This is a genomic window from Meiothermus sp. QL-1 (genome assembly GCF_003351145.1).
Taxonomy (GTDB): domain Bacteria; phylum Deinococcota; class Deinococci; order Deinococcales; family Thermaceae; genus Meiothermus.
In genome coordinates this window covers 1-55,469 of the sequence record NZ_QQSV01000001.1, presented here as the reverse complement: position 1 = coordinate 55,469, position 55,469 = coordinate 1, and the positions used below count along the sequence as shown (strand labels likewise).

The following is a 55,469-nucleotide window of genomic DNA, read 5'->3' as shown; positions in this document are numbered from 1 at the left end:
GGCCAGCCCGGTGAGGTGGGACTCGTGGGCGCGGAACTCGAGCCGCCGCTCCCCCCTCCTCCAGTCCCAAAGGCCCACCAGCCGGTCGCGCCCGCCGGTGGCCAGACTCCGCCCGTCGGGGGTGAAGGCCAGCGCCCCTACCCCCTCCCCGTGCGCCGCCAGGGCCTGCACCAGCCGTCCGCTTTCCACCTGGTAGAGGCGCACCCACCCATCGCGGCTGCCCGCGGCCAGGTACTGCCCGTCTGGGCTGAAGGCAAGGGCTGTGATCTCCAGCCCGGCCCCCTCGAGCCTGCGCACCGGCCGGCCCCGAGGGTCCCAAAGCCAGACCTCCCCTTCCCAGCCCCCGCTGGCCAGCAGAGCCCCACCGGGTTGGTAGGCCAGCGCCGACACCGAGGCCGCGGGGGGCTCGAGGGTCGCCAGCAACTCCCCTCCCCAGCGCCAAAGCCGGGCCCGCCCATCGTCGTGACCGCTCAAAAAGCCCTCCCCTCCCGCTGCCAGACTCAACACCGGACTTCCACGAAGGACCCAACGGGCCCTCTCCCCCGCCCAGAGGACGATCCGTCCATCCTGCCCCCCGCTCAGCAGCCCCCCAGGTCCCCAGGCCAGCGCGCTCACCGCCAGCCGATGGCCGAGGAACTGCCCTGCAAAGCGGCCCGTCGGCTCCCAAAACCGAACGAACCCCTCACGGTCGCCGCTGGCCAGGTACTGGGGTCCCCAGGCCAGGGCCCGCACCGAGGCCGGGGTCAGAAGGGGGAGGTGGCGGCCCTCGGCTGGGCTCCACAGCACCAGACCATCCTGCCCACCCCCGGCCAGCAGGCGCCCCCCTGGGGCAAAGGCCACCCCGTAGACGAAGCCGCGTCCTAGCTCGAGGGCCTGGCTTTGGCCCTCGGGCTGCCAAAGCCGCAGCGCCCCGTCGGCCCCACCGCTGGCAAATTGCCGCCCATCGGGGCTGAAGCGGGCCGCCCAGACCTGGTCGCGGTGCCCCCGAAACACCCGCGGAGGTCCTTTGCCATCCGGGCGCCAGAGCCGAAGAGCAGCGTCAGCCGAGGCGCTCAGAAGGGTGCCGTCGGGGGCAAAGTCCAGCGCACGAACAGTATCGGGGTGAACCAAAGTGCGCTGGAAGCGCCCAGAGGGGTGGTAAAGCTGCACGTAGGCGTCGGCCCCCAGGGCCAGCCGCCCATCCGGGCCCACCGCCACGGCCCCCACCGGGGCCCGATGGCCGGAAAGGAGCTGCGCGGGCGGGGCGGCCAGCGCCAGCGAAAGCCCCAGAATCAAGGCAAGCCCTGTGCGCACCCTACATAGCCTAGTAGACCAGGAAACCGCCGTCCACCGTCGCCGCCTGTCTGGCCTCTCACCGCACAGAAAAACCCCCACCCGGGCAACCTCCTTCGTGGAAGCCGCCCACCGTACCAGCCTCGAGCTGGGGGCTGCGCCCCCTTTAGAATGGGCAGCATGAGACGTTACCTTCTTCTGGCCGGGGTGGTTTTGGCCCTTGGGGCAGGGGCCTACTTTCTCCTGGGCCAGCGCCAGGCAGCGGGCGGCCTCTGTGCCCGGCCCCCGGCAGCGGCCGCGGGCCTGACCAACGAGGGCATAACCACCCTCCGGCTGGAAGACCTCAAGGAGGGCCAGGGTCCCCAGGCCATCACCTCCAACACCGTGCGGGTCCACTACATCGGGCGGCTGGTCGACGGCACGGAGTTCGACTCCTCCTGCCGCCCCGGGCGCACCCCCTTCGAGTTCACCCTGGGGGCGGGCCAGGTAATCCCAGGCTGGGACTCGGGCCTGGTAGGGATGCGGGCGGGAGGGCAGCGCCGTCTTTTCATCCCGGCCCACCTGGCCTACGGCGAGCGCAGCCCGAGCCCCAACATACCCCCCAACTCGGCCCTCATCTTCGATGTGGAGCTTTTGGAAATCCGCTAGACTGGGAACAGTGCGCCGTGGGGGGCACGGGGATGCGGTTCGTGGTGCTTAGCGGGCAAAGCGGAGCAGGGCTTACCTCAGCCCGGATGGCGATGGAAGACCTGGGGTATTTCTCGGTGGACAACCTGCCCCCTCAGCTTTGGAGGGCCCTCCTCGAGACCGTGCAGCCCCAGGGCATCGAGAAGGTAGCGGTGGTGCTGGATATTCGGGCTCGAGCCCTGCTCTTTGGGGTAGAGGACGCCCTGGCTGCGCTCAAGCCCTTCATAATCTACCTCGAGGCCCGCCCGGATGTCCTTTTGAAGCGCTACAACCTCTCGCGCCGGCTGCACCCTCTGGGCATGGGCAACCTGCTGCGGGAGGTCGAGCAGGAGCGGCAGGCCCTGGCCCCCCTGCGGGACCGGGCCGATTTGGTGATTGACACCTCCGAGCGCACCCCCCGCCAGCTCAAGGAGGCCCTCGAGGCCGCCTTGGGGGAGGAAGAGAGCTTCCTGCTCAGGCTGCTATCCTTCGGCTTCAAGTGGGGCCCCCCCCAGGACGCCGACCTGGTGCTGGATGTGCGTTCCCTCCCCAACCCCCACTACGTCCCTAACCTCAAGGCCCGGCCCGGCACCGACCCCGAAGTGGCGACCTATGTTTTTTCCAACAAGGAAAACGAGGCCTTCTACCGCACCTTGCTTGCCACCATCGGCCTTTCCGCCGAGGGAGCCCGCAAGGGCGGACGTGCGGCTTATACTGTGGCCATCGGGTGCACCGGGGGGCAACACCGCAGCGTTGCAGTGGTGGAGCGGCTTGGCCAGGAACTCTCAGGGCGCTTTCGCGTGGAATCGGAACACCGCGACCTGGAAAAGGCCCTGATAGGCGAGAGGGCATGACCGAGAAGAGCAAGCCAAACGGCCTACGCACACTGGCCCAGGGCCTCTGGGCACACCCAGCCGACGACCGGTTTCTGAGCGCGCTGCGCTGGCTTCTTCCGGGCATGCGGGTCAAGCGCTACGCCCTGGTGGCTCTTCTGGGTCTGCTTGGGATGTTCGTGGGGGTGGTGCATCTTTCCTGGCACACCACGCTCATCCCCTGGTTCTTGCAGCTCGTGCGCTGGACAGGCTACCTCAACCTGCCCTTGTGGCTTTCGGGGGGGGCGTGGCTTCTTGCGGGGTTGGTGCTTTTTCTGCTGGGGCTGCGCTGGATGAACCGCAGCATGCTCTCGGCCATCACCGACCCGGGTTCGGTCTCCAAGCAGGTCTACATAAGGCGACGGCTCGAGGCGGGCCCCCGCATCGTGGCCCTGGGGGGTGGCACCGGGCTTTCCCGGGTGCTGCTGGGCCTCAAGCAGGAGACCGCCAACCTCACCGCCATCGTGGCCGTCACCGACGATGGGGGTTCCACCGGGCGGCTCAGGGTCTCCTTTGGCATACCTGCGGTGGGCGACCTGGTGGACTGCCTGGCCGCGCTTTCCGACGCCGAAGGCCTGCCCAAACTCATGCAGTACCGCTTTCAGCGAGGAGAAGAGCTCAAGGGCCATACCTTCGGCAACCTGATGCTGGTCTCGCTTTCGGAGCTCAACCAGGACTTCGCCCAGGCCATGCGCCAGGCCAACCAGGTGCTGCGCCTGCGAGGGGCGGTCTGGCCCGCTACCCACGAGGCCGCGCGGCTTTGGGCCGAGCGGGACGACGGCAGCCGGGTGCAGGGCGAGACCGCGCTGCGGGAAAAGCCGGGCCGCATCCGCCGGGTGGGGCTGGCCCCCGCGGGGGTAGAGGCCATGCCAGAGGCAGTGCAGGCCATTCAGAAAGCCGAGATGATCGTGCTGGGCCCCGGCAGCCTTTACTCCAGCGTGATTCCCAGTTTTCTACCCAAGGGGATTCAGGCAGCCATTCGGCAGTCCACCGCCAAACTGGTCTACATCGCCAACATCATGAGCGAACGGGGCGAAACCGATGGAATGGACGTCTTTGACCACTTCCAGGCAATAGAAAAACACCTGGGTCGCAAGCCCAACGTGGTCCTGGTCAACAATGCCCGCATCCCTGAGGAGCTTCTCCGGCGCTACCGGGCCGAAGGGCAGCAGCCGGTGCGCTTCAACCCCCAGCCCTTTGAAGGGCTGGGGGTGCGGATCATAGCCGAGGACTTCCTGGAGCCCGGCTTCGCCCAGCACGACCCTGCCCAGCTGGTCAGGGTACTGATGGGTCTGCTCCGGTGAAGGGCATTCGCCCCCTTGATGGGCCGAAACGGGGCCGGGTAGGGTATGGCCTGGTGATTCCGCTCTTTTTCTCCGACCCCGTGGGCGACGACCACGGCCTGGGTTATGCCTATCCCACCGTTCCCCTCTTCGCCGAAAGCGGCTTCGCCGACCTCACCGGGTTCGAAGCGGTGGCGCGGGAGGGCCGCTTGGTGTTGCGGGTGCGCCTTCAGCGCTATCCCAACCCCCTTGGGGCCCCCCACGGCTTCTCGCTGGCGGTTGTGGCCATCTACATCCACACCGGGCCCGGAGGCTCAGAGGAGCTACCAGGGGCAGGCTTCAAGACCCCTCCGGGGGAGGGCTGGAACCAGGCCTACCTCATCACCGGTTGGAAAGCCCAAGAAAGAAGGCCAGACGGCAGCAGCACAGAAATTCCTCTGAAGAAGGTGGGGGAGTGGCTCGAGCTCACCTCCGCCCTACCCCTAGGCGACTATGGCTACTACGTGGCAGCCGGCCTCTACGACCCCTTCACCCCATGGCACTTCCGCCCAGTACGCCCAGGCGGCGGCCCCTGGGTGCTGGGAGGACCGGCCGAGGCACCAGCAGCGGTAGACGTTTTGGCTCTCGACCAAGCCCGGGCCTACAAGACCGGTGTGCTGCCTCCGATTCGGGCCACAGCAAACCGTGCCCCCTGGGCTCTACTAAGCGCCGCTCTGGGGATACTTTTCGTCCTCCTCGCCTTTCGCTTTCCTCGCCGCTAGCTTTTTGCCTCGTATTCCAGCAAAACCCAGACGCCTGTTACAAACAGTGTTACAAGGTCCTCGGTCGCCAAAAGTGCGATCGCAAAGGCACAGTTCTTCTCAAGCTTCGCGCTAAGAAAGCTCTCTAGAACGCATTGGAAGCGCTTTTCTTGGGTTACCAATTCTGTTTTGCGCAAAATGCTATGATAGGGTTGCTAGAAGTTTCTAGCGAGCTTCTTGAAAACGAGTTTTTGCAATAAAAATCGAAAAACCAGGGTACAAAAAATCTAAAAGTACGGCTTTGTAAGCCCTCACCGCAAAAAACCGCGCTTCTCGCGGAGTTATCCACAGGTTGCCTGTGGATAACTGGCAGCTCTCATAAAACCCCCCTTTGGCAGTGCTGTACAGGACAGCACTTAACGGGGTTTGCTGTTGTAAACGAATAGCCCCGCAAGGGGATTGCAACCACCTCTCCTACCCAACGCTGTCAGCTCTTACAAACCCAGGGCACCTCCCCGTCCAGGTGTCTCTGGGTGCAGGCGGTCGGGGACCGGGAGGCTTGAAAGGTGAGCCCTTGGGCTCTTGACAGCGCTTTCAAAATCTGCTTTACTCAGGGAAGTCCAAACCACTCGGAGGGCGCTTTGCGCGAGAACGTTACCCTTAGCGATGTAGCTCGAGAAGCGGGTGTTTCCCCCAGCACGGTCTCCCGCGTTATCAACGGCACTGCCCGCGTGGACGCGCGCAAGCGTGAAGCAGTTTTGCAGGCCATTAAGCGGCTGGGCTACCGCCCCAACCTCATGGCCAAAGGGCTGGCGCAGGGGTGCTCTCTTACCGTCGGGGTGGTTACACAGGAGATCAGCAGCCCCTACTATGGCGAGATGCTCAAGGGGGTGGAGCAGGCCCTGGAGGGCACGCCCTACCACCCCATCTTTGCCAGTGGGCACTGGCGGGCCGACCAGGAGGAGGCTGCTCTGAGGGTGCTGGTAAGCCGGCAGGTGGACGCCCTCATTGTGATGGATGGCAGCGTTCCGGAAGAGCGGCTTTTGGAGCTGGTCAAGCGCATGCCGGTGGTGGTGGTGGGGCGCAGCATTCCAGGCCTTCCCTGCTTGGGAATCGACAACGCCCAGGGGGCCTACGAGGGCACCCGGCATCTCATCGAGCTGGGTCATCGACGGATTGCCCATATCGCTGGCCCCAAGTCCCATCCCGATGCCATCGAGCGCCTACGGGGCTACCAGAGAGCACTGGAGGATGCAGGCATTCCCTTTGATTCGGCGCTGGTGGTGGAGGGAGACTACCTCGAGCCCTCTGGTCTGCTGGCGGTGGAGGCTTTGCTGGCCCGGGGGGCGCTTTTTACCGCCATCTTCGCGGCCAACGACCAGATGGCCTACGGGGCCAGCGTGGCGCTCTATCGCCGGGGTATCCGGGTACCGCACGACATCTCCTTGGTGGGCTTCGACGACCTTCCCAGCTCGCGCTTTTTTACCCCTCCCCTTACCACAGTGCGCCAACCGGGAGCGGAGATGGGCTGGGAGGCGGCCCGGCTGGTGCTGGCTTTGCTCGAGGGGCACAGTTACACGCCAAAGCCCCTTGCGGCCCGCCTGGTGGTGCGGGAATCTACAGCTTTGCTGCATTCACCGGGGGCCCGCGCGCGGTTTTAGCGAAAGGAGGTGGCACGGAGGCCTGACCATTTTTGAAAGCGGTTTCAAAAGCCTGGGCCAAGATGGCAAGCATATCGTGAAGCAAGGAGGAGGCATCCATGAAGCAAGCCCTGTTTTTAGCCTTTTTGATGCTCTTTAGTCTAGGTTTGACTCAGAGGACCACCCTTACAGTAGCGGTTTTCCCCAATCTGGACGATGCGCTCAAGGCTCAGCTCGCTCTTTTCAACAAGAAGTACCCCAACGTTGAGGTCAAACTGGTCATTCAGCAGTACGCCGACCACCACAATGCCCTGACCACTGCCTTAGCTACTGGCCAGGGCCTGCCCGATGTAGCAGCCATTGAGATTGGCTTTGTGGGTCGCTTTGCTGAGGGGCAGGGTTTTGAGGACCTGAACAAGCCCCCTTACAATGCGGGCCAGTACAAGCGGCTCTTCACCCCCTACACTATTGCTCAAGCAACCTCTTTCGACGGGCGTTTTATCGCCATGCCGGTGGATATTGGGCCCGGCACCTTCTTCTACCGGGTGGACATACTGCAAAAAGCAGGGGTGGACCCGAGAAACATGCTCACCTGGCCGGGCTACATCGCGGCGGGGCGCAGGATCAAGGCCACCACCGGTGCTTTCCTGATAGCTGATGCTGCTGATGTGGCCTGGATCAATATTTTTGCCACCACGCCGGCCAATACCAGCCCTTACTTCGATGAAAAGGGGAATGTGATAGTGGATACCCCTCGCTTCGTGCGGGCCTTTGAACTGGCCAAAAACATCCGTGCGGCCGGCCTGGATGCTCGTATTGGGGCTTGGACCAACGAGTGGTACGATGCCTTCAAGAAGGGCACTGTGGCCACCCAGTTCTCCGGGGCCTGGTTGCAGGGCCACCTGCAAAACTGGATGGCGCCCGAAACCAAGGGTCTGTGGCGGGTGCAGCACCTTCCCGAAGGGATGTACGCTTCCTGGGGGGGCAGCTTCTACGGTATCCCTACCGCTTCCAGGAACAAGGCCCTGGCCTGGGAGTTAATCAAGTACATCACCACCACCAATGAGGCCCAGATTGCGGCCTTTAGAGCTATTGGGGCTTTCCCTGCCCTGCTTTCAGCCCAGAACGATCCCGCCTTTAGCGAGCCGGTGGAGTTTTTGGGTGGGCAGCAGGCCCGGCTGCTCTGGCGCGATGCAGCCCGTCGGGTCAGGCCCCTCAAGGCCAACAAGTACGACCGGGTGGCCTACGAGATTGTTGGTACAGCGCTTTCACAGGTGCTCGATGAAGGCAAGGACATTCCGGCAGCCCTAGCCGAGGCCAAGCGGCTCATTGAGCGCCGCATGCGCTAGGGGTGAGGGGGAGGACCTCCTCCCCCTAGCTGAAAGGAGCATTCGGTGCGGAAGACCCTGGACAATCTTCCCTCGAGGTCCAGTCCCCTGAGCCTCTCTATGCGCTGGAGCAACTTCCAGCGGCGTTACGCGCCCTATATCTTTGTAAGCCCCTTTTTTATTCTCTTCCTGGTATTTGGCTTGTATCCCAGTCTTTTCTCCTTGTACATGTCCTTTCAGTCCTGGACGCCCAGCGATGGCTGGGGGCGTTGGAAGTACGTGGGGCTCGATAACTACACCTTTACCCTCACTGACCCCATGTTCTGGCGCAGCATGTGGAACACGATCTGGCTGGGGGTGGTCTCAGGAGTTCCCCAGCATCTCATTGCCATTCCACTGGCTTTTGTGATTCACATGATGTTGGGTCGTTTCAAGACCTTCGTTACCGCGGTCTACTTCCTGCCCTACATCACCTCTTCGGTGGCGATTGCCCTTATCTTCAATACCCTCTTCGCCACCCACAACGGGGTCATTAACCTGGTCATCGCCCACCTTAACACCTGGCCCCTGTTGGGGGCCCTTCTGCCCGATCAGAACATCAACTGGTTCACCAGTGCCAACGTAAAATATGCGATTGCCCTGGTGGTGATCTGGCAGTTTACCGGTTGGAATGTCCTGCTCTACCTCTCGGCCCTCCAGGCCATCCCCAAAGACCTCTACGAGGCCGCCGCGGTGGACGGAGCCAGCCGGGTGCAGCAGTTTCGCTACATCACCCTGCCCCTTCTGCGCCCCATGATGTTCTTCGCTGTGAGCCTTACCATCATTGGCAACATGCAGCTTTTTGAGCAGCCCTTCGTGCTGCTGAACGGGGGGGCCAGCACCGCCACGCCCGGCGGCCAGACCGTCACCATGTACATGTACCGCACTGCCTTCGAGTGGCTCGAAATGGGCACGGCTGCTTCCATTGCTTGGATTCTGTTCATCTTTATCGGCATCCTGACCTACCTCAACAACCTGATCTTTGGCCGCGCGGCCCGGGGGGTGGACTAGAAGATGGCGCGCAAGAGGGTTTCTTTTGGGGGCCTTCTCCTGCGTCTGGGGGGGTATGGGCTTTTGGGGCTGGGCGGGCTGTTGACGATAGCGCCCTTCTACTTCATGTTCGTCTTCGCCACCCACCAGCGCTCGGAGATTTTTGGCTTTCCCCCGCCCCTGTGGTTTGGCGAGCACTTCTGGAGCAACTACCAGATTTTGCTGGAGAAGATTCCTTTTTGGCGGGCCTACTGGAACAATCTGTACCTGGCTCTTATGGTCACTGTGACCGGGTTGTTTTTTAGCAGCCTGGCCGGTTTTGGCTTTGCCATGTACGAGTTCCGCTGGCGTGAGCAGCTTTTTGCCGTGGTACTGGCCACTCTTCTGGTGCCGGCAATTCTGAACCTAATTCCCTTTTACTTGCTCATCTATCAGATTGGCTGGATCAACACCCCCAAGGCGCTTTGGGTTCCGGCCATGGCCAGTGCGGTGGGGATTTTCATGATGCGTCAGTACATTCTCTCAGCAGTGCCCAAGGAGCTGGTGGACGCTGCACGAATAGATGGGTGCAGTGAGTTTCAGGTCTACTGGCGCATTGTGCTGCCGCTCATTCGGCCGGCTTTGGGTACGTTGGGCTTAATCACCTTTATCGGCTCGTGGAACCGCTTTGCTGATGTGAACGTGATTATGCGCACCCAGGAGACCAAGACCCTGCCGGTGGTGCTGCGCACCCTGCAAGGGGCTACCGATGTGGAATGGGGAGCCATCATGGCCGGTACTGCGCTCTTGGTGGCTCCGTTGCTGATTGTTTTTGCCTTGGCGGCAAGGCAACTCATGGAAGGGCTGACCTCGGGCGCGCTCAAGAACTGAGCGTCGGGGCGCTGGCGCTGCGCAAAGCGGCGTATGGGGGTCCCGGTTCTGCTGTGCTGAATGGAGCGCTGTTGTGCGGTTGTCTTGTTTTTCACCCTTGTCCAAGGAGGGGGTATGGTTGCCCTTAGATGGGGTCTAGCGCTGGTGTTGTTGGGGTTCTTGGCTCAGGCCCAGCCCACTCCGCCTCTTCGCGCCCTGGCCGAAAAGCGCGGCTTGCAGATTGGGGCAGCGGTAGAGCCCAGCTTGCTATTGCAAGAGCCCGAATATGGGACGGTGCTGGCCCGCGAGTTCAACTTGGTGGTGGCCGAAAACGTCATGAAATGGGGGGCCTTGCAGACCTCGAGGGGCCAGTTCAACTTTGCCGCCGCCGACCTGCTTTTGGATTTTGCCCAGAAAAACCGCATGGCCGTGCGGGGGCATACCCTGGTCTGGCATCAGCAGCTCCCCCGCTGGATGTATGGCAGTTTTGGCCCCGCCGAGATGGAGGCCATCCTGCGCGAGCACATCCAGGCCGTGGTGGGGCGCTATAGGGGCAGGATTGCCTACTGGGACGTGGTCAACGAGGCCATCGGCGACGATGCTCGGCCCCGCCTTACCCCCTTTGCCGTGCTTCCCGACTACATCGAGCGGGCCTTCCGCCTGGCCCGGGCCGCCGACCCCCAGGCCAAGCTCTTTTACAACGACTACGGGGCCGAGGGGCTGGGGCCCAAGTCGGACGCCATCTATGCCCTGCTCAAGGGGCTCAAAGAAAAAGGGGTGCCCATAGACGGGGTGGGCTTCCAGGCCCACCTGGACTTGAGCTTCTCGCCCACAAAGGCGCGGATGGCGGAGAACCTCGAGCGCTTCGCCAGGCTTGGCCTGGAGATCCACATCACCGAGATGGATGTGCGGCTGAGCGGCCCCGGCTCCAGAGCCGAGCGCCTGGAGAAGCAAGCCCAAATCTACCAAGAGGTGTTGCAAATCTGTCTGCGCCAGCCGCGCTGCAAGGCCTTCACCCTGTGGGGGGTGACGGATGGCCATTCCTGGCGGGCGGCCAGCGAGCCCCTCATCTTCGATACCGACTACCGGCCCAAGCCCGCCTACTTTGCCCTGCAACGCGCTTTGCAACCGTGAGGAGACCTGCATGAGACGAAGCGACTTTCCCCCCGACTTCACCTGGGGCACCGCCACCTCGGCCTACCAGATCGAAGGTGCTGTGGCCGAGGATGGCCGCGGCGTGAGCATCTGGGATACCTTCAGCCACACCCCCGGCAAGACCCATGGGGGCGAGACCGGCGATGTGGCCTGCGACCACTACCACCGCTACTTGGAGGACATCGCCCTGATGCGGGCGCTGGGGGTGAACGCCTACCGCTTCTCGCTGGCCTGGCCGCGCGTCTTCCCCGAAGGCCAGGGAGTCCCTAACCCCAAGGGCCTGGCCTTTTACGACCGGCTGGTGGATGCGCTGCTGACCGCGGGGATTACCCCCTGGGTTACCCTTTACCACTGGGACCTGCCCCAGGCCCTGGAGGATCGGGGCGGCTGGCCTGCGCGCGAGACCGCCTACGCCTTCGCCGCCTACGCTGATGGGGTTTCACGCCACCTGGGCGACCGGGTCAAGCACTGGATTACCCTGAACGAGCCATGGTGCTCGGCTTATCTGGGCTATGGCGCGGGGGTACATGCACCCGGCAAGCAGGATTTGGGCCTGTTCTTGGCCGCGGCCCACCACCTGCTGCTGGGCCATGGGCTGGCGGTGAATGTCCTGCGGCAGAACGTTCCCGACGCCCGGGTGGGCATTACCCTGAACCTTTCCCCCGGCCACCCGGCCTCCCCCCACCCTGACGATGTGGCCGCGGCCCGCCGCTACGACGGCTTTCAGAACCGTTGGTACCTGGATCCGCTCTACGGCTACGGCTATCCCCCCGATATGCTGGCCCTCTACAAGGAAGCAGCCCCCCCGGTACAGCCGGGCGACCTCGAGCTCATCGCCACCCCCACCGACTTTTTGGGCCTAAACTACTATTCCCGCGCAGTGGTGCAGCATAGCCCCCAGCCCCCCCACCGCTTCGCCTACGTGCGGGTAGGGGAGGAGCGCACCGCGATGGACTGGGAGGTCTACCCCGAGGGCCTTCTGGAACTCCTGCGCCGCCTGAGCCGGGAGTACCGCCCGAAGGCCATCTACATCACCGAAAACGGCGCGGCCTATCCAGACGTGGTGGAGGATGGCGACATTCAGGACACCGAGCGCGTGCGCTACCTCGAGCGCCACCTGGCCCAGTGCCTTTTAGCCCTGCGGGAGGGGGTTCCCCTGAAGGGCTACTTTGTCTGGAGCCTGCTGGACAACTTTGAGTGGGCCGAAGGCTACAGCAAGCGCTTTGGCCTGGTATACGTGGACTTTGCCACCCAGGCGCGCCGCCTCAAGGCCAGCGGGCGCTGGTTGCAGGCCTTCTTGCGGGAGGCGGTGGTAAACCCATGAAAATCGTCAACCCGGTGCTGCGGGGCTTCCACCCCGACCCCTCGATTCTGCGGGTGGGGGAGGACTACTACATCGCCACCTCTACCTTTGAGTGGTGGCCGGGGGTGCGAATCTCTCACTCGCGCGACCTGGTGCACTGGCGGCCCATCGGCTATGCCCTCACCCGCACCTCCCAGCTAGACATGCTGGGCAACCCCGACTCGGGCGGCATCTGGGCCCCCTGCCTGAGCCACGACGGGGAGCAGTTTTACCTGGTCTACACCGACGTGAAAACCTGGGGCAACGGCGAGACCTTCAAGGATGCGCACAACTACCTGGTGACCGCCCCCCGCATCGAGGGGCCCTGGTCGGAGCCGGTCTACCTCAACTCCTCGGGCTTCGACCCCTCGCTTTTCCACGACGAGGACGGGCGCAAGTGGCTCCTCAACATGCAGTGGGACCACCGCAAGGGCAGAAACGCCTTTGCCGGGATTCTTCTGCAGGAGTATGACCCGGTGCAAAAGAAGCTGGTGGGGCCGGTGCGGAACATCTTCCGGGGCAGCCCCCTGGGGGTCACCGAGGGGCCCCACCTCTACAAGAAGGACGGCTGGTACTACCTGGTGGTGGCCGAGGGGGGCACGGTCTACGAGCACGCGGTGACGGTGGCCCGCGCCCGCCGTATCGAGGGGCCCTACGAGCTGGACCCCTGCTACCCTACCCTCACCGCCAAAGGCCGCCCCGAGCTGCCTTTGCAGAAGGCCGGCCATGCCTCGCTGGTCGAGACCCCAGGGGGGGAGTGGTACATGGCCCACCTGGTGGGTCGCCCCCTCGAGCCCCCCCAGGCCCCCCGGCGGCACTGCCCGCTGGGGCGCGAGACCGCGCTGCAAAAAATCGTCTGGACGCCGGACGGCTGGCCCCGGCTGGCCCACGGGGGCAACGCCCCGGCCCAAGAGGTGGAAGCCCCATCCCTGCCCCCCCACCCCTGGCCGGCGGAGCCCTTCCGCGACGACTTCGACGCCCCTACCCTGAGCCTGCACTTCCAGACCCTGCGCCAGCCCCCCGACCCCTCCTGGCTTTCCCTTACCGAGCGGCCGGGCTACCTGCGGCTTTATGGACGGGAGTCGCTCAGCTCGCGCCACCGCCAAAGCCTGGTGGCCCGCCGCCTGCAGCACTTCTATGCCGAGGCCGAGACCGCTTTGGAGTTCGAGCCCCAGCACTTCCAGCAGATGGCCGGCCTGGTCTGCTACTACGACACCGGTAACTGGGTCTACCTGCGCGTAAGCCGCGACGAGCGCCTGGGCAAAACCCTGAACATCCTCACCTGCGAGAACGGCTGCTACGACGAGCCGCTGGGCCAGGAGATTTCCCTCGAGGGCTGGGGTAGGGTCTACCTAAAGGTGCGCTATGCCCGCGAGACCTTCAGCTTTGCCTACTCGGCCAACGGCCAGGACTGGCAGCCCATCCCGCTGGACTTTCCCGCCTACAAGCTCTCCGACGAGCACTGCCGGGGGCTGGGCTTTACCGGTACTTTCATCGGGCTTTGCGCGCAGGACCTGAGCGGGACCCGCCTGCCTGCCGACTTCGACTACTTTAGCTACCGGGGCTGGGACTGAGGCTTGCGGGGCTGGGGCGGCTGGCCCATGATGGGGCCATGGATTTGCTGGTGGTGGTGCCCCATCCCGACGACGAGGTTTTTGGCGCTGGCGGCACGCTCATCCAGTACGCCGAATGGGGCCTCGAGACTGGCCTCATCACCCTGACCCGGGGTGAGGCCGGGCGTACCCTGGGGCTTTGCGCCCCTGAGGAGCTGGGCTGGGTGAGAACCCAGGAGCTAAGGCGGGCAGCAGAGGTGTTGAGGCTGGGCCACCTCGAGGTCTACGATTTTCCGAATGGTCGACCCAACGGGGCCCTGGCGGAAGAGGCTCGAGGGGCGGGCTTTTCCAGCCCTGAGGGGGTGGCCGACCACCCGGAGATTGTGGACCTGCTGCTTTGGCGCTTTGAGGTGCTGCGCCCAAGGGCGGTGATTACCTTTGCCCCTAACGGCTCCAACCGCCACCCGGACCACGTAGCCACCCACCGATTCGTGAAGGCAGCAGTGCGGCGGTTGGGCCGGCGGATTCGACTTTTCTACTATGCCCCGTTGAACCCGCCCCTGGAGTACCGCGAGGGCTGGCTTCCCCCCACCCATGTGCGCCACCTGCCCTTGGAGGTGCTCTTGCGCAAGCTCAGGGCCATGGCCCAACACCGCACCCAGGCCCTCTCGGTGCTCAACTTCATCGACCGCTTCCCCCACCGACTGGCAGTGGAGAGTTTTCATCTTGAAGGCCACGAAGGCCCTGTGGAGCGCGAGCTTTTGTGGTATGCCGGGCCCTGGCCCGTGCAAAAATAAGCCAAAGCGAGTAAAATATTAACGAAGCTTATAGACGAGCCCGCGGGCCGAGGAACCCATTCTGGGGGCCCTGCGCTGTCTATAGGGGAGGTGGATATGGCCAGTACAGTGCGCCAGCTACTCCAGACCAAAGGGCACGCAGTCTATACAGTTCCAGCCGAGGCCACGGTTTTCGAAGCGCTAGAGCGCATGGCTGTTCACGATGTGGGCGCCCTGATGGTGCTGCGAGAGGGCCGGCTGGCAGGGGTTTTCTCTGAGCGGGACTACGCCCGCAAGATTATCCTGATGGGCCGCTTCTCCAAGGATACCCGGGTGGAGGAGGTCATGAGCACCGAGCTGGTGACGGTATGCCCAGAAGACACAGTTGCGCACTGCATGAACCTGATGACCTGCCACCGGGTGCGCCACCTGCCGGTTTTGGAAAACGGAGAGCTGGTAGGGGTTGTTTCCATTGGCGATGTGGTGAAGGCCATCATGAACCAGCAGGCCTTCCTCATTGCCGAGCTGGAGAGTTACATCATCGGCGCGCGCTAGAATAGCGCCGGTTCGTCTGCTCCGCAGTGGGTTTCAATCCCCTTGCGGGGCTATTCGTTTGCAAGTGGCAGGAGGGGATAGTGTTTGGGGCCTGCTCGCCGCAGGGTTGCAATCCCCTTGCGGGGCTATTCGTTTGCAAGCTGCCTGCAAAAAGGCCACCCGGTCGGCCCAGCAGGCCAGGTTGCAATCCCCTTGCGGGGCTATTCGTTTGCAAGATTGAGATTTGGCGCTGGTGGTATCCGACCAATCGCCCCCCATGGTTGCAATCCCCTTGCGGGGCTATTCGTTTGCAAGACCTCCTAGATAGGAGGTAACCTTAAAATGATCGGAGTTGCAATCCCCTTGCGGGGCTATTCGTTTGCAAGGTTGCGTCTGCGCCGCGCGGCCCAGTCCCAGGCTGCCAGTTGCAATCCCCTTGCGGGGCTATTCGTTTGCAAGTCATCGCCCGCTTCTTGGAAAGCTGTGGGCCCGTCTGGAGTTGCAATCCCCTTGCGGGGCTATTCGTTTGCAAGACGCGACATTGAATGGCCCAATGTATCTTTACCGGAAGTGTTGCAATCCCCTTGCGGGGCTATTCGTTTGCAAGCTGGCACAAGGATACTCTGAGGATATGGCCCAAGAAGAGTTGCAATCCCCTTGCGGGGCTATTCGTTTGCAAGCTGGAAACGACCCCGGCAAGCCCCTAAACCCCCAGTTGCAATCCCCTTGCGGGGCTATTCGTTTGCAAGCTGGAAACGACCCCGGCAAGCCCCTAAACCCCCAGTTGCAATCCCCTTGCGGGGCTATTCGTTTGCAAGAGCATACCCCGTTATGTGCCGTCCTGTACAGCACTGCCAGAGAGGGGTTTTATGAGAACTGCCAGTTATCCACAGGTGGCCTGTGGATAACTCCCCCAAAAGTGCGATTTTTTGCGATGGATGCTTACAAAGTCGCACCTTTGGATTTTTCGTATTCGCATGTTGCGATGAGAATCGGAAAAACTTGTTTTCAAGGAGCCCGCCGGGAACCCCCGGCAACTACAGTATAGCACTTTGCGCAAAACATAATGGGCTGTTTTGAAAAAGCGCTTCCATAGGCTTCTGAAGGGCATCTTCAGGGCAGTTCTCAGAAAAGCACGTGCCTTTGCGATCGCATTTTTGGCGCCTGAAAGTGGGGTAACGCCAGCCGTAACGGCCGCCTCCCAGGGCCATGGGGGGTGGGAGCCTCCTCCCAGTCCCCGGTTCCCTCTGGGGCTATTGCGCAGGCATGGAAGCCCGCAGCGTCCATGGGCAGGCCTGGTACGGAGCTCATCGCTTGCATCCTGTGCCTGCTTCCCCTTCTGGAGAGGTACAGGGCGATTTACGGCGCCCAGTACCCCGAAATGCGGTTAAGATGTTCGGGTGCGCGTCGGCGTTGTGCAAAGCTGGCTCGGTTCCCGCTACCTGTCCTTCTGGAAGGCCTACCTGCAAGCCCTGGGCGTGGAGGTTGTTTACCCGAAGACAGGCCCCAAACTCCCCTTACCCCCACCCATCCAGCAGGTGGTGAGCGAGGTTCTGAGCCTGAAGAACGAGCCGGTGGACTACCTGCTGCTGCCCGATGTGCAGCTTGGAGTGGAGGCGCAAAGGGGAACCCCTCCCCTTTGGCTGGTTGACCTGGCCGCCAGCCTGGACCAGCTCATCTCCGGCCTGCCCCCTGCGCTGGTGGTGCCTGCCGAGCTTTCTCCTGAAGTGGTTGGCCTTGCCGCTCAGATAGGCCAGAGCCTGGTCAAAAACCCCATGCTGGTCCGGCGAGCGCTGGAGCGCACGAAGGGCTACCTGGCCCCTTCCTACAAAGCACCCCTTCAGGCCGGAACGCACCTGGTGGGGCTCATCGCCCAGCCCATGCTTACCCAGGAAGGCGAGTGGCTACAAACCCTGCGGACAGGGCTGGAGGCCCAGGGTCTCAGCCTGTTCCTGGCCGACCGGCCGCCCGCAGAGCTCCGGCAGGAAGGGGCCCATTTGGGGCTGGGGCTGGAGCTGCCCACCGACCTCGAGGCCGCCGGAATGCACCGCTATCTGTTGCGGCTGGGCAAGGTGCAGGCCCTTTTGTACGTCCACGACCCCGAGTACCTTCCCCTGCCTGCTCCTCTGCGCCGGGCGCTCAGAAAAACGCCTCCCTCCAAGCCCTGGCGGATGGTGGGGCTGGAGGCCGACTGGTCCCGGGTGGGGCTCGAGCTGAGCCGGGGCCGGGCCGGTTAATGCAGGGGATTACCCTCTGCTCCGGCAAAAAAGGGGTAAAGTAAAGGCCATGCAGTCCCTGGGTGGACCCTTTATTTCTACAAACCGCAGAACTGACTGGTCAGTTTTAGGTCCTCTCCAAGCCCTACAACCCTACCTTCGCCGCTACGGCCCCCAGTACCTCTGGGGCATGCTGGCCGGCATTGCCGCAGTGGGGCTGAGCGCGCTGTCCCCCTACTTCCTGCGCCATGCCATCGACGCCATCCGGGCCGGGGAGGCCTATTTGGTCTGGGTCTGGGCCATCCTGGCTGCTGCTTTGGCCTCGGCCTTTTTCGGCTGGGCCAACCGGCAGCTACTGGTGGTGGCCAGCCGCTACATAGAACACGACCTCCGCATGGACCTCTTCCGCAAAGCCCTCACCCTGGACCATTACTTCTACGGCCAGAACCGCATCGGCGACCTGATGAACAAATTCACCACCGACCTGGGCGCGGTGCGGGAGATGCTGGGGGCAGGCATCAACATGGGCAGCCGGCTGCTGATGTTCGTTGTTTTCGCCATTGCATCCATGTACCTGGTCAACGTCCCCCTGGCCCTGGCGCTGTCCTTGGTTTTTCCCCTAATCTTCGGGGTCATGTACCACATCCTGCGGCTCATCGACGAGCGCTACCGCGAAAGCCAGGAGTCCTTCGACCGCATCTCCACCAAAGCCCAGGAGAACTTCTCCGGCATCCGGGTGGTCAAGGGCTTCGCCCTGGAGGAGCGGGAGCTGGCAGATTTTCAGGCCCTAAACCGGGACTACATCGCCAAAAGCCTGGCCCTTACCCGCCTAGAGGGTTCCGTACGGGCCCTAATGGGCCTCTTGATGGGGCTGGCCGCCCTTCTGGTTCTCTGGATCGGGGGAGGTATGGTCATCCGGGGGGAGCTGACCCCAGGCCAGTTTGTCCAGTTCAACGCCTATCTGATGATGCTGGGCTGGCCCATCATCGGCCTGGGGTACACCCTTACCATCTTCCAGCGCGGCTCCACCAGCTACCGGCGGCTGGAAGAGTTCTGGCGCCAACCCGCTCAAATCAGCGACCCCCTAACCCCCACACCAACCGGGGCTTTATCCGGGGAGGTCAAGTTTGAAAACGTCAGCCTGGAGCTCGGGGGGCGCCGGGTGCTGGACAAAATCACCCTCACCATCCCCGAAGGCACCACCCTGGGCATCACCGGCCGCACCGGTAGCGGTAAAACCCTCCTGGTAAGCTTGATTCCCCGCATCCTGGACCCCACGGAGGGCCGGGTGCTGGTAGGGGGTCAAGACGTGCGAGCGCTCCCCCTCGCCACCCTACGGGCGCACATCGGTATGGTCACCCAAGAACCTTTTCTGTTCTCCGATACCCTGGCCGAGAACATCTGCTTCGGCCTACCCCAGGTCGACCTGGCCCAGGCCGAGTGGGCCGCGCGGCTGGCCGGCGTGCATGAGGACATCCTGGGCTTCCCCCAGGGCTACCAGACCCTCCTGGGCGAGCGGGGCGTAACCCTCTCCGGGGGCCAGCGCCAGCGGGTGGCTCTGGCTCGAGCCCTGGCCCGTCGGCCCAAAATCTTGATTCTGGACGACGCCATGAGCGCGGTGGACACCGAGACCGAGGCTCGCATCCTCTCGGGCCTCCGTAGCGTGCTGGGCCAGCAGACCACTCTTCTCATCAGCCATCGCACCTCGACCCTCCAGCACGCCGACTGGATTGTGGTGCTGGAGCATGGGCGAATCGTGGAGGAGGGCACCCACGAGATGCTGCTGGCCCAGGGCGGGGTTTACGCAGAACTCGACCGCATCCAGCGTCTTCAGGCCGAGGTGGACTAGATGCACGAGGAGGAAGCTTTTAAGAAGAGTTTCGACGCCCGGCTGGCCCGGCGCATTCTCCGGTATGTGCGCCCCTACTGGAAGCAGGTAGGGCTGGCCCTTGTGGCCCTGGTGGTGAGCACCCTCACGGCGGCTTCCACCCCCCTGTTCCTCAAGTACGCCATCGACCACGCCATCGTGCCGCGCGAGGTGCTGCCGCTGGCCGAGCGCTACGAGACCCTGCTGCTCATCTCGGCTCTTTTCCTGGCGGTGCGGCTGGTGGACTTCATCGCCAACTACGCCCAGACCTACCTGATAGGCTGGGTAGGGCAGCACATCCTCTACGACCTGCGCTCGGAAATCTTCGCCAAATTGCAGCGCCTGCACCTGGGCTACTTCGACCGCAACCCCGTAGGCCGGCTCATGACCCGCGTCACCTCGGACGTAGACGCCATCAACCAGTTCATTACCGGCGGCCTCGTGGGGCTGATCGCCGACTTCGCCCTCGTATTGGGGTTGATGGGCTTTATGCTGGCGCTGGACTGGCGGCTGGCTTTGGTGGTCTTCGCCATCATGCCCATCTTCATAGGGGTCACAAGCTGGATCCGCGGCGGCATGCGCGAGGCCTACCGCACCATGCGCCTGCGCCTTTCCCGGCTCAACGCCTCGCTGCAGGAAAACCTGTCCGGCGTCCAGACCACCCAGCTATTTGGCCGCGAAAGCAAAAACGAGGCCCAGTTCGACCGGCTCTCTACCGAGCTTCGTAGGGCCTGGGTGGACATCATCAAGTGGTTCGCCCTCTTCTTCCCCCTAGTAGGCCTCATGGGCGAAGGCGCGGTGGCCCTGGTGGTCGGGTACGGGGGCAACCAGGTGATCCAGCAGACCATAACCCTGGGCCTTCTGGTGGCCTTCACCGACTATGTGCGCCAGCTTTTCCAGCCTTTGCAGGACCTGTCCGACAAGTTCAACATCTTCCAGGCCGCCATGGCCTCGGCCGAGCGCATCTTCAGCCTGCTGGACACCGAGGAGGAGGTCCAGGACAAACCCAACGCCAAGCGGGTGGAACGCTTTAGGGGAAGGGTGGAGTTCGAGGAGGTGTGGTTTGCCTACAACAAGCGGCAGGAAGGCGGGGAGGCTTGGGACTGGGTGCTGCGGGGGGTAAGCTTCCGGGTAGAACCGGGGGAAAAGATTGCCCTGGTGGGCGCCACCGGAGCAGGCAAGACCAGCGTGATCAGCCTGATCGCCCGCTTCTACGACGTGCAAAAAGGGGCGGTGAAGATAGACGGCGTCGATGTGCGGGACTACGCCCAACGGGACCTGCGCCGGGCCATTGGGATGGTGCAGCAAGACCCCTTTTTGTTCAGCGGTAGCATCGAGTCGAACCTTCGCCTGGGAGATGCGAGCATTCCCTTCGCGCGCATCCAGGAGGTGTGCGCCTTCGTGGGGGCGGATGAGTTCATCCAGAAGCTGCCCCAGGGGTACCAGACCGTGCTGCACGAGCGCGGCGGAGGGCTTTCCACCGGGCAGAAGCAGCTTCTAGCGCTAGCTCGAGCCCTGCTGCACAACCCCGACATCCTCCTCATCCTCGACGAGGCCACGGCCAATGTAGACGCCGAGACCGAGCAGAAGATCCAGGCCGCCCTGGAGCGGGTGATGGAGGGGCGGACCTCAATTGTGATTGCCCACCGGCTTTCCACCATCCGCCATGCCGACCGGATTCTAGTCTTCCGCAAAGGTCGGCTGGTGGAGGAGGGCCGCCACGAGGAGCTGCTGCGTAAAAACGGCTACTACGCCAAGCTCTATGAGCTGCAGTACGTGCACGGCAGCGGGGACTAGTAGACTGTAGGGCATGCAGCGCGACGCCCTGGTTCGCTGGCTGAACGAGTACCTACAGATTGGCGCCTTCAAAGACCCCTCCCTCAACGGGCTGCAGGTGGAGGGGAAGGCCGAGGTAAGGCGGCTGGGGGTGGCGGTGGACGCGGCCTTGGCCGTCTTTGAAAAGGCCAGGGCCGCCCAGGTGGACTTCCTCATCACCCACCACGGCCTGTTCTGGGGCCAGCCCCTGGCCGTGGTGGGCCCGCACAAAAAGCGCTTGGAAGCCCTTCTCAAAAGCGGCATCAACCTGTACACCGCGCATCTGCCGCTGGACGCCCACCCCGAGGTGGGCAACAACGCGGTGATTGCCCAAAAGCTGGGTCTCACCGCGCTAGCCCCCCTGCCCCACCCCCGCTACGGGAACATCGGCTGGGTGGGCCGCCTGCCGGCGGCCAGGAGCCTGGGCGAGCTGGAGCGCCTCCTGGAGGCCCTCACTGGAACGCCGCCCCTGGTGCACGCTGGGGGGCCCGAGCGGGTGGAGTGGGTGGGCATCGTCTCGGGCGGTGGAGCAGGGGAGATGGCCCAGGCCAGGGCCCTGGGCTGCGAGCTCTACATCACCGGCGAAGCGTCCCACGCCCACTACCACGACCCTTTTGAGCTGGGGCTCAACGTCTTTTACCTGGGCCACTACCAGAGCGAAACCTTCGGGGTAAAAGCCCTGGCGGAGCGGCTTTCGGCCGAGTTCGGCCTGCCCTGGGTCTTCCTAGAGCACCCCACGGGGCTATGAAAGGCCTTTTCATCACCCTCGAGGGGCCCGAGGGGGCCGGCAAGTCGACCCAGGCCCGCATGCTGGCCGAGTGGCTGCAGAAGCAAGGGCGCGAGGTGGTGCTGACCCGCGAGCCGGGGGGCACCGAGCTGGGCCAGGCGCTGCGCCGGCTCATCCTGACCCACCCCATGAGGCCCGAGACCGAGTTTTTGCTCTACAGCGCCGACCGGGCCGAGCACGCCGCGACCGTTATCCGGCCTGCGCTGAAGCGGGGGGCGGTGGTGGTCTCGGACCGCTGGCTGGACTCCAGCCTGGCCTACCAGGGGTATGGCCGGGGGCTGCCCATTGCGTGGCTTAGGGCAGTCTCGCAGGGCTTTCTGGGCGACCTCTGGCCCGACCTCACCTTTCTCCTCTACCTACCCCCCCGGCTGGGGCTGTGGCGGGCCCGGCACCGCCGGGGCACCCTCGAGCCCGACCGCTTCGAGGAGGAGGAGCTGGCCTTTCACGAGCGGGTGCTGGAGGGATTTTTTGAGCTGGCTCGAGGCGAGCCGGAAAGGTTTGTAAAGGTAAGCGTGGAGAAACCCCGCGCCGAGGAAGTGCACCGCCGGCTGGTGGAGGAGCTACGGGCCCGGGGATTGGTCTAGCGCACAATCCATGGCTCATCCTTTCGCGGTAAGGTGAAAAGGTGGCGCGGTACTCCTTTTTTTTCGTTTTTTTGGGCCTCTGTATGGCTCAGTCAGTGCCGGTATGGGGCTTTCGGGTGGTCCACACCTTTCCCCACGACCCCGCAGCTTTCACCCAGGGCCTTGTCTACCACCAGGGCTTCCTCTACGAGGGCACCGGGCTATACGGCCAGTCCAGCCTGCGCAAGGTGGAGCTCGAGACAGGAAGGGTGCTGAAAAGCCGCGCCCTGCAACCCGAGTACTTCGGCGAGGGCATCACCCTCTTCCAAAACCGGATTTACCAGCTCACCTGGCGCAACCGGGTGGGCTTCATCTACGACCTCGACTTCAACCTCCAGGGCCGATTCAGCTACGCCACCGAGGGCTGGGGCCTGACCCACAACGGCAGGCAGCTCATCATGTCCGATGGCTCGAGCCAGCTCTACTTCCTGAACCCGCGCACCCTGCGCCCCGAGCGCACCCTAAGCGTGCGGGCTGGGGGAATGCCGGTGGAGCGCCTCAACGAGCTGGAGTACATTGAGGGGCGTATCTGGGCCAATGTGTGGCTCACCACCCGCATCGCCATCATCAACCCCGAGAACGGCCAGGTGGAGGCCTGGCTCGAGCTCGCCCCTCTGGCCCTGCTGGCCCAGGCCCGGAACCCCAACCCCGACGCCGTTCTGAATGGCATCGCCTACGACGCCCAGAGGAGGCGCATCTTTGTGACCGGCAAGCTCTGGCCCCATCTATTCGAGATTGAAGTGCGCCGATGAACGCCAAAGGGCCCCTCTACGGATACAGCGCCTTGCTGGTGGGTCTGGCCGTGGCCCTGGCAACCGCCGGGTATTTCCTGGCCGGGCGAATCGCCGCACCCCCACGGCCCACCAGCCCCCTGCTCCAGCGCGTGGCCCTGATTGAGGCCCCCAGGGGCACGCTCGAGCTGCCGGTCTACACCCCCCTCAACACCGCCCAGGGCCTTCTGGCCCGCCGCCAGCTTGGGGAGGAGCAGGGCATCTGGTACAGCTTCCCTGGGCCCCGCGACGAGGGCTGGAGCAGCCTGGGCCTCTCCAGAGCAGTCTCGGTGGCCTTTTTAGACGAGAAAGGGCGGATTTTGGTTATCCTCGACCTTCCCCCCTGCCCCAACCAGCCGCGCTGCCCTGTTTCCTTTCCCAACCGGGTCTACCGCCAGGTGCTGGAGGTTCCCCAGGGCTGGTTCGCCCGCCATCGGATAGCCCCCGGCCAGGCGGCGCGGCTGAAGCCCCTTAAAAAAGAGGACCAGCCCCAAGGCTGGAGGGGCCAGAGGATTTTCGGCGGCTAGTCCGCCGCCTCGCTCTCGCTTTTTTCCTTCTTGCCGTTGGCCTTGGAGTCCTTGATGTACCAGCCCGACCCCTTGAAGACCACCGCCGGGGCGAAGATCACCCGCTTGATGGGCGCCCCTGTCTCGGGGTGGTGGGTATAGGCCGGCTCGTGGAAGCTCTGCTCAAACTCGTAGCGCTCACCGGTCTCGAGGTTCTCGTAGACGTAGATGGGCATGGCCGACTCCTTGTTGCAACGGGATCCGGGGTCGCCCCCTATGGGGATTTTGACAGAACGAGGGCTCGACTGTCAACCCGGCTGGACAGGCCCCGGGGAGCCTGGGATACTGGCGCCATGACCAAGGCCGAGCTCAGGCGCTGGGCCAAGCGGGTGCGCGCAGGCCTGCCCACGGCCGAGCTATCCCACCAGGTGGCCGGCCACCTGGCCCGCTTCCTGGCCGAACGAAGCGCCAAGCACATCCTGCTCTACAGCGCCTTCGGCTCCGAGCTGGACCCAGCCCCCCTCCAAACCCTCTACCCGGCCCACTACTACCTGCCCCGGGCCCGCACCCACGGCCTCGAGGTGCACCCCCTGCCCTGCCCGCTGGTGCGGCACCGCTACGGCTTTCTGGAGCCCGCCCCCCACGCCCCTAGGGTGGAGACCGGCGTCTTGGAGGCGGTGCTGGTGCCCGGCCTGGCCTTCGACCCCCAAGGCTGGCGGCTCGGCTACGGCCAGGGCTTCTACGACCGCTTCCTGGCTGCCCTGCCGCCCACCGTCCTCACCCTGGGCCTCACCGCCGAGGCCCTGCTGCTCCCCGCCCTGCCCCACGACCCCTGGGACGTCCCGGTGCGCTACCTGGCCACCGAGCAGGGCGTGCGCCCGGCCCTTAGGGAGGACGGGTGAACCAGGGCACCGGGTCGGTGGGCACCCCAAAGACGCGTATCTCGTAGTGCAGGTGGGGACCGCTAGAAAGCCCGGTGTTGCCCGAGTAGCCCAGAAGCGCCCCTGCCTCCACCCGCTGCCCGGGCCTCACCGCAAGGCGGGAGAGGTGCCAGTAACCGCTGCACACCCCCGCGCCGTGGTCCAGCACAACCGCCCCACCCCGCACGAAAAGCACCTCGGCCAGGGCCACCACCCCGGGGGCCGGGGCATAGACCGGCGTACCCTCGGGCACGCCGTAGTCCAGGCCCTCGTGGTAGCTGTAGGTACGCCCCCCGTCGTAGCTGCGGCGGGTTCCGAAGGGGTCGGTGATGCGCTCCGAGGCCACCGGCCTGCGGAAGGGCCCCCGCCACGCTTGGGGCCGCTCAGGGTCGCAGGCCGCCAAAACCCGGGCCCGCTCGGCCCGCAGCCGCTCGGGCACCAGCAAGCGCTGGCGCTCGGGGGGCAGCCAGAGCACCAGCCGGCCAAAGCGCCCCGCCACCACCCGGATCTCCAGGCGCACCCTGGCTTCCCCCAGCTCGAGGTAGGCCGGGTACACCCCCGGGGCCTGCAGGGCCGGAACCGGCAACAGCACGCGGTTGTTCTGCACCGGGTAGCGACCTCCCAAAAAACGCACGAAGCCCTCTACCCTCTTCGAGGCCTCCAGCCGCACCACTGCCAGACGGCCCTGAGGGGTGGCCTGGGGCCAGGTAAGGGCTTGAAGGGGGGCAGGGAGCTGGGTAAGCCGGTGCAGGGGCTCCTCCACCTGCAAAACCTGGCCCACCCGGAGCTGGCGCGGGTCGGCGATGCCGTTTAGGGCCTGCAGGGCCTCTACGGTGGTCCCGTACTGCTGGGCAATGCGGTATAGGGTCTCCCCAGGGCGTACTGTGTGGGTGGTCTGGGCCCAGGCCAAAAGCCCCAGGCCGAACAAAAGCCCAAAAAAGCGCACTCAAAACCTCCTCAACTAGCGCACCGAGCGAATCTGCCGTACCAGCAAAGTCCCCAGCACGAAGCAAAGCGCGGCCAGCAAAAAGAGCACCGTGTAACCCAGACCACCCGAATGGCGGTTAAAGGTGTCCACCACCACCCCCAGGCTCCCAGCCAGCACCTGGGGCAGCACAATGGAGGTCTGCCAGAGGCCCATATCGGTGGCGTGGGCCTCGGGGTCGGGCAGGACGTCGGCCACCAGGGCCCAGTCCACCGCCAGATAGGCCCCGTAAAAGAGCCCGAAGACCAACGCCAGCCCCAGCAGCACATCAAAGCGCGGCAGGAGCAGAAGGGGCAGCATCAGCAAGGCCAGGCCTGCCCCTGCCAGGTAGATGGCGGGTTTGCGGCCCCAGTGGTCGGAAAGGCGCCCTGCCGGAACCGCCGAGAGGGCCGCTCCTAAAGAGATGAGCAGGCCTAGCAAGGCCACCGCCTGGAAGGCCTCGGTGGCCACAACCCGGCCGAAAGCCTGGAAAACCCGCACCACATCGGCCAGGTAGAACTGAAGATAGGTCTGCACGCTGTACTGGGCCAGCATAACCAGAAAACGCGTGAACCAGACCCAGCGAAAATCGGCACTCCGCCAAGGCGCCAGCAGGCTCTCCAGGAACCCTCGAGCCTGCGGCCTGAGCCCTGGAACCTCCCCTACGAAGCGCAGGGTGAGCAGAGCAGCCAGCAGGTTGACCAGGGCGATGAGCAGGAACTGCCCTTGCAGGCTGGGCAGCAGAAAACCCACCCCACCTGCGGTCACCTGCCCCCCCACCTGCAAAACCCCCAGCCAGCCCGAGGCCACCCCCCGCTCCCGGCGGGCGGCCAGGTCGGGGATGAGGGCCGAGTAGGGGCCTGTGGCCATATCGTCGGCAACCTGCAACAGCAAATAGGCCAGCACGAGCTGTAAATAGCTGGGGGCGTAGGCCATCCAGACCAGCGCCCCCGCGGTCAAGAGCGCACCCAGGGCCAAAAAGGGCATCCGCCGCCCCACCCGGTCGGAAAAATAGCCCCAAAGGGGGGGGCCCACCAGGGCCATCACCGCTCCTAGGGCAAACAAAAAGCCGAGCCGTGTGGCCCGCTCTGCTTCTGGCACCAGCTCGGCCACCCTTGCAGGCAGCAAGACCAGCAGGATCAAGAACCACTTGAAGCTGCTGGCAAACCAGTAGGAGGAGAGCACCAAATACCAGGGCGTGGTGTGGGGGCGCATCGGGCTCCAGTATACGGGCCTCCCCCCACCGACCGGCCCACTCTGCAAAAAAACCAGGGCCCTCGGGACCCTGGTTGCTGGCGGGCGCGGCAGGATTCGAACCCACGACCTACTGATCCGTAGTCAGTCGCTCTATCCAACTGAGCTACGCGCCCAGACGCGCTCTATAGGGTAGCAAAGGCTGGGGGGGCTGTCAATCACCTGAGGCCCAACAAAAAGACCGCTTTTTCCGCCATTTTTGCAATGCAACGTTTTTTTGTTTTGTCATCCGCAAAGCGTTGACACTCGCCCCGGACCTCGGCTATACTTCGCCCCAACCAAACGCTTGTGAGCTCGCTGACCAAGCTTCGGCAACTTTCTGGCGGTGTATGAGCAGGAGGCATGGTGCAACTCAGGGTTGAGAAGGTCACACTCAGTTTCGGCGGGGTGCGGGCCCTGAGCGAGGTCTCGCTCGAGGTGGCCCCAGGCGAGCTGGTCTCGGTCATTGGCCCCAACGGGGCAGGCAAAACCAGCCTGCTCAACTGCATCTCGGGCTTCTACCACCCAGACTCGGGGCGCATCACCTTCGAGGGCCACGACCTGACCCACGCCTCGCCCCACCAGGTCACCAAATACGGCATCGCCCGGGCCTTCCAAAACATCGAGCTCTTCACCGGCATGACCGTGCTGGAAAACCTCCTGATGGCCCGGCACACCTTTGGCCGGTATAGCCTGTGGGACAACCTCTGGTTCTACGGCCGGGCCTTGCGGGTGAGCGTGGAGAACCGCCGATTTTGCGAGGAAATCATAGACTTCATGGAGCTCGAGCCCTACCGCAAGGCCCTGGTGGGTGACCTGCCGTATGGGGTGCGCAAGCGGGTGGAGGTGGCCCGAGCCCTGGCCCTCTCTCCCAAACTCCTTCTGCTGGACGAGCCCATGGCCGGGATGACGCTGGAGGAAAAGGAAGACATGGTGCGCTTCATCCTGGACATCCGGGCCGAACGGGGCACCACCATCGTCCTCATCGAGCACGACCTGGGGGTGGTGATGGACATCTCCGACCGCATCTATGTGCTCGACTTCGGCCAGGTCATCGCCGAGGGACTGCCCGAAGAGGTCAGCCGGAACCCGCGGGTGCAGGAGGCCTACGTGGGGGTGGACCATGCCGCCTGAGAAACCCCCGATGCCCCAGGGCTACGAGCTCAAGAAGTACACCCTACCCCAGGTACTGCGCCTTCGCGCCCTCCACACCCCAGGGAAGGTGGCCCTGCGGCACAAGGAGTTCGGCGTCTGGAACGAGATCACCTACGCCGACTACTACCGGCGCGTGACCCGCTTCGCTGCGGGGCTGCTGGCCTTGGGCTTCCAGAAGGGGGAGCGGCTGGCCATCATCGCCGACAACATCCCCGAGTGGCTCTACGCCGAGCTGGGCACCCAGGCCGCAGGGGGCATCTCGGTGGGGGTCTACCAGTCCTCTTTGCCCCCCGAAATCGCCTACGTGCTCTCCTACACCGGGGCGGCCTTTGTGCTGGCCGAGGACCAGGAGCAGGTGGACAAACTCCTGGAGATAAGAAGCGAGATTCCCACCGTCCGCAAGGTCATCTACGAGGACCCCAGGGGCATGCGGGCTTACAAGAACGACCCCTGGCTGCTGAGCTACGCCGAGCTCGAGCAGCTCGGGGAGGCCTACCTGCAGCAGCACCCCCAGGCGGTCGAGGAGCGCATCGCCCAGGGCAACGCCGAGGAGGTCTGCCACCTCTCCCTCACCTCCGGCACCACTGGCCGGCCCAAGGCCGCCATGCTCCGCCACCGCAACCTGTTGCACATGGGGGTGGCCTTGCAGGAGGTAGACCCCTTGGAGCCCACCGACGACTACCTCTCCTTCCTGCCCTTCGCCTGGATCGGAGAACAGATGATGTCGGTGGGCATGGCCCTGGCGGGAGGCTTCGCGGTCAACTTCCCCGAGTCCATCGAGACCGCCATGAACGACCTAAAGGAGATCGGCCCCCACGTGATGTTCAGCCCCCCCAGGGTCTGGGAGGGCACCCAGAGCCAGATCTGGGTGCGCATCTCCGAGACCTACGCCTTCAACCGCTGGGTCTACCACCAGATGCTCAAGATCGGCTACCGGGCCGCCGACTACCGCATGCGGGGCCGGCCGATGCCCCTGGGGCTGCGCCTGGCCTACTGGTTCGCTGACCTAATCATGTTCAGGCCCCTGCGCGACCAGCTTGGCTTCTTGCGCCTGCGCCGGGCCTATACCGGGGGGGCGGCTTTGGGGCCCGAGGTCTTCCGCTTCTACCACGCCATCGGGGTCAACCTCAAGCAGATCTACGGCCAGACCGAGATCATCGGCATCGCCTTCGTCCACCGCGACGGCGACGTGAGGGCCGACACGGTGGGGCTCCCCATCCCTGGAGGTGAGGTGCGAATCAGCGAGCGGGGCGAGATCCTCTGCCGCTCGGATGCGGTGGTGGCAGGCTACTGGCAGAACCCCGAGGCCACCGCCGAGACCTTCAAGGACGGCTGGCTACACACCGGGGATGCCGGCTACCTGACCCCAGAGGGCCACCTGGTGGTCATCGACCGGGTTTCGGACGTGATGCACACCAGCACGGGCCAGATGTTCAGCCCCCAGTTCATCGAGAACAAGCTCAAGTTCAGCCCCTACATCAAGGAGGCGGTGGTCTTCGGCGACCAACGGCCCTACATCACGGCCTTCATCAACGTGGACCCCCAGACCGTGGGCAAGTGGGCTGAGGACCGCAGAATTGCCTACACCACCTACCTCGACCTCTCGCAAAAGCCCCAGGTGGCCGAACTCATCCGCAAGGAGGTGCAGGCGGTGAACGAAAGCCTGCCTGAGGCCCTGCGCATCCGGCGCTTCGTGCTTCTCTACAAACTCCTGGACGCCGACGACGACGAGCTGACCCGCACCGGCAAGGTGCGCCGTAAGTTCATCCAGCAGCGCTACCAGACCCTGGTGGAAGCGCTGTACAGCGGGATAGAGCAAGTGCGGGTAGAGACCGAGTTCAAGTACCAGGACGGTTCGGTGCAGCGGGTCTCGACCGAGGTGCGCGTCCTCGAGGCCAGCACCGCCAAGGACCTGGTGGGCGCATAAGGAGGGGATGTGACCGACTTCCTGCAAAACCTCATCTCCGGGATTGCGGTGGGCTGCATTTATGCCCTGGCTGCCCTGGGATTTGTCCTCATCTACAAGTCGAGCCGGGTCATCAACTTCGCCAACGGCCAACTTATCGCCATCGGGGCTTTCACGGCCTACGCCCTGGCGGTCTGGATGGGGCTGCCGGTGCTTCTGGCCGCCCTGCTGGCCCTCCTCCTCACCGCCCTCCTTGGCTTTGTGGTGGAACGCGTCTTCCTGCGGCGGCTGGTGGGCCAGCCCATCATCTCAGTCATCATGGTCACCATCGGCCTGGCTAGCGTGCTGGACGGGCTGATGTACCTGACCCCCTTTGGCTCGGGCAACTTCACTTTTCCGCCCTTCCTGCCCCCGGGGGGCCTGAACCTGGGGGGGCTCAATATCTCCTACCCCCAGCTCCTAGCCATCGGCTTTACCGTGGTTTTCCTGCTGATGTTCGGCTGGTTCTTCCAGCGCTCGGTGCTGGGCATCGCCATGCGGGCCGTGGCCGACGACCAGATGGCCTCCATGAGCCTTGGGGTCTCTGTGGAAAAGGTCTTCGCCCTGGCCTGGGCCATCGCCGGGCTTACCGCCGCCGCAGCGGGCATCGTGGTGGGGATGGTCTCGGGGCTAAACCAAGACAGCCTCATCGCCATTGGACTGGCGGTCTTCCCGGCGGTGATCCTGGGCGGGCTGGACTCGGTGCCAGGGGCAGTGGTGGGAGGCATCATCATCGGTGTGCTGCAGTCCTTCTCCACCGCCTACCTAGACCCCCTGCTCACCCAGGTAGGCCTGGTGGGGGGCGGCTCACAGTACGCGATGCCCTTCGTGGTCCTCCTCATCATGCTCTGGTTCAAGCCACACGGGCTTTTCGGCACCGAGGAGATCGAACGGGTATGAGGGAGCCACAAGGAGGTGCCCATGCGTAACCCCTGGGCCCAGACCGGCAACTACCGCACTTCCTACGCGCAGGACACCACCATCTTCGCCAACTACCGCGAGATTGTCTCGGTAGGGCTGCTTCTGGTGGCGCTCTGCCTGCTGCCGCTTTTCCTCGAGCGCTCCCAGGTGCTGGTTCTGAACTTCATCCTGATATACGCCATCGCTGTGCTGGGGCTCAACATCACCACCGGCTACGCCGGGCTCATCAGCATAGGTCAGGCTGCCTTCATGGGGGTAGGGGCCTACACCGTGGCCCTTACCGCACCCAGCCTTCCCTTCTGGCTGACCCTTCCCTTAGGCGGCCTGGCCGCGGCCGTGGCCGGCTTTCTGGTCGGCATCCCCTCGCTGCGCGTCAAACACCTCTACCTGGCCCTGGCCACGCTGGCCTTTCAGGAGATTTTCGTCTGGGTGGTGGGGCGGAGCCCGGCGCTGGCCCAGGGAGCCGCCATCCCGGTAGAGATGCGGAATTTTCTGGGCCTGGAAATCACCTTTCGCAACCACAACTACTTCTGGTACTACGTAATCCTGTTCGTGCTGGTGCTCATGGTCATAGCCTGGCGCAACCTCCTGCGGGGTAAGTATGGCCGGGCCCTCATCGCGGTGCGGGACAACGACCGTGCCGCCGACGCCATGGGCATGGACCCCGGCCGCACCAAGCTCTTCGCCTTTGCCCTGGGGGCCTTCTATGGGGGGGTAGCCGGGGGGCTGCTGGCTTACCTGCAGCGGGCCGTGGTGGTGGAGGAGTTCACCCTGGCCCGCTCGGTGGCCCTGCTGGCCATGGCCATCGTGGGGGGTCTGGGCACGGTGGTGGGCAGCCTGCTGGGCCCGGCCTTCATCGAGTTTTTGCGGCTTGGGGTGGAGCGCCTCTCCGAGTGGATGAAGGCCAACCCTTTCATTCAGAGCATCACCCCGGCCGGGGTGGACGTGGCCTCGGCCCTGCTGCCGCTCTCGTTTGGCCTGGTGATCGTGCTTTTCCTAATCTTCGAGCCCCGGGGGCTTTACAACTGGTGGCGCCTGGTGCGAAGTTATTTCCGTACCTGGCCGTTCAAGTACTGAGGGCAACACCGCGGCAAGCGCGTTGCAACGAGGAGGCAACATGAAGCGAGCGATGGTTTTGGGCATCTTCCTGGTTCTGGGTCTGGTTCTGGCCCAAGGGCGCACGGTTACCCTGCTCTGGTCAGGGGCCATCACCGGCCCCACCTCGGACGTGGGGGGGCCCTACGCAGCAGGAATTGAGGACTACTGCCGCTACGCCAACGAACAGCGGCTCATCCCTGGCGTGACCCTGAACTGCATCGTGCGGGACGACCAGTACCAAAACCCCAACACCCAGCGCATCCTGGAGGAGGCCCTGGACCGGTCCAGGCCGGCCATCTACCTGGGCTACTCCACCGGGGCCATGCTCCAGCTCAAACCCCTCATCAACGAGGTCAGGCTGCCCACCATCCCGGCCTCGGCCCACATCGGCCTGATCGACCCCCCCAACCACCAGTACTTCTTCCTGCCCGTAAGCAGCTACTCCGAGCAAGTGGTGGCGCTGATGGAGTACATCAACCGCACCGAAAGAAACGCCCGCATCGCCCTGGTGGTAAACCCCAGCCCCTTTGGCCGCGCGGTGGTGGACCACGCCCGGCGGGCGGCCCAGCGGCTCGGGCAGACCATCGTGGACGTGCGCGAGGTGGGGGGCGGGAATCTGGACAACACCGCGCTTCTGCGGGCGCTGGATGCGGCGGGGGTGCAGTACATCATCCACCAAAACGTGGCGGGGCCGGTGGCCAACATCCTCAAGGACGCCAAACGGCTGGGCCTCGACCGCAAGATCAAGCAGATGGGCGCGGTGTACACCGGCGGGTCCGACCTGCTCCGGCTGGCGGGCGACGCGGCCGAGGGGTACCTCTGGGCCAGCAGCTACTACACCCTGGACGAAAACACCCCCGGCATCAACCTGCAGAAGCAGCTCGCTGCTCGGTACAACCGCAGCGCCGACATCCTGAACTCCACCAACTACACCGCAGGGATGCTGGCCGCGGCCATCGCAGTGGAGGCCATGCGGCGGGCAGCCCAGCGCTTCAACGGGCGGATCGACAACGAGACCGTCTACCAGAGCATCATCGGGATGAACGGCCCCAACGCCTTCCGGCCAGGTTTTGCGGTCTCCACCAAGGCCGGCATTGAGATCGACTTCACCCGGAGCGAGCAGACCGGGGCCGAGGGGCTGCGGGTGCTGGAGGTACGGGGAGGCAAGTTCGTACCCATAACCGAACCCTTTACTTCGGCCCTCTTCCGCCAGGTGAGGAACCCCTGAGGCTGTTATGCGCCCCGAGGAACTGGGTCCGATTTTGCTCGAGGTCAACAACATCGAGGTGGTCTACAAGGACATCATCCAGGTGCTGCGGGGGGTGTCCTTGAAGGTGCCCGAGGGGCAGATCACCGCGCTTCTAGGCCCCAACGGGGCGGGCAAGACCACCACCCTGCGGGCCATCTCGGGGCTCCTTTTGCCCGAGGACGGGCGGGTGGTCGCGGGCTCCATCCTCTACCGCGGAGCCAACATCGCCAACCGCCCGCCCGAGGACATCGTGCGCATGGGCATCGTGCAGGTGCCCGAGGGACGGCGGGTCTTCAAGCACCTCACCGTGGAGGAAAACCTGCGGGTGGGCTCCATATCCCGGCGGGATGGGGCCCAGGTGAAGGAAGACCTGGAGCGCATCTACCACTACTTTCCCCGCCTGGCCGCCCTCCGGACTCGGTTAGCCGGCTACTGTTCGGGAGGGGAGCAGCAGATGCTCTCCATCGGGCGAGCCCTCCTGGCGAAGCCCAGGCTGCTGCTTTTGGACGAGCCCAGCCTGGGCCTGGCCCCTCTTTTGGTACGGGAAATCTTCGATATTGTGGCCCAGATCAACGCAGAGGAAGGGGTCACGGTGCTGGTGGTGGAGCAAAACGCCCGGGTGGCCCTGTCGGTGGCCCACTACGGCTACATCATGGAATCTGGGCGCATTGCCCTGGAAGGCCCTCGAGCGGACCTGGAGACCAACCCCGACGTAAAGGAGTTTTACCTGGGGGTCGCCAAGTCGGGGGGGCGCAAGAGCTTCAAGGAGGTCAAGAGCTACCGCCGGCGCAAGCGCTTCATGTAGGCTTTGCAACCCAGGGCAGCCTGCGAGGGTGTTCGCCGGGGTAGGATGAAGGCATGAGCGAGGCAACGCTGCCCACCAAGGAACAGGTACTGGAAGCCCTCAAAGTGGTGCGCGACCCGGAGATTCCCGTCAACGTGGTGGACCTGGGCCTGGTCTACGACGCCGAGGTGAAGGAGGGGGGCATCGTGGATATCACCATGACCCTCACGGCCATCGGCTGCCCGGCCCAGGACATCGTCAAAGCCGATGCCGAGCTCGCAGTTATGCGGCTACCAGGGGTGAACGCGGTGAATGTGGAGTTCGTCTGGACCCCTCCCTGGACACCGGCTCGCATGACCGAGGAGGGCAAGCGCCAGATGCGGATGTTTGGCTTCAACGTTTGAGCCCCGCGCCGCGAAGGTTGGCAAATAGAGCAGGGTCGGCAGGGTTGGCGGTGGCCAGGAGGGTTTTCAGCAGTTCATCCTCGTCCAGCTTAAAGAGAGCAGCATAGCGCGAGGGCGGGATGATGGCCTCGCGGAACTCGCTTACGCCCCGCTCGAGGAGCCAGCGGGTAAGGGCCTCCAAGGCTGCCTCCCCCTCCGCCCCGAACCGGGGACCAAAGGCATCCAGCCCGAGCACCCGGTGCCGACCCTCCCGCACAAAGACCGCGTAGCGGGCCTGGGAGCGCTGGTCCTGCCAATCGGTGATGTAGGTCACCACCGCCTGGGAAAAGTCCACCCCCCTAAGCGCCTCTTTGAGCGCGTCGAGGGTCTCCTGCGGCGCGCCGCGAACACCCACGATTTCCATAGTTGGATTCTATCCGGCCCCGCCGTCCAAGAAGCGCTCCTTTAGCTCAGGGGTGGGCCGCCAGCAGGCCTCCTGGCGGCCAAAAATGCGGTAGCGGTGACGGGCCACCAGGCGGTAGAGGCCATCCCGCAGCGGCCTGGGCAGATGCCGCAGGGCGTAGAGCCAGGCGTAGCCCGGCAGGCGGCGCAGGATGGCCAGGGCCGCATCGGACTCGAGGTAGACCCGGTTCCCCTCGATTACCACCACGCTATCCGCCAGGGGGGTGCCCCCCAGGCCGTAGCGCCGGAGCAAGGCCTGGCCCACCTCGGACTGCTGCGCGGCAAAGCGGAAACGCCCCTCGGGGTCGTGGCGCAGGATGAAGCGCACCACCCCGTTGCAAAGGTTGCACACCCCATCGAAAAGCACGACGGTGTGGCTCTCCATAGCCCTAGCCTAGCGCAGACAGGCGGCGATAGTGTTGACCGCGGCGCTTTTGGGCAGGTCCCGATAGTATAGTCTCTAAAACATGGGAAACCTGAGTGCGCGCGCCTTGTGGACCGGCATTTTCCTGATCATCGTCTCCACCGTGGCGGTGATGGGCTCCAAGCTTACCCCCACCGCCCTGCTTCCAGGCCTGCTGGGACTGGCCATCGCCCTGATGGGCCTCTGGGCCGACAGGAGCCCAGCCCAGGCCCCGCTCGCCCTGAAAATCGCCCTGGGCCTGGCAGTGCTGGGCCTCCTGGGCTCCTTGCGGGGGGTGCCTGAGTTCATCACCCTGCTCTCGGGCGGCACGGTCGAGCGGCCCATGGCCGCCACCGCCCAGTTTGCCACCGTCTTTATATGCCTAGCCTTCGTGGTGCGCTACCTGGTGGAAAGCCGGCGCAAGGCTTAGGAAGCGGGCTCTTCCTTTAGGGCCTCCACCCGGCCCTGGAGGGTGTAGCCCGCCACCGCTTCCACCCGCGCCCACACCGTCTGGCCCACCCGGGCGGGGCCTGTAAGCTCGGCCTGGTAGTAGTCCGGGGTGTGGCCGTAGGCCCTATCCCCCCGGAAACTCTCCACCAGTACCTCTACCCGGCTTCCCAGCAGGGGCCGCATCCGCTCCTCGGCCAAGCGCTGGGCGAGCAAAGTGAGCTCGCGGTTGCGGCGCTTGCGCACCTCGAGGGGCACCTGCGGCAACGAGGCGGCGCGGGTTTTGGGGCGGGGGGTGTAGGTGAAGACGTGCACCCGGCTGGGCCGGAGTTCTTCCAAAAAGGCCAGGGTCTCCTGGTGCTCGGCCTCGGTCTCGGTGGGCAGGCCGGCGATTACATCGGTGGTAAGGGCGAAACCGGGGATGAGGTCGTAGGCCCGCTCCACCAGGGCACGATAGTAAGCCTTGCTGTAGCGGCGGCCCATCAGGGCCAAAAGCCGGTCGGAACCGGTCTGCAGGCTCAGGTGGAGGTGGGGACGCACCTGGGGGGCGAAACGGCGCATAACCTGCAAAAGCTCCTCCCCGGTGTCCTCGGGCTCGATGGAGGAGAGCCGCACCTTGGCCCCCATCCCAGCCAGCTCCTCCACCAACCCCGCAATCCCCCCCGGGTGTCCTCGATAAGAACCCAGCCGCACCCCGGTGAGCACAATCTCCTGCACCCCAGCTCGCAGAAGGGCCCTGGCCTCCTCCAGAGCATCGCGGTACTCGCGGTGGCGCTCACGGCCGCGCAAGCGGGGAATGATGCAGTAAGCACACCCTGCGTTGCAGCCGTCCTGCACCTTGATAAAGGCCCGCACGTAGTTGTTCAGCAACCCCCGCTCGCCCGCCCCCCAAAACTCGTTGGGGGGGGTGGTGAGGGGGTCGGCGGGCAGGCCAAAGCGCTGCAGGATTATCCCCGGCAGCTCGGCCTTGCGGCGGTTGGGCACCACCGCGTCGGCCCCCAGCTCGGCAAGCAGCTCGGGGGCCAGCTCGGCATAGCAACCGGTGACCACGACAAAGGCCTCTGGATTGGCCCGCCGCGCCCTGCGCACCTCCTTGCGGGCATCCGACTCAGCGCTGGTGGTCACCGCGCAGGTGTTGATGACCACCAAATCGGCCCCGGCTTCCAGGGGCACCACCACCGGGTCCAGGGCCTTTAGAAGACCCACCAGCGCGTCCGACTCCACCTGGTTGACCTTGCAACCAAGCGTCCGGACCGAAAGCCGCAACCCTCCCACCAGGGGGCATTCTGGGGTAAGAAAAGGCGCCGGTCAAGGTTCGACGATAACCAAAGTCCCCACGTCCTCTTCCCCATCGTTGCCCGCCGCCCAGGCCTGCCGCACCCCTTGCAGCTCCTCCACATGGCCTGGGAGCTGGGCCACGGGCAGGAAACGCCTTTCAATCCGCTGCAAAAGCTCCGGCGTGGCCGTTTGCACCGCGGTAGGGAGGTGCAAAAGCTCGGGCACCTGCACCGCGTAGATTTCCGCCAGGTGGTGCAGGGCCTCCAGCACCTCGGTGGCCGAGACCAGGCCCCGCCCCACCACCCGACGGGGCGACCCCTCCCCCTCCGGAATGCTGACCGCGTACAGGTCAAACCCCTCCCCATGCCGCCACACCCAGAGTTTGAGCAGGCCGCTCAGAAGGGGAAGCCGGGCCGCCAGCATCTGGCCCACCTCGAGCTCGTAAATAGCCTCGGCAAGAGGGCGCATGGGGCCAGCGTAGCCCACGGGCGGAGGGCGGGGCGGGTTTTCCTTCCGTTAATCGGCAGGTCGGCGTTACACCAGGTCTTAGCATGGAAGCGTGCTGAACCTGGAAGACATAGAGGCCGCTGCCCGGCGCATAGCCCCCCACATCCACCGTACCCCGGTGCTCAAAAGCCAAAGCCTGAACGAAAAACTGGGCAAAGAAATTTACTTCAAGGCCGAGCACCTGCAAAAAACCGGCAGCTTCAAGGTGCGGGGGGCGCTCAACGCGGCCCTCCAGCTTCAGGGGCCCAAAGGCCTAATCGCGGTATCCTCCGGCAATCACGCCCAGGGGGTAGCCTACGCCGCGCGCACCCTGGGGCTTCCCGCCCTGGTGGTCATGCCCCAGGACGCCTCCCCCACCAAGAAGGCCGCCACCCGCGCCTACGGAGCCCGGGTCTTCGACCAGGGGGTGACGGTGGAGAACCGGGAGGCCATAGCCCAGGGGCTGGCCAGGGAAACGGGCTATGCCCTCATCCACCCTTTCGACGACCCTAGGGTCATGGCCGGCCAGGGCACCCTAGCGCTGGAGCTTCTAGCCCAGGTGGAGGCCTTTGATGCGGTGCTGGTGGCCGTAGGGGGTGGGGGGCTTATCGCGGGGGTGGCCACGGCCCTCAAGGCCCTGCGCCCCGAGATTGAGGTGATCGGAGTGGAGCCTGAAGGGGCCCACGACGCCCAGCAGAGCCTGGCAGCCGGCCGCCGGGTGGCCCTGTCCCAGGCCCCCAGAACCGTGGCCGACGCGGTCCGCACCTTAGTGGTGGGGGAACAGACCTTCCCCGTGATGCAGCGCCTCGTCGGCCGCATCCTGGTGGTCCCTGATGCGGTCACGCTGCAGGCCCAGCGCCTCATACTTGAACGGCTCAAGCAGGTGGTGGAGCCCACCGCGGCCTTGGCCCTGGCGCCGGCGCTGATGGACTACCCCCTGCCGCAGCGGCTGGCGGTGGTGCTCTGCGGTGGGAACTGGCTGCCCTAGCGCAGCAGGCGCTCCAGGATGCCCCGCACCACCTGGGCTGTCTGGGCCATAAGGGCCGGGTCGGCGTAGGTGTCGGTGGGGCGGTGGTAGTTGGGGTCCAGGCCGCGGAAGAAGAAAAGCACCGGTACCCCGGCCTGGGCAAAGGGCACGTGGTCGCTGCCCCCGCCGGGGGCGCCACCACAGAGGACCGCAACCGCCTCGCAGTCGGCCAGAGCCCGGAGCTCCGGGCTACCGCCGATGCCCAAGCGGCCGTTCACGTCCACCCCCACCATGTCCAGGTTGAGCATGGCGCGCAGCCCTTGCACCAACCCGGGGTACTCCTCCACGAAGCGCCGGGAGCCCCAGAGCCCATCCTCCTCCCCGTCGAAGAAAACGAACCAGGTGCGCTCTGCTATGGGATGGCTGGCGAGCACCCGGGCCAGCTCGAGGACCGTCACCGTGCCCGAGGCGTTGTCGTTGGCCCCCGGACTCCCCGGCACCGAGTCGTAGTGGGCGCCCACCAAAACCAGCGGAGGGGCATCCCCCCGCCGGGCAATCACGTTGCGCCCCTGCACCTCCTCGCTAAGAAAGCGCACCTCCAGCACGGCTCGAGCCCCTGCCTCCAAAAGCCGCGCCCCCTCCGCCTGCCCCAGGGTGACGCCTGGAATGGGGCTGCTGCCGCCGAAGGTAAACCGGGTTCCTGAGGGCTCCTCGGTGAGCAAAACCAGCCCCACCGCGCCCCGCTCGGCTGCCAGCCGAGCCTTTTCCAACCCCGGTATGCCGCCCCGGCGCACCACCGCCACCGCTCCCCGCAGGTCCAGCCCGGCGAAGTCGGCTGCCAGCCCGGCCCCCGGCACCACCACCAGCGGCCCCTCTACCCGCCCGGCAGGGCTTCCCGCCACGCCCATCACCGGAAAAGTGGCCCCCCCTACCCGCAAAGAAGAGCCCTGGTCGCGCGTGCGGCTGTAGGTAAAGGGGTGGAGCTCCACGGTGTAGCCCGCCCGGCGCAGCTCCTGGACCAGGTAGGCTCGAGCCGCCGCGGCCGCCTCGCTGCCCGCTACCCGGGGCCCCTGGGCCAGCAGGGCCTCCAGGTCGGCTCGCATCCGCTCGGTCGAGAGGGCCTGGGCCAGGGCCAGCAGAAGGGGCCCCAGAACCAGTGCCCACACCCAAACTTTCCGCATGGCCCCAGGATGCCAGACAGGGGGATGAGTTAGAGTAAAAGCCAGGCTAGACGTCGAGCTGGGCGAAACGGGCGTTCTCCTCGATGAACTCCCGCCGGGGCTGCACCTCAGTGCCCATCAGCTCGTCAAAGATCTGGGCGGCGTAGGCCGCATCCTTCATGTCCACCTTCTTGAGCACCCGCCGGGCCGGGTCCATGGTGGTCTCCCAGAGCTGCTCGGCGTTCATCTCGCCCAGCCCTTTGAAGCGCTGAATCTCGTAGGACCGGCCCTGGAGCTCGGCCAGGGCCTGCTTGAGCGCCTCGTCGTCGTAAAGATAGCGCACCTCCTTGCCCACCCGCAGGGCGTAGAGGGGCGGCTGGGCGATGTAGAGGTAGCCGTGCTCGATGATGGGGCGCATGTAGCGATAGAAGAAGGTGAGCAGAAGGGTACGGATATGCGAGCCGTCCACGTCGGCGTCGGTCATGATGATGATCTTGTGGTAGCGCAGGTTCTCCAGGTTGAAGTGGGCCTCCTCACCATTCTGGCCGCCAATTCCCACCCCAATCGCCGCCACCATGGCCCGTACTTCGGCATTCTTGAGGGCCTTGTTGAGGCCGGCCTTCTCCACGTTTAGGATCTTGCCCCGCAAGGGCAGGATGGCTTGGAAGCGCCGGTCGCGCCCGCTCTTGGCGCTGCCCCCGGCCGAATCGCCCTCCACGATGAAAAGCTCGCTCTCGGCAGGGTCCTCCGACTGGCAGTCGGCCAGCTTGCCCGGCAGGTCGTCGGATTCCAGGGGGTTGGCCCGGCGCACCAGCTCGCGGGCCTTGCGGGCTGCCTCCCGGGCCTGGGCTGCACGCTGGGCCTTCTCATAGATGAGCCGGGCGATGCGGGGGTTTTCCTCCAGGAACTCGGTGAGCTGCTCGTAAACCACCCTGCTCACCGCGGTGCCGGCCTCAGGGTTCAACAGCTTGCCCTTGGTCTGGCCCTCGAACTGGGGCTGGGGTATCTTGACCGAGACCACGCAGGAAAGTCCCTCGAGCAAGTCCTCCCCGCTCGGCTCGAGGTCCTTATCCCGCACCAGGCCAGCCTTCCTGGCATAAGCGTTGAAAGCCCGGGTGTAGGCGGTCTTGAAGCCGGAGACGTGGGTGCCCCCGTCCACGGTCGGGATCATGTTGGCAAAGCTGGACAGTATGGGGGTGTAGCCCTTGGTGTGCACCAGACCCACCTCCACGCCCACCGCTTCCACCTGGCCCTGAAGCAGAATCGGCTTCTCGTACAAAAGCTCCTCGCCGTCGACCTGGTAGCGGGCGAAGGAGCCCACCCCCCCCTTGTCGAAGAAGACCTCCTCCTTGTGGTGGAGCCCATCCCTGAAAACAAGCCGCAGGCCCGCCACCAAAAAGGAGACCTGCCGCAGACGCGCCCTGATACGGCTGGCCTCGAAGCGCTGCTCGAGCCCGAAGATCTCGGGGTCGGGCCGGAAGGTGACCCGGGTGCCCCGCTTGCCCTTGGGGGCGGGGCCCATCACCCGCAGAGGCTGGGTCACCTGGCCCCGGCTGAAGTCGATGCGGTAGTGCTGGCCATCGCGAAAAACCTCCACGGTGGTGAACTCGGAGAGGGCGTTGACCACGCTGGCGCCCACCCCGTGGAGCCCCCCCGAAACCTTGTAAGCCCCTTCCTCGAACTTACCCCCAGCGTGCAGGACAGTGTAAATCACCTCCACCGCCGGTTTCTGCTCCTCGGGCATCAGATCGACGGGTATGCCCCGCCCGTTGTCCTCTACGGTAAGGGAGCCATCTGGGTGAAGGGTGGTGACAATCTCGCTGGCAAAGCCGGCCAGGGCCTCGTCCACCGCGTTGTCCAGGATTTCCTTGAAAAGGTGGTGGTAGCCGTCGGCCTGGGTGCCCCCGATGTACATGGCCGGCCGGTGGCGCACCCCCTCGAGCCCCTTCAGAACCTTGATGGCGGATGCATCGTAGTTGGTGGCAACGTCAGTGCTCACCTATTCATTATACCATGTTTTGTTATTTACATAACGAGGTGCCGGTGCAGGTCCAGGGCAATCCGCTGGGCGGCCCCGGGCTCGCCCATGGCGGCCCTCCCGGCCGCCCGGGCCCGCGCCTGCAGCTCGGCGGAGGCCAAAAACCGCCGCACCCCCGCGGCAATGGCCCCAGGGTCGGGGTCCACCAGCATCAGGGCGTCGGCCAGCAACCGCTTCTGCCGCTCGGCGAAAGCGCGGGTGTACTGTGGCCCCGACGTAGGAAAGCCCACCAGCGGCACCCCATACCCGGCGGCCTGCTCGGCGGCGGTGCCGCTGGTGGATAGAGCCACCCGCGAGCCCAGCAAGAGGGCTTTGGAAAGCCCCCGGACCAGGTGAACGGTGGTGCCATCGGGGTGGCAGAAGCGCTGTGGCTCCACCTGCCACTCGCCCATAGAAGTCCCCTCGAGCGGCAAGCCGGCCCAGGCCACCACCGGGGTGAGGCCCGTGTCGCCCAAGCGCCGGGCGGCCTCGAGCATCCTGGGAAGGCTTTCGTAGGCGTCCTGGCGCGAGCCAGGCAGCAGGAGCAAATAGGGAGGAGGAAGCGCCGGGGCGTCGTCTTCCAGCGCGTCCAGCATAGGGTTGCCCAGGTAGACCACGTTGCCGAGCCCGCAGGCCCTGAGCCAGGTCTCCCCTTCGGCCTCCCGGGGATAAACCCGCGCCGCCCGCCGCATCATAAGCCGCTCAGTGACGCTGTAAGGGCGGCCCGGCCCCGCCCGAACCGAGGAGCGGCACTGCATCAGGAAAAGCGGGCGCCTGCCGAAAAGGCTCCCCACCCCAAGCGCATACACATCGCCCACCACCAACGTAGCGCAGGCCCCCCGTGCTGCTTCCCGCACGGCCTTGTAATGGGCCAGGCTCATCGTGAACCAGCCGGCCCGCAGGTCGGCCCAAAGGGCCCGGAGGCTTTCCAGGGCAAAACCCCCAGAGGGCATCTCCTGCCGGGGTCCCCGCACCGCAAAGCCGGCCTCCTCGTAGGCCCGGCCCCGCCCCACCAGGGGCACCGCCTCCACCCCGTAGCCCAGGGCCCCCAGGGCCCTGGCCAGCGCAACCCCGATAGTATCCTCACCGTGCCCGTTGGAGACGACGAGAATGCGCCTCATGCCTGGGTAAAGCGTACCAGCCGCTCCAGCAGCTCGAGCCCCACGCCCGCCTCCAGCAGCTCCTGGGCCCGCCTGACCCCTTCGGCGACGCTTTCAACCTGGCCCGCCAGATAGAAGGCCGCCCCGGCGTTGAGGGCCACCGCATCGCGCTTGGGGCCCTTCTGCTGGCCGCCCAGAATGGCCCGGGCCTCCACCGCGTTCTCGGCGGCCGTACCCCCTCCCAGAGCCTCGTAGGGGGCCGGGCTGAGGCCCACCTCCTCGGGGTGCAGGCGGTAGGTTCGGATTTGCCCGTCCCGAAGCTCGGCCACCTGGTTCTCGCCCAGCACCAGCTCGTCCACCGCCTCCAGGCGGCCTGCCCGTTCCATGCGGCCGTGGACCACCAGGGCCCGGCTCGAGCCCAAATCGCGCAGCACCCGGGCAAAGGTCTCCAGCAGCGCCGGGCTGCTCACCCCCACCAGGTTCAGGGTGGCAAAGGCCGGGTTGGTCAGAGGGCCCAGCAGGTTGAAGACGGTGCGCACCCCCAGCTCGGCCCGCACCGGGGCCACGTGGCGCATGGCGGGGTGGTGGTTGCGGGCGAAGAGAAAACCCAGCCCCAGGGTGTCGATGCTCTCGGCCACCTTCTCCACCGGCAGATCAATCCGAATGCCCAGGGCCTCGAGCAGGTCAAACGAGCCCGACTTAGAGGAAGCCGCCCGGTTGCCGTGCTTGGCCACCGCCACCCCCCCGGCAGCCACCACGAAGCAGGTGGTGGTGGAGATGTTGAAGGCCTCCGGGGCCACCCCCCCGGTGCCCACGATGTCCAGCAGAGGCTTGCGCTGGGTATTGACCCGCACCGCCGCCTCGCGCATCCCCTCGGCAAACCCAGCGATTTCCTCGGGGGTCTCGCCCCGGGTACGCAGGGCCATGAGTACACCAGCGGTCTGCACCGGGGTCAGGTCGCCGGCCATAATCCGCTGCATCAGGGCATAGGCCTCCGAACGGGACAGAGGCTCCGCCAAAAGGGCTTTCTTCAGTGCGTCCACGCTGCCTCCTGAGTGCATAGTCTAAGGAAGAGGACGGCCTCACCAAAGCAACCTCAACTTGTGGCGCAGGCCGCGCGCCCTACCGAAGGCTTACCAGCCCCTCAAGGAGCCCCCGGGCGTAGGCGGCCTCGAGCAGGAAGCGGTACCCCCGGAAGGCCCCCTCGCCCTGCTCCCAGCTCCTGTCCTCCAAGAGCCGCTCAGCCCTGGCCCAGGGATAGGTCCAACGCTTATAGGCCCTGAAAAGGGGGTGCACCCCGGTCCAGAGGGCCACCAAGGGGTGGGGGTGCAGGCGGTAGAACTGCCAGGCCATCCGCCCCATGCTGCGCCGCTTGGCCAGCGCGGCCTCCAGCGAGACCCGGTCCTCGTGCGCAACTCGGGCGTGAAGGGCCAGGCGGGGCCGGACCCCCTTCTGCCAAAGCCGCCAGCCCAGCTCGTGCTCCTCCCAGCCGTACTCCTGGAAACAGGCAAAGGGCTCGGGAGGGAGCAAAACCCTTGGTAAGGAAAGGCTGGCAAACCAGAAGCCCCCCCAGCCAAGGAGGGCTCCGTCCCCCTTACCCCGCACCCCCGCCTCGGTCTGCGCCCGCCAGAACCGGGTGAAGGGCGCCTGGCCCAGCGACTCGGGGATGTAGCTGCGGCTCACCACAGCCGCGCTGGGGTATCGCCGGTGCAGCTCCAGGTGGGCTTGAAGAAAGCCAGGCTCGGGCACCATGTCGTCGTCGCTGAAGAGCACGAAATCCCCAGCCGCCCGAGCCGCCCCGGCGTTGCGGGCCAGGGCCAGGCCCCGGTTGGGCTGGCGCACCACCCGCAGCCTGGGGTCGCGGAAACTCTCCAGCAGCGCCGCCGTAGCATCCACAGAGCCGTCGTCCACCACAATCAGTTCAAACGTGGGGCCTTCCTGGCGCAAAAAAGCCTCCAGGGTGCGCCGCAGCAACGGCGCGCGGTTGTGGGTAGGGATAACCACGCTGAACAGAGGGCTCATCGCGGCGCCTGGTACTCCTCCCATGCCCCCCAGGCGTAGGCCAGCTCGAAATCGCCCCTGGGCCCCAGCAACGGCTTGGCCCAGGGCAGAACGGCCATCTTCAGCGCCAGCAACACCGGGTGAACCCCAAGGGCCCAGGCAATGGCCGAATCCCCATACTTGCGGTAGACCCGCATATGGGCCGCCCCGGCCCGGCGGGCCCGGCGCATCGCCTCGCCCTGATGGGCCCAGGCCTCGTGCAAAGCCTCGGCTTCGGGGAGAAACACAAAGCGAGCCCCTGCCCTCATAAGGCGGTAGCCCAGGTCGGGGTCCTCTCCCCCGTAGCCGGCAAACCCCTCGGCGTCATAGCCCCCTACCGCACTGAGCAGGGCCTTGGGCAGGCTGCTGTTGTTGCCGGTGAAGTTCCACCAAAAAGCCCTGGGCCCCAGCATCTCGGCGGCCCCACTGCCCTTGAGTTCCTTCGGCAGGCGCAATTTCCCCACAAAAACGGTGGGCCTCGAGGCCCGGGCGTGGGCCTGCTGGTGGGCGGCAACGCACCCCGGCATCAGCATCACATCGTCGTCGGAAAAGAGAATCACCTCCCCCTCAGCCGCCTCCACCCCCCGGTTGCGGGCCCCCGCCGCGCCCAGCCCCGGGGTCTCCAGCACCCGCAGGGGATAGGGAGGCTGGTAGCCGCGCAAAAACGTCAGGGTATCGTCGGTGCAGCCGTCGGCCACCACCACCACCTCAAAATGCCCGGCCTGCTCCTCCAGGCCGCGCAGCTTTTTCTCCAGAAGCGCCCGGCGGTTGTGGGTGGGCACGATGAGGGAGAGCATCCCTTCCCGAACCGATGCTTCGCGTCCCGTTACGGCCATCGCCCCCATTATTCAGCACAGCGCCAGGAAGTTGGCCAGCATGGCCCGCCCCTCCTCGGTCAGGACCGACTCGGGGTGAAACTGCACCCCGTGGGTGGGGTAGCGCCGATGGCGCAGGCCCATCACCGTCTGCCCCCCGGCCTCATCCGTCCATGCGTTAGCCAAAAGCTCGTCCGGCAGGTCCTCCACCACCAGCGAGTGGTAGCGGGTGGCGCGCAGAGGGTTCTTGAGGCCGGCGAAGACGCCGGTGCCGTCGTGGCGGATGGGGCTGGTCTTGCCGTGCACAATCAGGCGGTGCCGCACCACCCGGGCGCCAAAGGCCGCCCCGATGCTCTGATGGCCCAGGCAGACCCCCAAGATGGGGTAGCGGGGGGCGTAGCGCTTTATGAGGGGCACCGAGAGCCCGGCCTCCTTGGGGGTGCAGGGCCCCGGGCTCACCACGATGCCCTGGGGGTCCAGGTCGGCCACGTCCTCCAGGCGGAACTGGTCGTTGCGCCAGACCGTCACCCGGGCCCCCAGCTCGCCCAGGTACTGCACCAGGTTGTAGGTGAAAGAGTCGTAGTTGTCGATCATCAGGATCCGCTTCACAATCCCTCCTCGGCCATCCGAACCGCCTTCAGCATGGCCTGGGCCTTGTTCAAGCACTCCTGGTACTCGGCCTCGGGCCGGGAGTCGTAGACCACCCCGGCCCCAGCCTGGATGTGTACCCCCTCGTTCGCAACCACGATGGTACGCAGGGTGAGGGCCATATCCATGTGGCCGTCGTAGGCCAGGTAACCAAAAGCCCCTCCGTAGGCCCCCCGGCGGGCGGGCTCGAGCTCCTCGATGATCTCCATGGCCCGGATCTTGGGGGCGCCCGACACCGTCCCCATGGGCAGGACCGCAGCCAGGGCGTCCAGAGGGGTTTTCTCCGGGGCAAGCTCGCCCTCCACCGTGGAGACAATATGCATCACGTGGGAGTAGTACTCCACCACCATAAGCTCCCTGGGGCGCACGCTGCCATAGCGGCAGACCCGGCCAAGGTCATTGCGGGCAAGGTCTACCAGCATCACGTGCTCGGCCCGCTCCTTCTCATCGGCCAGCAGCTCCTCGGCCAAAGCCCGGTCCTCCTGGGCGTCCTTGCCCCGTCGGCGCGTCCCCGCGATGGGCCGGGTGGTGACCCTTCGCCCATCCGAGCGCAGGAGGCTTTCGGGACTGGAGGAGACCAGGGTAACCTCACCCAGGTCCAGAAAACCCATGTAGGGGCTGGGGTTCACCGAACGCAAGGCGCGGTAGATGGCAAAGGGGTGGACCCCGAGAGGAGCCGAAAAGCGCAGCGAGGGCACCACCTGAAAGATGTCCCCCGCGCGGATGTACTCCAAGGCCCGTTCGACCCGGGCCTCGAACTCCGCCTGGGAGAGGCTGGGCACGAACTCCACCCGCCGCCCCGCCCGTTCCCCCGGCACCCCCGGCAAGGGCCCCTTGAGCTTCTTCTCGGCCCAGGCGATACGCTCCAGGGCCCGGGCCCGCTCCTCCTCTAGCGCCGGGGCCACGATGTGGAGCTGCTGCTTGAACTGGTCGAAGACCAGCACCACCTCCGGCTCCACGAAGAGAAGGTCGGGGATTCCGAGCAGGTCGGGCTTCTGGGCCGGGAGGCGCTCGTAGGCCCGGACCAGGTCGTACGCAGCGTAGCCCACCGCCCCACCCCAAAAAAGGGGCAGGTCGGGGTCGGGGGCGATGGGCCGCGCCACCGCTTCGTAGAGGGTGCGGAGGGGGTCTTCGGTGGGCACCTCCCTTCCATTCAGGGTGAACACCCCATCCTTGTAGCGCCAAGTGTTTCTGGCCCCCACCCCCACGAAGCTCCAGCGAGCCCAGGCCTTGCCCCCTTCCACCGACTCCAGCAGGAAGCTGGGGGAGGTTTTTTCGGAGAGCTTCAGGTAGGCCGTAACCGGGGTCTCGAGGTCGGCCAGCAGGGTCTTCTTGACGGGAAGGGTTCTTGACATGAGGGCTCCTCGAAAACAAAAAGCCCCTGGGGCTGCCCCAGGGGTAGACGACCGCTGCCCTGGGGGCTATCCAGGCCACCACCCACTCAAGGCTGCGGAAACCTTCACCCCCACCAGTCTGCCCAAAACCATCCCAGAATGCAAGCCTAGCCAAAACGCTCCCACCAGGCGTTGAGGCCGGGTTCCGGCGGGGCCGGCCCTTCTACGGTGCAGGTGATGGCCGCCAGGTGGCAGGCCGAGGCCAGGATAACCGGAAGAGAAGTGCCCTCCCAGAGCACAAGCCCCAGCCTGGAGCTAAGCTCGTGCTTCAGAAAGCCGTAGATCAGACCGGCGCTGAAGGCCTCCCCTGCACCCTGGGTGTCCATCACCGTCACCTTCACCCCTGGCACCCGCAGCATGCGGGTGCGAAAGGCGGCCATGGCGCCCGCCGCCCCCAGGGTGAGGACAGTGACAGGAGCCCCCAGCTCCACCAGGTGTTCCAGGAGCACCTGGGGGTCATCGGGGGCCAGGGGGAAGAGCCGCCGAGCATCGTTCAGGCTGGCTTTGAGCACCGAGACGAAGGGCATGTAACGCTGGATCTGGGCCCAGGCCTCCTCTCCTGGGGAGACTTCCAGGCTGGGATCGAAGCTAACCGGGATATCGTGCTCGAGGGCAATCTCCAGGAGGTGCAGAAGGCCCTCAGCGTTGCGGGCCTCGAGGGCCCAGCTCGAGCCAAAGTGAAACCACCGGGCCCGGGCCATGGCCGCGCTGTCGGGCTCAAAGCGGGTCTCGCCGTAAACCCGATACAGGCTCGAATGCCCCTTCTCCCCCAGCTCGACCAAACGCAAGTGGGTGCCAAGCTCCGGACGCGCCCGAACAAAGCGGGTCTCGATTCGGTTCCCGGAGATTTGGGCCAGGGCCCAGCGGCCCAGGAAATCCTCCCCCACCTCCCCCACGAAGCGGGTAGGAAGGCCCACCCGCGCCAGAATGGCGGCAGTGTGAAGGACCGCTCCCCCCAGGCCACCTGCATAGGCAAGGCCGGGATGGGCTACAGCATTGGTGCCCCTCAGCTCCACCAAAACCTCCCCTGCCAGGACAACCATAGCCGCCCCCCACTCTAACAGACGGCCGTGCTTCCCACCCCCAGGGGTAGAACGTATGATGGGCTCCGTGAGCCGCGCGTTCGTGATAGGTGTGGCCGGCGGAAGCGGCAGCGGCAAGACCACCGTGGCCGAAGCAGTGATGGAGGCGGTGGGCCCGGGGCACGTGGTGCTTCTCCCTATGGACAACTACTACAAACCCCAAGACCACATGGCCCCCCAAGCCCGGGCCCGGCTCAGCTACGACCATCCCAGCGCTTTCGACCTCGATCTGTACCTGGCGCACATCCAAGAACTCATAAAAGGCCGTCCAGTAGAAATGCCCCTCTACTCTTTCAAGGACTACACCCGCCTGAAGGAAACCGTCCTGGTGCGGCCAGCCCCGGTGTTGGTGCTCGAGGGCATCCTGCTTCTGGCCGATGAGCGGCTCCGAGCCCTTATGAACCTGAAAGTCTTCGTAGACGCCGACCCCGACGTGCGCTTTATACGACGCCTGCAGCGCGATATCGCCGAGCGGGGGCGCACGGTGGAGATGGTCATCCAGCAGTACCTGGAGCAGGTGCGGCCCATGCACCTGTCCTTCGTGGAGCCCTCCAAACGCTACGCCGACGTAATCATCCCCCATGGGGGCCACAACCGCGAGGCCCTGGCCATGCTTACTGCGCGGGTCAGAAGCCTGGTGTCCACGCTGAGTTTAGGGGGTTAGGGTGGACGCGAAAAGCTTGTTGCGCCTTCTGGTGGGCCTATCGGCCCTGCTCTCGCTGCCGGCCCTCTGGCCCCGGATGCAGGCCGAGCGGCCCGGCCCGGTGATGCTGGTGATGGACGGTGAGGAGGTCATCGAGCAGGCCCGGGCCCAGGGGAAAAGCGTGCTGGAGCAGATGGCCTTCTACCGCTCGCTTGGGGTGGAGGGGTTTGCTATCTACGAACAACCGGTGCGCAGTTGGGTGAACCGGGGCAGGCTCACCTACCAACCCGCCCAGACCCTGGCGCTGCTCTACCCCGAAGCCCCCATCCGTCCAGGCTGGTTCTACCTAAGTGGCCCCCCCGACTGGCTGGACCGCCTGGCCGCCCTCTGGACCATTCCCAGCGAGAGGATCCAGTTCGGGGGGCGAAGCTGGCTGGCCACCCCGGTCAACGTGGAGTTCTTCCCTGCCGGCTACGACCTGGAGCTGGCCCAGGCCCTGAAGGCCCAGGGCTACTACCTAGCGGCCCGACCTCTCGACCACCCCTACCGCCGCTACGACGGTATGCTGGTGCCTCCCGAGGCCAGCGTGGTGATCTTCACCGGGCTCGATGTGCTTGGATACAAGGCCCACCTGGAGGGGGTGGCCGAGCGGCTCGAAAGGCCCATCGCCTGGATCGAAGGCTCCCCGCAGCGGGGCTTCACCGAGCTGGCCCAAAGCCTCCCGGTGCGCCGGCTGTTTAGCATCCGGCCTGAGTGGCAGGACAAGCTCGCCCCAGCCGAAACGGCCGATAAGTTCGTCCTGGCCGCACGTGAGCGGGGCCACCAGCTTCTCTACCTACGCCCCTACCGCAACCCCACTGAAACCGAGGAATTCCTCAAAGCCCTGCGGCACGACCTCGAGCGCTCCCGCATCCCCATAGGCGAACCCACAGGGCGGAGCTTCACCCCCTCCCCGCTGCGCCATGCAGCCTGGGTGGGGGTGCTGGCCGGGCTCGGCCTTCTGGCCCTGGGCCTACCCCAGCCCTTCGGTATCCCGGTGGCGGGGCTTTTGGGACTGCTCGCCTTGGGTGTGGCGGGGGCACAGGCCGGGCCCCTCCTCGCCGCCATGGTCTTCCCGGCCCTGGGCTTCTTGGAGCGGTACACGGGGCTTCGGCTCTGGCTGGCCGCGGTCGTCTACGCCCTGCTCGGGGTGGTCTTCCTGGCCGCCCTGGGCAGCCGGCCCGAGAGCGTATTGGGACTGGAACCCTTCCGCGGGGTCTCGCTTACTCTGCTGGTCCCGCCCCTGCTGGTGGCCCTCTCCTTCCTGCCCCGGGCCTACAGGCCGGCCCTCACCGCGCTGTACAACCACCCCCTGCGCCTGGGGGAGGTGGGGCTGGCCCTGGTGGGGCTGGCCCTGGTGGGGCTGGCGGTGCTGCGGCGGGGCAACGATGCGGCCCCCAGCCTGGTGCCCGAGTGGGAGCTACAGCTTCGGGCCTTTTTGCAGGACGTGATGGTGCGGCCCCGCTTCAAGGAGATCTTCGCCCACGCCCTGGCTCCCATCGCCCTGCTTCTGCCCTGGCCCACCTGGCTCAAAAACGCTCTGCTGGTGCTGGTGGCAGTGGGCATGGGCTCCATCCTCAACACCTTTGCCCACTACCACACCCCCCTCTCCATCTCCTTCTTCCGGGTACTCAACGGACTCCTGCTGGGCCTTCTCCTGGGGCTGGTGGGGGTCTGGGCGATGCAGCGGCTCCGGCAATGGTGGCTCAGGTAGGTGCCCCTAGCCGACCGGTGTGGCAGGATGTAGCGTAGAACCGGGGGATGTGTATGCGCGTGGGGGTCAGCGGGTACTACGGTTTCAAAAACGCCGGCGATGAGGCAATCCTCGAGGCCATGGTGCAAGAGATTAAAGCCCGCGGGCACCAGGCCGTGGTATTCTCCAGCAATCCCAGCGAGACCGCCGAACGCTACGGGGTCGAAGCGGTGCAGCGGACCCACCCACTCAGGGTCTGGCAGGCCCTGGGCCGGGTTGATCTGCTCCTCTCGGGCGGTGGCGGGCTGTTGCAGGACAAGACCTCCCGCCTGAGCCTTTGGTACTACCTCTCCATCATCGCCCTGGCCCGGCGGCGGGGCAAGCCGGTCTACGTCTTCAACCAGTCCCTTGGACCCTTGAGCCCCTGGGGGGAGCAGCGGGTGCGGCGGGCTCTGCGCGGGGTGCCTTGCTTCCTCCGCGACGAGACCTCGCTCAGCTATGCCCGCCGGCTGGGGCTGGAGGCCCACCTGGGGGCCGACCCGGCCCTGCTCCTGACCCCGCCCCCTGTCGAGCGAGAGCCGAACATGGTGCTCCTGGTGCCCAAGTACGGCACTGAAGCGGCCAACGCCAGTCTGCACCGGCTGGCCGAGCGGCTGCGGGTGGAAGGGTACGAGGTGGCGGTGCTGGCGCTGCAGCCGGGCTTCGACGAACCGGTGCTGGAGAAGTTCAAGAGCTTCACCCGCGAGCTGGCCTGGGACCCTCGGCGGGTGAGCTACCTGCTGGCTCAGGCCGGCTATGTGGTCTCGGTCAGGCTGCACGGGGCCATACTGGCGGCTGCCTTTGGCACTCCCTTTGCGGGGATAGCCTACGACCCCAAGGTGGCCGGCTTCTGCCGCGATGCAGGGGCCCCTTGCGTGGATTTACCCGGGGACCCCGAGCTCTTGGCCGCTGCGGTGCTGGGCCGACGCCAGCCCAACTGGAAAGCCATCGAGACCATGAAGGAGCGGGCCCGAGCCAGCTTCGACCTGGTGCTTTCCAAGCGCCAGCTGGGCCGGGTGAAAAGCTCGGGATAGGGAGGCGATGGAGGCACTGGAGGACCTGATTCGGGCGGGGCGTTACGACGAGGCCCGCAAGCGCCTGCTGTCGGGCGAGGCGGGCGATGCAGAGGGGTTGGCTGTCCTTATCGAGCTGCGCGACTGGCTCCGGCTCAAGGCCTACGAAAAGGCCCGTCGGGTTTTGCAGCAAGACGGCGAACTGGTGGCGGGTTACCTCGACCTGGCGGGGTTTCACAAGGCCCTCGAGGCCCTCGAGGCCGGGGATGAGGCCCAGCTCCGCCTCCTTCTGGAGGACCCCCACCTGGGAGCCGAGGCCTGGACGGCCCTGGGGCTCCTGCGCATTCGGGCCGGGCAGCGCGAAGAAGCCCGGGCCGCCTTCGAGGAGGCCCTCCGCCGCGACCCCGGCCACTTCCGGGCCAAGACCAACCTGGCCAACCTGGCCCTCGAGGCCGGCCAGATCGACCAGGCCATTGCCCTGTACCAGGAGGTGCTCAAGCAACACCCCGACTACCCCCTGGCCCACCACAACCTGGGCGCGGCTTACCGCAGGAAGGGGCAGTTCGACAAGGCGGTTTACCACCTGAAGCGGGGTCAACGCCTGGAGATGCAGCCCCCTGCCCGCCCACCGACCCTTACCCCTCTCCCCCGACCGCCCACGCTGGGGTGGGCCCGGCGCTGGTGGCTTTGGCTGGCCATCCTCGTCCTCCTGCTTTGGTGGGCAGGGCGCCACTCCTAAGAAAGAAGGCGCCGAGCCAGGGCCAAAAAGGCCTCCTCCACCCCCTCGCCGCTTTTGGCGCTGGTGTAGTGCACTGCCCAACCCAAAGCCCGCAGCCCCTCTACCCGGGCCCCCTCCAGCCTCCAGGGCAGGTCGTGCTTGTTGAGCAGTAGAACAAAAGGCACCGGCCCCAGCTCGGCGCTGGCCCGCTCTTGCATCTCCTGCGCAACCTCTAAAGTCTCTGGCCGGGTGCCGTCGGCCACCAGCAAGTAGCCCGCACTTCCACGCAGGTAAAAGGGCTCCACCCGCAGGAAGCGGTCCTCGCCGTACAGGTCCCAAACTACCAGCCCCACCCGCTTTCCCTCCACCTCCAAGAGCTTTTTGTCAATCTTGACCCCGATGGTGGTGTGGTATTTCTCGGAGAAGAAGCCGTGCACAAAACGGGCCACCAGGCTGGTCTTGCCCACAGCGAAAGCCCCCAGCATGCACACCTTCTTCTGGATCACCCGGACCTCCTACTGGGGAAGAACCCGAAGCCCGCTCGTGTCCAGCCGCTCCACCCCTAGCAACGGGGCCAGGTTGCGCAGGCGGCCAATCCAGGCCTCCGTGCTCTGGCCCGAGACCACCAGCACCCCCTCGCGCCAGGCCAGGTGCACCGTAGGTGGGGTATCCAGGCGTTCCCGGATGCGTTTTTGCACCATCTCGGGCTCGAGCGACTGGTAAGGCTGCCAGTGTGCCCTGATTCGCTCTGCCTTGAGGGGGAGGCCGGCCAGCAGGCTCTTGGGATCGGGGGCCAGGGGATCGCGCAGGCCCCGCAGCTCGTAGCGGCGGGGGGCCTCCACCACCATAATGCCGGGGGTGCTCTCCAGACGTTGCAGGTAGGCGCGCCAAGCCCGCTCATCCCGGTAGTGACCGAGCCCCAGGAGCAAAAGGAGGGCCACCCCTAGCCCTCCTACCAACCAAGCCGCGTACGGGCGGGTGGAAGGGCGGGGCTTGAACTGGGTCTCCAGCAAACCCTCCAGCGCGCCATGGGCCTGCTGAAAGGGCCGGTTGTCGCCGTCGTAGTGGCGAAGCTCCTGAACAAAACGGGTGTGCACCTCGGCCAACACCTCTCCCAGCCGCTCAGCCAGCCCGGGCGGGGGGGTGCCCCGCACCACCGCCGCCAGGAGGGCTCGAGGCCCCTGCTCCACCACCAGCACCCGCTCGCCGAAGTTCACCGTGTTGAGCCCAGCGCTGGGGTCGAAGGAGTCCCGCACAAAGTCACTTATGGCCGTGAGCATCCCCGAGACCAAAACCCCATCCTGAACCTGTACCCCCTCTCCCACCACATGGGCCAGCAGAAGGCCGCTTTCGCGGTGGATGAGCAAGACCTGCTCCACCTGGTACAAAAGGGTGTGGGAGAGCACCACCTCCGCAAAGGAGCGCCCTGTAGAAAGGGCCTCGAGCCGCCAGCGCAGCCCCTGCGGGCTCAAGACCTGCTCTAGGGTTTGGTTGAGGCTTTGGGTCAGGGCAGCAAACAAGCTGGCTACTGCCCGTCGAATGGCCGGCAGCAGCACCGGAAAGAGAATCTCCACTAGAAGCCCCGGGTTGCGCCGTACCAACTGGGCAAAAGTTTCTTCCAGCAGCGGCGCCAGCGCATACTGCAAAGCCCGGTCTTGCTTGAGGCGGCGCACCAGCGCCCCTGGCAAAACTTGGGCCACCTGCTCCTCCCAGCGCTCAGGGTCCCTGAGCTCCTTCAAAGCCTCCAGTTCCGGCCTCAGCAGTAGGCGCCGCAAGGACTCAAACGCACCCGGCGGGGTAGCCTCCACAACCTACTCCTTTCGCAAGTGGGCCCCAAACAGGGGGGTCTGCTCGAGGGAAGCCTCCTCCAAAGCCCGTCTGCTCATAGCCCTACCCCCAAAGGCATCTTGCTTTGCAGCTCCACCATCCGGAGTATTCTACTCAAGGGGCCCGCACAACTGGGTTGAATATTGAAAGCACAGCCCGGCCCGAGGGCCAGGCACAAGGCGCTGAGATGGGGTGACGACTCCCCGTTCTGAAGAACGGGGAGTCGCGGTTCTCACGGGACGGCCCTTGCCGTATCCATCCCCGCAGGCTCCGTCCGAGCCCTGGCCAGGATGTTCAGCGCTGCGGCCACGTCCCGGTGGAAGAGCGTCCCACACCCAGGGCAGGTGTACGCCCGTATCCAGAGGGGGCGCTTCTGCCTGTGGCCGCACGCTGGGCAGTCCTGGCTGGTGTATTTTGGGTCTACCTTGACTACCCGCCTACCAGCCTCTGCCGCTTTGTAGGCGAGGATTGCAAGAAACTGCCCCCAGCCCGCGTCCAGCACCCCCTTGGCGGTGCGGGAGCGGGCCAGGCCGAGGACGTTCAGGTCTTCGTGGACAATCGTGCCATATTTGTTGACAAGCCTCCTTGCTATTTTGTGGTGGAAGTCCCTGCGCTGGTTGGCGATTTTCCGGTGGAGCTTTGCCAGCTCCCTCTTCACCCGGTTCCAACGATAGCCCCCCCTCTTCTTCCTGGATAGCTCCCTCTGCTTGCGGGCAAGCCGCTCCTGAGCCTTTTGGTAGTGCCGAGGGGCTTCGACCATCTCCCCCTCCGAGGTCACCAGGAAGTGGGGGTTGGTGCCCAGGTCTATCCCGATGGCCTGGTCATTGGGGGGAAGAAGCCGGGGCTCCACCTCGCAGACGAAGACGATGTACCAGTGCTCCCCTTCCCGCTTGAGGGTGGCGGTCTTCAGTCTCCCCTCCAGG

At 65.5% G+C, this 55,469-nt stretch carries 54 protein-coding genes, 1 tRNA gene and 1 CRISPR repeat array (1 of these 56 running past the window's edge); of the genes, 34 read left to right on the top strand and 21 right to left on the bottom strand.

Annotation, left to right across the window (positions count from 1 at the left end; genetic code table 11):
• A protein-coding gene (locus DV704_RS00280; RefSeq protein ID WP_233498180.1) for a WD40 repeat domain-containing protein crosses the window boundary here: on the bottom strand, window positions 1-1,293 show its 5' portion. It extends 450 nt beyond the left edge of the window; the window shows 1,293 of its 1,743 coding nt (coding positions 1-1,293); it begins with the start codon at window positions 1,291-1,293; its stop codon lies beyond the left edge, outside the window.
• Between the two features lie 159 nt (window positions 1,294-1,452).
• On the opposite strand from DV704_RS00280, the gene DV704_RS00275 reads away from it, so the two are divergent.
• From DV704_RS00275 to DV704_RS00175, 20 genes are all read left to right on the top strand, one after another.
• A complete protein-coding gene (locus tag DV704_RS00275) occupies window positions 1,453-1,920 on the top strand; it encodes an FKBP-type peptidyl-prolyl cis-trans isomerase (RefSeq protein ID WP_114797561.1) in 468 nt (155 codons plus the stop codon).
• 32 nt (window positions 1,921-1,952) lie between these two features.
• Window positions 1,953-2,792 (top strand): RNase adapter RapZ, encoded by an 840-nt coding sequence (rapZ, locus tag DV704_RS00270; protein WP_114797560.1) that lies wholly within the window; start codon window positions 1,953-1,955, stop codon window positions 2,790-2,792.
• The gene (gene yvcK / locus DV704_RS00265) at window positions 2,789-4,114 is read left to right on the top strand and encodes a uridine diphosphate-N-acetylglucosamine-binding protein YvcK (RefSeq protein ID WP_114797559.1); all 1,326 of its coding nucleotides are present in this window, start codon (window positions 2,789-2,791) and stop codon (window positions 4,112-4,114) included. The genes rapZ and yvcK overlap by 4 nt, the downstream gene beginning before the upstream one ends.
• A gap of 53 nt (window positions 4,115-4,167) precedes the next feature.
• Entirely contained in the window at window positions 4,168-4,854 is a 687-nt protein-coding gene (locus DV704_RS00260; RefSeq protein WP_114797558.1) for a glucodextranase DOMON-like domain-containing protein, read from the top strand.
• Window positions 4,855-5,474: 620 nt separating this feature from the next.
• Window positions 5,475-6,494, top strand: coding sequence for a LacI family DNA-binding transcriptional regulator (locus DV704_RS00250; RefSeq protein ID WP_114797556.1), 1,020 nt, complete (start codon window positions 5,475-5,477; stop codon window positions 6,492-6,494).
• A 98-nt stretch (window positions 6,495-6,592) separates the two neighbouring features.
• Window positions 6,593-7,822, top strand: coding sequence for an ABC transporter substrate-binding protein (locus DV704_RS00245; protein WP_114797555.1), 1,230 nt, complete (start codon window positions 6,593-6,595; stop codon window positions 7,820-7,822).
• 45 nt (window positions 7,823-7,867) lie between these two features.
• Window positions 7,868-8,851 (top strand): carbohydrate ABC transporter permease, encoded by a 984-nt coding sequence (locus DV704_RS00240; RefSeq protein ID WP_233498179.1) that lies wholly within the window; start codon window positions 7,868-7,870, stop codon window positions 8,849-8,851.
• Between the two features lie 3 nt (window positions 8,852-8,854).
• A complete protein-coding gene (locus tag DV704_RS00235; RefSeq protein ID WP_114797553.1) occupies window positions 8,855-9,700 on the top strand; it encodes a carbohydrate ABC transporter permease in 846 nt (281 codons plus the stop codon).
• 114 nt (window positions 9,701-9,814) lie between these two features.
• On the top strand, window positions 9,815-10,813 hold the full coding sequence (locus DV704_RS00230; RefSeq protein ID WP_114797983.1) for an endo-1,4-beta-xylanase: 999 nt from the start codon (window positions 9,815-9,817) through the stop codon (window positions 10,811-10,813).
• Between the two features lie 10 nt (window positions 10,814-10,823).
• Window positions 10,824-12,158: a GH1 family beta-glucosidase gene (locus DV704_RS00225; RefSeq protein ID WP_114797552.1), complete on the top strand. Its 1,335-nt coding sequence runs from the start codon at window positions 10,824-10,826 to the stop codon at window positions 12,156-12,158.
• A complete protein-coding gene (locus DV704_RS00220) occupies window positions 12,155-13,750 on the top strand; it encodes a glycoside hydrolase family 43 protein (RefSeq protein WP_114797551.1) in 1,596 nt (531 codons plus the stop codon). The genes DV704_RS00225 and DV704_RS00220 overlap by 4 nt, the downstream gene beginning before the upstream one ends.
• 38 nt (window positions 13,751-13,788) lie before the next feature.
• On the top strand, window positions 13,789-14,526 hold the full coding sequence (locus tag DV704_RS00215) for a PIG-L deacetylase family protein (RefSeq protein ID WP_114797550.1): 738 nt from the start codon (window positions 13,789-13,791) through the stop codon (window positions 14,524-14,526).
• Between the two features lie 96 nt (window positions 14,527-14,622).
• The gene (locus DV704_RS00210) at window positions 14,623-15,060 is read left to right on the top strand and encodes a CBS domain-containing protein (RefSeq protein WP_114797549.1); all 438 of its coding nucleotides are present in this window, start codon (window positions 14,623-14,625) and stop codon (window positions 15,058-15,060) included.
• Window positions 15,061-15,090: 30 nt separating this feature from the next.
• A CRISPR array of direct repeats spans window positions 15,091-15,857; the repeat unit is 35 nt; unit sequence GTTGCAATCCCCTTGCGGGGCTATTCGTTTGCAAG.
• 582 nt (window positions 15,858-16,439) lie between these two features.
• Window positions 16,440-17,276 carry a hypothetical protein gene (locus DV704_RS00205; RefSeq protein ID WP_114797548.1) on the top strand — a complete coding sequence of 279 codons (837 nt, stop codon included), beginning with the start codon at window positions 16,440-16,442 and terminating at the stop codon, window positions 17,274-17,276.
• Window positions 17,277-17,445: 169 nt separating this feature from the next.
• Complete coding sequence (locus DV704_RS00200) at window positions 17,446-19,104, top strand: ABC transporter ATP-binding protein (protein ID WP_233498178.1); 1,659 nt, start codon at window positions 17,446-17,448, stop codon at window positions 19,102-19,104.
• The gene (locus tag DV704_RS00195) at window positions 19,105-20,919 is read left to right on the top strand and encodes an ABC transporter ATP-binding protein (RefSeq protein ID WP_114797546.1); all 1,815 of its coding nucleotides are present in this window, start codon (window positions 19,105-19,107) and stop codon (window positions 20,917-20,919) included.
• Between the two features lie 13 nt (window positions 20,920-20,932).
• Window positions 20,933-21,685 carry a Nif3-like dinuclear metal center hexameric protein gene (locus DV704_RS00190; protein ID WP_114797545.1) on the top strand — a complete coding sequence of 251 codons (753 nt, stop codon included), beginning with the start codon at window positions 20,933-20,935 and terminating at the stop codon, window positions 21,683-21,685.
• The gene (tmk, locus tag DV704_RS00185) at window positions 21,682-22,308 is read left to right on the top strand and encodes a dTMP kinase (RefSeq protein WP_114797544.1); all 627 of its coding nucleotides are present in this window, start codon (window positions 21,682-21,684) and stop codon (window positions 22,306-22,308) included. The genes DV704_RS00190 and tmk overlap by 4 nt, the downstream gene beginning before the upstream one ends.
• Window positions 22,309-22,403: 95 nt before the next feature.
• Window positions 22,404-23,099, top strand: a complete 696-nt coding sequence (locus tag DV704_RS00180; RefSeq protein WP_233498177.1) for a glutaminyl-peptide cyclotransferase — start codon at window positions 22,404-22,406, stop codon at window positions 23,097-23,099.
• Window positions 23,096-23,644, top strand: a complete 549-nt coding sequence (locus DV704_RS00175; protein ID WP_114797543.1) for a DUF192 domain-containing protein — start codon at window positions 23,096-23,098, stop codon at window positions 23,642-23,644. The genes DV704_RS00180 and DV704_RS00175 overlap by 4 nt, the downstream gene beginning before the upstream one ends.
• On the opposite strand, the gene DV704_RS00170 is transcribed toward DV704_RS00175, so the two are convergent.
• A complete protein-coding gene (locus DV704_RS00170; protein ID WP_114797542.1) occupies window positions 23,641-23,859 on the bottom strand; it encodes an FmdB family transcriptional regulator in 219 nt (72 codons plus the stop codon). The two genes, DV704_RS00175 and DV704_RS00170, sit on opposite strands and share 4 nt — an antisense overlap.
• A 117-nt stretch (window positions 23,860-23,976) precedes the next feature.
• Between DV704_RS00170 and DV704_RS00165 the strand changes: the two genes are divergently transcribed.
• Window positions 23,977-24,525 carry a 5-formyltetrahydrofolate cyclo-ligase gene (locus tag DV704_RS00165; protein WP_114797541.1) on the top strand — a complete coding sequence of 183 codons (549 nt, stop codon included), beginning with the start codon at window positions 23,977-23,979 and terminating at the stop codon, window positions 24,523-24,525.
• On the opposite strand, the gene DV704_RS00160 is transcribed toward DV704_RS00165, so the two are convergent.
• The 3 genes from DV704_RS00160 to DV704_RS00150 all read right to left on the bottom strand — a co-directional run bounded on the left by DV704_RS00160 (window position 24,509) and on the right by DV704_RS00150 (window position 26,877).
• On the bottom strand, window positions 24,509-25,489 hold the full coding sequence (locus DV704_RS00160; RefSeq protein ID WP_114797540.1) for a M23 family metallopeptidase: 981 nt from the start codon (window positions 25,487-25,489) through the stop codon (window positions 24,509-24,511). The genes DV704_RS00165 and DV704_RS00160 overlap by 17 nt on opposite strands.
• Before the next feature lie 15 nt (window positions 25,490-25,504).
• Window positions 25,505-26,722: an MFS transporter gene (locus DV704_RS00155; protein WP_114797539.1), complete on the bottom strand. Its 1,218-nt coding sequence runs from the start codon at window positions 26,720-26,722 to the stop codon at window positions 25,505-25,507.
• Window positions 26,723-26,800: 78 nt separating this feature from the next.
• Window positions 26,801-26,877, bottom strand: a tRNA-Arg gene (locus DV704_RS00150).
• Between the two features lie 226 nt (window positions 26,878-27,103).
• On the opposite strand from DV704_RS00150, the gene DV704_RS00145 reads away from it, so the two are divergent.
• The 7 genes from DV704_RS00145 to DV704_RS00115 are packed head-to-tail and all read left to right on the top strand — an operon-like array spanning window position 27,104 to window position 34,296.
• Window positions 27,104-27,874, top strand: coding sequence for an ABC transporter ATP-binding protein (locus DV704_RS00145; protein ID WP_114797538.1), 771 nt, complete (start codon window positions 27,104-27,106; stop codon window positions 27,872-27,874).
• Window positions 27,864-29,822 (top strand): long-chain fatty acid--CoA ligase, encoded by a 1,959-nt coding sequence (locus tag DV704_RS00140; RefSeq protein WP_233498176.1) that lies wholly within the window; start codon window positions 27,864-27,866, stop codon window positions 29,820-29,822. The genes DV704_RS00145 and DV704_RS00140 overlap by 11 nt, the downstream gene beginning before the upstream one ends.
• A 9-nt stretch (window positions 29,823-29,831) precedes the next feature.
• Window positions 29,832-30,740, top strand: coding sequence for a branched-chain amino acid ABC transporter permease (locus tag DV704_RS00135; protein WP_114797536.1), 909 nt, complete (start codon window positions 29,832-29,834; stop codon window positions 30,738-30,740).
• A gap of 21 nt (window positions 30,741-30,761) precedes the next feature.
• Window positions 30,762-31,838, top strand: a complete 1,077-nt coding sequence (locus DV704_RS00130) for a branched-chain amino acid ABC transporter permease (RefSeq protein WP_114797535.1) — start codon at window positions 30,762-30,764, stop codon at window positions 31,836-31,838.
• A gap of 40 nt (window positions 31,839-31,878) precedes the next feature.
• A complete protein-coding gene (locus tag DV704_RS00125) occupies window positions 31,879-33,087 on the top strand; it encodes an ABC transporter substrate-binding protein (protein ID WP_114797534.1) in 1,209 nt (402 codons plus the stop codon).
• 7 nt (window positions 33,088-33,094) lie between these two features.
• Window positions 33,095-33,913: an ABC transporter ATP-binding protein gene (locus DV704_RS00120; protein ID WP_114797533.1), complete on the top strand. Its 819-nt coding sequence runs from the start codon at window positions 33,095-33,097 to the stop codon at window positions 33,911-33,913.
• A gap of 53 nt (window positions 33,914-33,966) precedes the next feature.
• On the top strand, window positions 33,967-34,296 hold the full coding sequence (locus tag DV704_RS00115) for a metal-sulfur cluster assembly factor (RefSeq protein WP_114797532.1): 330 nt from the start codon (window positions 33,967-33,969) through the stop codon (window positions 34,294-34,296).
• Here DV704_RS00115 and DV704_RS00110 read toward each other — a convergent pair.
• Together DV704_RS00110 and DV704_RS00105 are read right to left on the bottom strand one after the other, a co-directional pair.
• On the bottom strand, window positions 34,286-34,699 hold the full coding sequence (locus DV704_RS00110) for a DUF3197 domain-containing protein (protein ID WP_114797531.1): 414 nt from the start codon (window positions 34,697-34,699) through the stop codon (window positions 34,286-34,288). The two genes, DV704_RS00115 and DV704_RS00110, sit on opposite strands and share 11 nt — an antisense overlap.
• Window positions 34,700-34,708: 9 nt before the next feature.
• On the bottom strand, window positions 34,709-35,122 hold the full coding sequence (locus DV704_RS00105) for a thiol-disulfide oxidoreductase DCC family protein (protein ID WP_114797530.1): 414 nt from the start codon (window positions 35,120-35,122) through the stop codon (window positions 34,709-34,711).
• 82 nt (window positions 35,123-35,204) lie between these two features.
• Between DV704_RS00105 and DV704_RS00100 the strand changes: the two genes are divergently transcribed.
• A complete protein-coding gene (locus DV704_RS00100; RefSeq protein WP_114797529.1) occupies window positions 35,205-35,570 on the top strand; it encodes a hypothetical protein in 366 nt (121 codons plus the stop codon).
• Here DV704_RS00100 and DV704_RS00095 read toward each other — a convergent pair.
• Window positions 35,567-36,853: a MiaB/RimO family radical SAM methylthiotransferase gene (locus DV704_RS00095; protein ID WP_114797981.1), complete on the bottom strand. Its 1,287-nt coding sequence runs from the start codon at window positions 36,851-36,853 to the stop codon at window positions 35,567-35,569. The genes DV704_RS00100 and DV704_RS00095 overlap by 4 nt on opposite strands.
• Before the next feature lie 42 nt (window positions 36,854-36,895).
• A complete protein-coding gene (locus tag DV704_RS12135; RefSeq protein WP_158539587.1) occupies window positions 36,896-37,333 on the bottom strand; it encodes a hypothetical protein in 438 nt (145 codons plus the stop codon).
• Window positions 37,334-37,424: 91 nt separating this feature from the next.
• Here DV704_RS12135 and DV704_RS00085 point away from each other — a divergent pair, with 91 nt between their 5' ends.
• The gene (locus tag DV704_RS00085) at window positions 37,425-38,339 is read left to right on the top strand and encodes a threonine/serine dehydratase (protein ID WP_114797528.1); all 915 of its coding nucleotides are present in this window, start codon (window positions 37,425-37,427) and stop codon (window positions 38,337-38,339) included.
• Here DV704_RS00085 and DV704_RS00080 read toward each other — a convergent pair.
• The 9 genes from DV704_RS00080 to DV704_RS00040 all read right to left on the bottom strand — a co-directional run bounded on the left by DV704_RS00080 (window position 38,336) and on the right by DV704_RS00040 (window position 48,535).
• Window positions 38,336-39,499, bottom strand: a complete 1,164-nt coding sequence (locus DV704_RS00080; protein WP_114797527.1) for a M28 family metallopeptidase — start codon at window positions 39,497-39,499, stop codon at window positions 38,336-38,338. The genes DV704_RS00085 and DV704_RS00080 overlap by 4 nt on opposite strands.
• A 46-nt stretch (window positions 39,500-39,545) precedes the next feature.
• On the bottom strand, window positions 39,546-41,477 hold the full coding sequence (locus DV704_RS00075; RefSeq protein ID WP_114797526.1) for a DNA topoisomerase subunit B: 1,932 nt from the start codon (window positions 41,475-41,477) through the stop codon (window positions 39,546-39,548).
• Between the two features lie 26 nt (window positions 41,478-41,503).
• Complete coding sequence (locus tag DV704_RS00070; RefSeq protein WP_114797525.1) at window positions 41,504-42,616, bottom strand: lipid-A-disaccharide synthase-related protein; 1,113 nt, start codon at window positions 42,614-42,616, stop codon at window positions 41,504-41,506.
• Window positions 42,613-43,638, bottom strand: coding sequence for an anthranilate phosphoribosyltransferase (gene trpD / locus DV704_RS00065; RefSeq protein ID WP_114797524.1), 1,026 nt, complete (start codon window positions 43,636-43,638; stop codon window positions 42,613-42,615). The genes DV704_RS00070 and trpD overlap by 4 nt, the downstream gene beginning before the upstream one ends.
• Before the next feature lie 79 nt (window positions 43,639-43,717).
• On the bottom strand, window positions 43,718-44,617 hold the full coding sequence (locus DV704_RS00060) for a glycosyltransferase family 2 protein (protein ID WP_114797523.1): 900 nt from the start codon (window positions 44,615-44,617) through the stop codon (window positions 43,718-43,720).
• Entirely contained in the window at window positions 44,614-45,471 is an 858-nt protein-coding gene (locus tag DV704_RS00055) for a glycosyltransferase family 2 protein (RefSeq protein WP_233498175.1), read from the bottom strand. Before DV704_RS00055 ends, DV704_RS00060 begins: the two co-directional genes overlap by 4 nt.
• Window positions 45,472-45,483: 12 nt before the next feature.
• On the bottom strand, window positions 45,484-46,044 hold the full coding sequence (locus DV704_RS00050; protein WP_199489918.1) for an aminodeoxychorismate/anthranilate synthase component II: 561 nt from the start codon (window positions 46,042-46,044) through the stop codon (window positions 45,484-45,486).
• 11 nt (window positions 46,045-46,055) lie between these two features.
• Window positions 46,056-47,453 (bottom strand): anthranilate synthase component I, encoded by a 1,398-nt coding sequence (gene trpE / locus DV704_RS00045; RefSeq protein WP_114797520.1) that lies wholly within the window; start codon window positions 47,451-47,453, stop codon window positions 46,056-46,058.
• A gap of 146 nt (window positions 47,454-47,599) precedes the next feature.
• On the bottom strand, window positions 47,600-48,535 hold the full coding sequence (locus DV704_RS00040) for a carbohydrate kinase family protein (RefSeq protein ID WP_114797519.1): 936 nt from the start codon (window positions 48,533-48,535) through the stop codon (window positions 47,600-47,602).
• A 58-nt stretch (window positions 48,536-48,593) separates the two neighbouring features.
• Here DV704_RS00040 and udk point away from each other — a divergent pair, with 58 nt between their 5' ends.
• Genes udk through DV704_RS12425 form a run of 4 tightly spaced genes read left to right on the top strand, consistent with a single transcriptional unit; the run spans window position 48,594 to window position 52,740 of the window.
• Window positions 48,594-49,238, top strand: a complete 645-nt coding sequence (udk, locus tag DV704_RS00035) for a uridine kinase (RefSeq protein ID WP_233498214.1) — start codon at window positions 48,594-48,596, stop codon at window positions 49,236-49,238.
• A 1-nt stretch (window position 49,239) separates the two neighbouring features.
• Window positions 49,240-50,970 (top strand): DUF5693 family protein, encoded by a 1,731-nt coding sequence (locus tag DV704_RS00030; RefSeq protein WP_199489910.1) that lies wholly within the window; start codon window positions 49,240-49,242, stop codon window positions 50,968-50,970.
• Between the two features lie 53 nt (window positions 50,971-51,023).
• Window positions 51,024-52,022, top strand: a complete 999-nt coding sequence (gene csaB / locus DV704_RS00025) for a polysaccharide pyruvyl transferase CsaB (RefSeq protein WP_114797517.1) — start codon at window positions 51,024-51,026, stop codon at window positions 52,020-52,022.
• A 7-nt stretch (window positions 52,023-52,029) separates the two neighbouring features.
• Window positions 52,030-52,740 carry a tetratricopeptide repeat protein gene (locus tag DV704_RS12425; RefSeq protein ID WP_114797516.1) on the top strand — a complete coding sequence of 237 codons (711 nt, stop codon included), beginning with the start codon at window positions 52,030-52,032 and terminating at the stop codon, window positions 52,738-52,740.
• On the opposite strand, the gene DV704_RS00015 is transcribed toward DV704_RS12425, so the two are convergent.
• The 3 genes from DV704_RS00015 to DV704_RS00005 form a co-directional block, all read right to left on the bottom strand.
• Window positions 52,737-53,225, bottom strand: a complete 489-nt coding sequence (locus DV704_RS00015) for a Rab family GTPase (protein ID WP_199489909.1) — start codon at window positions 53,223-53,225, stop codon at window positions 52,737-52,739. The two genes, DV704_RS12425 and DV704_RS00015, sit on opposite strands and share 4 nt — an antisense overlap.
• A 9-nt stretch (window positions 53,226-53,234) precedes the next feature.
• Window positions 53,235-54,527, bottom strand: a complete 1,293-nt coding sequence (locus DV704_RS12130; RefSeq protein ID WP_158539586.1) for an OmpA family protein — start codon at window positions 54,525-54,527, stop codon at window positions 53,235-53,237.
• Between the two features lie 251 nt (window positions 54,528-54,778).
• Window positions 54,779-55,469: RNA-guided endonuclease TnpB family protein (locus tag DV704_RS00005; protein ID WP_147279578.1), on the bottom strand; the 691-nt coding region annotated here is incomplete at its 5' end.

What these genes read in the sequence shown, in the direction of transcription:
- DV704_RS00175 (WP_114797543.1), top strand. Translation starts at nt 23,096, where the DNA reads ATGAACGCCAAAGGGCCCCTCTACGGATACAGCGCCTTGCTGGTGGGT.
- DV704_RS00055 (WP_233498175.1), bottom strand. Translation starts at nt 45,471, where the DNA reads ATGGCCGTAACGGGACGCGAAGCATCGGTTCGGGAAGGGATGCTCTCC.
- DV704_RS00145 (WP_114797538.1), top strand. Translation starts at nt 27,104, where the DNA reads ATGGTGCAACTCAGGGTTGAGAAGGTCACACTCAGTTTCGGCGGGGTG.
- DV704_RS00275 (WP_114797561.1), top strand. Translation starts at nt 1,453, where the DNA reads ATGAGACGTTACCTTCTTCTGGCCGGGGTGGTTTTGGCCCTTGGGGCA.
- DV704_RS12135 (WP_158539587.1), bottom strand. Translation starts at nt 37,333, where the DNA reads ATGCGCCCTCTTGCCGAGGCTATTTACGAGCTCGAGGTGGGCCAGATG.
- DV704_RS00225 (WP_114797552.1), top strand. Translation starts at nt 10,824, where the DNA reads ATGAGACGAAGCGACTTTCCCCCCGACTTCACCTGGGGCACCGCCACC.
- DV704_RS00100 (WP_114797529.1), top strand. Translation starts at nt 35,205, where the DNA reads ATGGGAAACCTGAGTGCGCGCGCCTTGTGGACCGGCATTTTCCTGATC.
- DV704_RS00170 (WP_114797542.1), bottom strand. Translation starts at nt 23,859, where the DNA reads ATGCCCATCTACGTCTACGAGAACCTCGAGACCGGTGAGCGCTACGAG.
- DV704_RS00130 (WP_114797535.1), top strand. Translation starts at nt 30,762, where the DNA reads ATGCGTAACCCCTGGGCCCAGACCGGCAACTACCGCACTTCCTACGCG.
- DV704_RS00195 (WP_114797546.1), top strand. Translation starts at nt 19,105, where the DNA reads ATGCACGAGGAGGAAGCTTTTAAGAAGAGTTTCGACGCCCGGCTGGCC.
- DV704_RS00110 (WP_114797531.1), bottom strand. Translation starts at nt 34,699, where the DNA reads ATGGAAATCGTGGGTGTTCGCGGCGCGCCGCAGGAGACCCTCGACGCG.
- DV704_RS00070 (WP_114797525.1), bottom strand. Translation starts at nt 42,616, where the DNA reads ATGAGGCGCATTCTCGTCGTCTCCAACGGGCACGGTGAGGATACTATC.
- DV704_RS00220 (WP_114797551.1), top strand. Translation starts at nt 12,155, where the DNA reads ATGAAAATCGTCAACCCGGTGCTGCGGGGCTTCCACCCCGACCCCTCG.
- DV704_RS00210 (WP_114797549.1), top strand. Translation starts at nt 14,623, where the DNA reads ATGGCCAGTACAGTGCGCCAGCTACTCCAGACCAAAGGGCACGCAGTC.
- DV704_RS00040 (WP_114797519.1), bottom strand. Translation starts at nt 48,535, where the DNA reads ATGGTTGTCCTGGCAGGGGAGGTTTTGGTGGAGCTGAGGGGCACCAAT.
- DV704_RS00190 (WP_114797545.1), top strand. Translation starts at nt 20,933, where the DNA reads ATGCAGCGCGACGCCCTGGTTCGCTGGCTGAACGAGTACCTACAGATT.
- DV704_RS00155 (WP_114797539.1), bottom strand. Translation starts at nt 26,722, where the DNA reads ATGCGCCCCCACACCACGCCCTGGTATTTGGTGCTCTCCTCCTACTGG.
- DV704_RS00105 (WP_114797530.1), bottom strand. Translation starts at nt 35,122, where the DNA reads ATGGAGAGCCACACCGTCGTGCTTTTCGATGGGGTGTGCAACCTTTGC.
- DV704_RS00230 (WP_114797983.1), top strand. Translation starts at nt 9,815, where the DNA reads ATGGTTGCCCTTAGATGGGGTCTAGCGCTGGTGTTGTTGGGGTTCTTG.
- DV704_RS00235 (WP_114797553.1), top strand. Translation starts at nt 8,855, where the DNA reads ATGGCGCGCAAGAGGGTTTCTTTTGGGGGCCTTCTCCTGCGTCTGGGG.
- trpE (WP_114797520.1), bottom strand. Translation starts at nt 47,453, where the DNA reads ATGTCAAGAACCCTTCCCGTCAAGAAGACCCTGCTGGCCGACCTCGAG.
- yvcK (WP_114797559.1), top strand. Translation starts at nt 2,789, where the DNA reads ATGACCGAGAAGAGCAAGCCAAACGGCCTACGCACACTGGCCCAGGGC.
- DV704_RS00125 (WP_114797534.1), top strand. Translation starts at nt 31,879, where the DNA reads ATGAAGCGAGCGATGGTTTTGGGCATCTTCCTGGTTCTGGGTCTGGTT.
- DV704_RS00080 (WP_114797527.1), bottom strand. Translation starts at nt 39,499, where the DNA reads ATGCGGAAAGTTTGGGTGTGGGCACTGGTTCTGGGGCCCCTTCTGCTG.
- csaB (WP_114797517.1), top strand. Translation starts at nt 51,024, where the DNA reads ATGCGCGTGGGGGTCAGCGGGTACTACGGTTTCAAAAACGCCGGCGAT.
- DV704_RS00120 (WP_114797533.1), top strand. Translation starts at nt 33,095, where the DNA reads ATGCGCCCCGAGGAACTGGGTCCGATTTTGCTCGAGGTCAACAACATC.
- DV704_RS00115 (WP_114797532.1), top strand. Translation starts at nt 33,967, where the DNA reads ATGAGCGAGGCAACGCTGCCCACCAAGGAACAGGTACTGGAAGCCCTC.
- udk (WP_233498214.1), top strand. Translation starts at nt 48,594, where the DNA reads ATGGGCTCCGTGAGCCGCGCGTTCGTGATAGGTGTGGCCGGCGGAAGC.
- DV704_RS12425 (WP_114797516.1), top strand. Translation starts at nt 52,030, where the DNA reads ATGGAGGCACTGGAGGACCTGATTCGGGCGGGGCGTTACGACGAGGCC.
- DV704_RS00245 (WP_114797555.1), top strand. Translation starts at nt 6,593, where the DNA reads ATGAAGCAAGCCCTGTTTTTAGCCTTTTTGATGCTCTTTAGTCTAGGT.
- DV704_RS00200 (WP_233498178.1), top strand. Translation starts at nt 17,446, where the DNA reads ATGCTGGCCGGCATTGCCGCAGTGGGGCTGAGCGCGCTGTCCCCCTAC.
- tmk (WP_114797544.1), top strand. Translation starts at nt 21,682, where the DNA reads ATGAAAGGCCTTTTCATCACCCTCGAGGGGCCCGAGGGGGCCGGCAAG.
- DV704_RS00050 (WP_199489918.1), bottom strand. Translation starts at nt 46,044, where the DNA reads ATGATCGACAACTACGACTCTTTCACCTACAACCTGGTGCAGTACCTG.
- DV704_RS00060 (WP_114797523.1), bottom strand. Translation starts at nt 44,617, where the DNA reads ATGAGCCCTCTGTTCAGCGTGGTTATCCCTACCCACAACCGCGCGCCG.
- DV704_RS00140 (WP_233498176.1), top strand. Translation starts at nt 27,864, where the DNA reads ATGCCGCCTGAGAAACCCCCGATGCCCCAGGGCTACGAGCTCAAGAAG.
- rapZ (WP_114797560.1), top strand. Translation starts at nt 1,953, where the DNA reads ATGCGGTTCGTGGTGCTTAGCGGGCAAAGCGGAGCAGGGCTTACCTCA.
- DV704_RS00165 (WP_114797541.1), top strand. Translation starts at nt 23,977, where the DNA reads ATGACCAAGGCCGAGCTCAGGCGCTGGGCCAAGCGGGTGCGCGCAGGC.
- DV704_RS00215 (WP_114797550.1), top strand. Translation starts at nt 13,789, where the DNA reads ATGGATTTGCTGGTGGTGGTGCCCCATCCCGACGACGAGGTTTTTGGC.